Raw genomic sequence first — 54,865 nt, forward strand, 5'->3', positions numbered from 1 at the left:
TGGCGGCTGGCCGACTACGACCCGGCGACCCACCTCGGTGGCGTGCTCTACCTCTACCTCCGCGGCATGTGCGGTCCGGACACCCCGCGCATCGACGGGGCACCCTGCGGCGTCTTCGCCTGGCGCCCACCCTTGGCTCTGGTGGAGGCCATGTCCGCCCTGCTGGACGGTGCCGACGAGCGAACGGGGGCACGCGCATGAGCGATCTCTTCGAGCCGGTCGATGCCCACGACCGGGACCTGGCGCTGAACGCCCCACCGGTGTTGGCCGCGGTCAACGCGGCCGGCCTGATCACCGCGGCCGACGTGCACATCGCGACCACCCTGGGCCAGCTCGGCGGCGAGCACGACCAGGACGTCCTGCTCGCGATCGCACTGACGTCGCGGGCCGTCCGGCACGGCTCGGTGTGCCTGGGTCTCGCCGACGTCGCCACCCAGCTCGGCGACCTCGACCTGGCCTGGCCCGCCATCGACTCGTGGTCGGCGGCGATCGAGCGGAGCCCGCTGCTGGGCCTCGGTGTGCTGCACTGGGAGCACGGCCTGCTCTACCTCGACCGCTACCACGAGCAGGAGACCCAGGTCCTCGACGACCTGATGGCCCGGGCCGCATCGACCCCGCCGACGGATCCTGCCCTGCTGGCCGCGTCCTTGGCCCGGGTCTTCCCGGACGAGGGCTATGCCGAGCAGCGCGCCGCCTGCCTGCACGCAGGCAGTCACTGGACGACGGTCATCACCGGCGGCCCGGGCACCGGCAAGACGACCGCCGTGGCCGGGCTGCTGGTCGCCCTGCACGAGCAGGCCGAGGCGCGCGGCGAACACCTGCGGATCGCGATGGCGGCCCCGACCGGCAAGGCCGCCGCCCGCCTGGAGCAGGCCGTGCGCAACAACGCCGGCGACTTCAACGAGACCGACCGGGCCCGGCTGGCGGGGGTCACCGCGATGACCCTGCACCGCCTGCTGCGCCCCCACCCGGGCAACCGCACCCGCTTCCGCCACCACCGCGGCAACCGGCTCCCCCACGACCTCGTCGTCGTCGACGAGACCTCGATGGTCTCGCTGACCATGATGGCGCGGCTGCTCGAAGCCGTGCGCCCCGACGCCCGGCTGGTCTTCGTCGGCGACCCCGACCAGCTCTCCTCGGTCGACGCCGGCGCGGTGCTGACCGATCTCGTCCGCGGCTACGACGGTCGCCCGGACACCCCGGTCGCGGCGTTGCGCACCGCCCACCGCTACGGCGAGGAGATCGGTGCACTGGCCGAGGCGCTGCGCCTCGGTGACGCCGACGCCGCGATCGAGGCGCTCCGCGCTGGCCACGACCAGGTCGAGTGGGTCACCGATCCCGATCCAGCCTCGGCGATCCGCGCGACGGCGCTGCCGGCGGCCCTCGCCGTACGCGACGCAGCCGCCGCAGGCGACGGAGCCAAGGCGCTCTCTGCTCTCGACCGCCACCGGTTGCTCTGCGCGCACCGCGACGGCCCCTTCGGCGTGCGCCACTGGAACCGGCGGATCGAGCAGTGGCTGACCCAGGAGACCGGTGACCCGCTCTACGAGTCGGCCTACCTCGGGCGGCCGGTGCTGGTGACCGCCAACGACTACACCCTGGGCATCTACAACGGGGACACCGGCGTCGTCGTCGACACCCCCGCCGGTCGCCGGGTGGCGATCGAGACGAGCACCGGTGCGCTCGACCTCGCACCGTCGCGGCTCGGCGACGTGGAGACGCTGCACGCCATGACGATCCACAAGAGCCAGGGCAGCCAGGCCGACGTCGTGACCGTGCTGCTGCCCGACGAGGAGTCGCGACTGCTCACCCGCGAGCTGTTCTACACCGCCGTCACGCGGGCGCGCAGCAAGGTCCGCGTCATCGGCTCCGAGTCCGCGGTCCGCGCCGCCATCGGCCGCCAGGCCCAGCGAGCCAGCGGCCTGCGGGCCCGTCTCGCAGATGGAAACACCGGTGCAACACCCCGCGGCTAGCCTGTCGGGGTGCCCTTCCTCCTGAGACTCGCCCTGCCCGACGTGCCCGGCTCGCTGGGGCGCGTCGCGACCGCGATCGGCCAGGCAGGTGGCGACATCGACGCGATCGAGATTGTCGAGAAGGACGGCGACGGCACCGCGGTCGACGACGTGCTGCTCGAGATGGCGCCGGGCGCCATGCCCGACTCGGTCGTCTCCGCGTGCAACGCCCTCGAGGGCGTGGAGGTGCTCTGGATCAGCCGGTACGCCGCTGGCGGCAACCTGTTCCTGGACCTCGAGGTGGTCGAGGAGCTGACCGCCCACCCGACCGAGGCACTCGACCGCGTCATCGACCTGCTCCCGATCACCTTCCGCGTCGACTGGGCGGTGCGCGTCGGTCGCGACGGCGCTGTCGGGCGCAGCACCGAGGCTGCCCCCGCGGAGATCGCGTGGGTCGACATCCAGCGGCCCTCACGGCTCCCCGACGACGACGTGACGGTGCTGTGCGGCGCACCCCTCGGCCCCGACCTGATCGTGCTCGGACGCCGGGGCGGACCCGAGTTCCTGGACTCCGAGCTGGCGCGCCTGGGCCACCTGCTCGGGCTCGCGCGCTCGATCAACCGCGCCTGATCACCTGCGTCAGCCGCTCGCCGCTCGCCCTTGGCGGTGCAACAGCAACCGTTCCGAGCCCCGCGAACGGTTGCAAACCCACCGCCCGAACGTGAGCACGCTCCAGCAGGCGACGCCTCAGGCGCGCTCGAGCAGGAACAGCGGGATCTCGCGGTCCGTCTTCTCCTGGTAGGACGCATAGGTCGGCCAGGTCGCCACGGCGAGCTCCCACCAGTCCGCGCGCTCCGCGCCCTCGAGCAGTCGGGCCGTGTAGGTGTGCTTCTCGGCCTTGTCCTGCACCTCGACCTCGGGGTGCGCGACGAAGTTGGCGTACCACTCCGGGTTCTCGGGGGCACCGCCCTTCGAGGCGACCGCGAGGTAGGCGCCGTCGCGCTCCACGCGCATCACGGGGTTCTTGCGGAGGTCGCCGCTCTTGCGGCCGACCGAGGTCACGACGACGATCGGGTAGTCGGTCCCGGGGAGGGTGCCGCCCTTCTCGCCGTTGCTGACCTCGTACTCCTCGACGTTCTTGCGGACCCACTCGGTCGCGCTGGGAACATAGGTTCCGTTGAGTGCCATGACCACCACAACACCACCCCGGCCGGGGCCATTCCGGCCCGACTACGCTCCCGCCCATGAGTGCGATCGAAGGCGTGTCCGAGACGTTCGACCCCGCGGCCTGGGACGACGTCCCCGGTTTCGAGGACCTGACGGACCTCACCTACCACCGGGCCAAGGCACACGGCACCGTGCGGATCGCCTTCGACCGGCCCGACGTGCTCAACGCGTTCCGCCCGCACACCGTCGACGAGCTGCTGCGGGTGCTCGACCACGCTCGCCAGTCTGCCGACGTCGGCTGCGTCCTGCTCACGGGCAACGGGCCCAGCGACAAGAACGGCAAGTGGGCCTTCTGCACCGGCGGCGACCAGCGCATCCGCGGCAAGGCCGGCTACCAGTACGAAACCGACGGCCACACCGACGAGGCGGCGCCGCCCAACCCGATCGACCGGGCCAAGCTCGCGCGCCTGCACATCCTCGAGTGCCAGCGGCTGATCCGCTTCATGCCCAAGGTCGTCATCTGCGTGGTCCCCGGCTGGGCGGCCGGCGGCGGCCACAGCCTGCACGTCGTCAGCGACCTGACCCTCGCGAGCCGTGAGCACGCCCGCTTCAAGCAGACCGACGCGGACGTGGGTTCCTTCGACGGCGGCTACGGATCGGCGTACCTCGCTCGACAGGTCGGGCAGAAGTTCGCCCGCGAGATCTTCTTCCTCGCCGAGGAGTACGACGCGGAGACGATGTTCGCCATGGGCGCGGTCAACCGCGTAGTGGACCACGCCGACCTCGAGGCGACCGCGCTGGAGTGGGGGGCGAAGATCAACGGCAAGTCCCCGACCGCCCAGCGGATGCTGAAGTACTCCTTCAACCTCCTCGACGACGGCCTGGTCGGACAGCAGCTCTTCGCCGGCGAGGCGACGCGGCTTGCCTACATGACCGACGAGGCGCAGGAGGGCCGCGACCAGTTCCTGGAGAAGCGCGAGCCCGACTGGTCGCCGTACCCCTGGTACTACTGAGGTGCGGATCGTCGTCCTGACCGGGGCCGGCATCTCCGCCGAGAGCGGGCTGGCCACGTTCCGCGACGCCGACGGGCTGTGGGAGGGCCACGACCCGATGACGGTCGCGACCCCCGAGGCCTTCGCGCACGACCCGGAGCTCGTGCAGCGGTTCTACGACGAGCGGCGTGCGCTGCTCAGCCAGGTGCAGCCCAACGCCGCCCACGTCGCGCTGGCCCGGCTCGAGGCCGAGCTCGGCAACGACCTCTACCTCGTCACCCAGAACATCGACGACCTGCACGAGCGCGGGGGTTCACGGCGCGTGCACCACATGCACGGGCGGCTCGCCGCGGCGTGGTGCACGGCGTGCGACGAGCGCCACGAGTGGACGTCCACGCTCGTCGAGCGGCCACCCTGCCCGTCGTGTGCGTCCAGCACGCTGCGCCCCGACGTCGTCTGGTTCGGCGAGATGCCCTACGACATGGATGCCATCGACGAGGCGCTGTGGGCCTGCGACCTCTTCGTGTCGATCGGCACCTCCGGCCTCGTCTATCCCGCCGCCGCCTTCGTGCACTACGCGATCGGCAACGGCAAGCGCACGCTCGAGCTCAACCTCGCCGCCAGCGACACCAGCAGCGACTTCCACGAGTCCCGGCGCGGACCCGCGACCGAGCTGGTCCCGGCCTGGGTCGACGAGGTGCTCGCCGCGCGCTGACCTCAGCCCGTCGCGAGGGTCCGGTTGTCGATCTCCGGGTAGTGCTGGCGGATGCTCACCTTGCGCTCGAGCTCGCCGATGATCGCCGGCGCGAAGTTGACGCCGTAGAGCGCCTCCGCGCTGCCGAGCCCACCCGGGCTGAACACGTTGATCTCCATCAGCTTGTCGCCGACGATGTCGAGGCCGACCAGGAACATCCCGTCGCTGACGAGCTTGGGACGCACGACCTCCACGATCGCGAGCATCTCGTCGGTCATAGCCACCCTCGTCGCCTTCCCGCCGGCAGACATGTTGGAGCGGATGTCGGTCGACTTGTTCGTACGGCGGAAGGCGGCGTACTTCCCGTCGAGCATCAGCGGCTGGCCGTTCATCACGAAGACCCGGACGTCGCCGCGGACCGCCTCGGGGAGGTATTCCTGCGCGACGACATAACCGTCGCGCGAGATCGCCTCGATGATCTGGCTGAGGTTGGGGCCCTCCTTGCGGTCGATCAGGAAGACGCCGGTGCCGCCGGAGCCCTGCAGCGGCTTGAGCACCGCCTTGCCGCCGAGGTCCTTGATGAAGGCCTGGATCATGTCCCCGTCGCGCGAGATCAGCGTGCGCGGCCGGACGATCTCGGGGAAGTGCTGGAAGTAGGCCTTGGACAGGGCGTTGGCGAGGCTGGTCGGGTCGTTGACGACCAGGACCCCGCTGGAGGCGATCAGCTGGCCGAAGGCGACCCCCGCGTTGTTGCGCCACGGATCGCTCTCCGCGTCGTCCGCGGGGTCGTTGCGCAGCATCACGACATCGAACTCCTCGAGCCCGATCAGCTTCGCCGCCTCCGGCTTGCGGACGTCGTCGAGGTGTCGCTTCAGCGAGCGGTAGGTCTTCGCCTGGCCGGCCCGGGCGCGGGTGCTGAGGGACCCGTCGGGCTCGTAGGCGAAGTCGCCGATCCCCATGAACCACGCCTCGTGGCCCATCTCCTTGGCGGCGAGGGCCATCCGGTTGGTGGTGTACTCCGCCTTCTCCGTCTCGATGTCGTTGACGACGAACCCGATCAGCATGTCGATTCCTCCAGCAGGGCAGTGAGATCGTGGTGGGCGGCCGCCTTCTCCAGGTGGGCGACGGCAGCGGGGTCGTCCAGGTAGCGCGGCAGCAGGCGAGCCGGCTGCAGCACCTCGCGATCCTGGAGGTCGGCGATGAGCGGCAGGTCGTTGAGCGAGAACTTGCCGAGCCACAGGAGGTCGAGCACGCCGCCGTCTGCGAGATGGTCGAGCAGCTCGACGAGCCCGCGCAGGTAGATCGCGTCCTTCGTCATCCCGCCCGATCGGTAGATCCGCATGACGGTGGTGAAGGCGCTGCCCGGCGGGAACCCGTCGGCCACCATCGCCTCCTGGGCCTCCGCGAACGACGCCCCGGCGATCAGCCGGTGCACGGTGATGACCCGGCCGGCGAGCTGTCGCAGCCGGAAGGCGGTCAGGCCACCGGCGGCGATCTCGGCCAGCACCGCCAGCCCCTCCTGCGTCTCGTCGTAGCCGGCGAGCCCCGCACCGAGCACCTTGATCGGCTGGTGGGCGCCGTTGACCTGGGTCACGAGGTGCGTGCCCACCTCGTGGTGCAGCAGCGCGGTCGCCCGACGCCGCTGCACCTTCGACTCCGGGCCGATCAGCAGCGTGTCGCCCGACACCATCACGCCGTTGACGTCGGGACGGATCTCGGCGTGCATCTCGATGTCGGGGTCGACCTCGCGGTAGTGCGCGATCTCCGCCTCCGCGAGCGCCAGGAACTCCTCGGCGTCCAGCGCCTCGCCGGGGGCCTCGGTCGAGGTGACGGTGTCGAGGATCGCCTCGGCCTGCTTCCGGAGGGCGGGTGAGACACCGCCGTACAGCTCGATGCTGAGCTGGAGGAAGTCCTCGGTCCCGCGCGCCTCGAGCATGTCGAGCTGCAGCTCCACCTCGCGGTGCTTGGCGCGCAGCAGGTGGCCCAGCGTCGGGTCCTCGACCGCCGCGATGTCGATGTCGTCGAGCATGGTGCGCGCGACGTCGGGGTCGGTCTCGAGCTCGCGATAGGTGAACTCGGGGTCGGGGTCGTCACCCGCGAGGAAGTCTTCCTTGACGTCCTCGGCGTCCATCGGCGTGATGTCGAGCAGGAAGCGGAAGCTCTGCGACAGCTGCGCCAGCTCGTGGTCGATCGCCTGGTCGGCCGCTGCGATCTCGGCGCTCATGACAGCTCCTCCAGCGCACGCCCGAGCACCGGCACGGTCGCGGCCAGGGCCTGCACCGTCTCCGCCAACCGGCCCGCGTCGACCTCGGCAGTCCACTCGTCCATGAAGGTCTTCTTGAACTCCAGGGCCAGGCAGCAGCCGGTGCCGGGGTAGGTCTCGTGCACCCACGCGGCGAGCGCCCGACCCTCGAAGCGCACGTTCTCGCGTACGTCGACGGGCTCACCACCCACGTCGTGCGACGCGAGCTCCGTGATGAACGCATCCGCCAACGGTCCGAAGCGGTCGCGATCGAGGCTGCCGGTGCCGACATTGACCTGGGGACTCTCCTCGACCGGGTCTGGCTCGGCGTCGGGCCCGGCGCGGCGGTGGTTGTAGGAGTGCACGTCGAGCACGACGAACGGACCGCGGGCAGCCACGGTGTCGAGCCGCTCCCCGAGCCGGGCGTAGAACTCGTCGTACACCTCGAGACTGCGACGGGTCTCGCCCTCGGACATCGCGCCACCAGCCCACACGTCGAGCCCCCAGCAGTCCTCGGGGGTGCGGTAGACGGCGTCCTCGCGTGGGCGGTTGAGGTCGACCTCGAAACGCGACCTGCTGGTCAGGACCCGGGCCGGCGCGACCGAGGCGATCTCGTCGGTCTGCGGGTCCTCCTCACGCAGCCGCGCGGCCTCGTCCAGGGCCACTGCCTGCGCGAGCTCGGGACGCAGCTCGTGGCCGGCGTGGACCGAGCAGGCGATCACCTGCTGCCCCCAGTCGCCCACGAAGGCGACGCGGTCGGACGGACGTTGCTGGGACGTCATGCCTCCTGTCTATACGACGCCCAACAGGTCGAACACACCCCGACGAGGAGTTTGGCCAATCGCCCGACGCGGACACGACGGTGGGCCGGCGACTGCCCCGGGACGCCGCGGAGCCCGGTTCACCAGGTCGTGAGGAGCGCCGGTTGGTCGGCGCGCGGCAGCACGACCACGAAGGTCGCACCGGTCCCCCGCGCCGACTCGACCTCGACGGTCCCGCTGTGCCGGACCACCACCTGGTGCACGATGCTCAGACCCAGGCCGTGGCCGGAACGATCCAGCGCGGCCGGGTCGGAGGAGCGGAAGAACTCGCCGAACAGCAGCGCCTGGTCGCTGGACGAGATCCCGATGCCGTGGTCGCGAACGGTGAGCCGCACCACCTTCCCGTCGCCGAGCACATCCACCTCGACGCGTCCCCCGCGCCGGGAGTACTTCACGGCGTTGTCGAGGAGTCCGCCGATGCAGCGGGACAGCTCGAGCGGGTGTCCCTGCACCGTGCACTCTCCGACGACCGAGAGCGCGATCGTCACGTCGCGGTGCTCAGCCTGAGGAGTCACCTGGGAGATCGCCTCGGTGGTGAGCTCCGCCAGGTCGAGCGTGGCCAGGGTGACGGGGCTCGACACGTCCGCGAGGCGCGAGAGCAGCGCGAGGTCCTGGGCCAGGCTCGAGAGCCGGGCGGTGTTGCGGATCATCGGAACGACGGAGCGCCGGGCGTCCTCGGGCAGGTCCATGTCCTGCAGCAGCTCGAGGTGACCGGACACGAGGGCGAGGGGGTTCTGCAGCTGGCGGGCCACCGTGTCGATCAGGGTGCGCCGGTGGTGGTCGAGTCGGCGCAGCTCAGCCGTCGCGGCCAGCTCCCGCTCGTGGGCCCTCGCGTTGAGGATGGCCCGGCCCAGGTCGTGCGCCACGTCGAGGGCGGCCGAGCTCTCGTCGTCGGTCCACCGGGGTGCGTCCTCGCCGCGGTCCACGGCCAGCAGGCCCAGGATGTCGGGACCGGCGCCGATCGGCACGAGCACGATCTCGCGCAGGCCGCGCGCCGCGACGGGGGCGGTCAGCTCGGCGCGGTACCGCCGGTCGAGCTCGTCGTCGCCCCAGACGTGGTCGCGCTCCACGATCAGGACGGCCTGGCGTCCCCACGCCTCGACGAGCGACGCCTTCAGCGCGGCCCGCACCTGCGGTCCGATCTCGGGCGCCGGCGGTCGCAGCGCCACGACGTCCAAGGTGTCGAACTCGTCGATGGTGTTGATCCACAGCGCCTGCGCCCGGAACGGCTCGCGGCACTGCTTGCGCACGATCCGGAACAGCTCGCGCACGTCCCCCTGCGGCGCGGCCGAGCGGATGACCGCGCGGGCGCCGTTGGCCAACCGGATGCGCTGGGCGAACTCCTCGCGCTCGATCTGGACGAGGACGGTGTGCAGGACGGGCCTGATCACCCGCTCGAAGACCGTGAGCTCCTCGGAGGTCGGGCGCAGCCCGTCTCGCGGCAGGTCGAAGTAGACGAGCGAGCGCAGCCTGCTCCGGTCGTCGTGGACCTGGGCGACGAGCATGTCCTTCGCGTGCCACCGTGCCGGGTCGTCGCTCGGCGGCAGGTCCGGCACGACGCCGTACGGCGACATCCGGTCGAACGCCTCGGCCGTCATGTCCTCGGCCCGGATGAAGGTCAGCACACCGACCTCTCGACCCTGGTCGAGGGCGGGGTACATCGCCGACAGCGGCGAGCCGACCCCGTCGTGCTCGTCGTGGGTGGCGGGGTCGTCGGTCGCGATGGCGACGAACTCCAGCATCTCGTCGCTGCGCAGCACCTCGATGGCGCACACCTCGAAGCCACCGAGCTGGCGAAGGCTGTCGGCGATCTCCGACATCGCCCGGCGCGCGACCGTGTCGCCCCACCCGTGTCGGCGAGGTCGCACGACCTGCGTGTCCGCAGCCGACTCGTGGCTGGCCATCCGGTCCCCCTTCGGGGTCACGATGCCACGGCACCGGCTCTCGTACTCGGTTTTCGCCGAAGGGGTCAGCGGCCGTTCTGGCTGAAGTGCTGGTAGTCCTTCGACTGGTTCCAGTCCCCGCCCCACTCCCAGCCGATCCGCGCGAAGGCCTCGATCACCGGGCCGGCCTCGACGACCATCCCCGGCCGGACCGCCTCGCGGCGCAGATAGGCGCTGGCGAGCTCCGGCAGCACGACCTCTCCCTTGAGGTAGGGGTTCTGGAACGTGTTGACGTCGATCGCCAGGCCGTAGGCGTGCTGGGAGAAGTAGGACGCGCCCGTGCTGGGACGACACACGAACGCCCCGGTCCCGTTGCCGTCGCCCGTGGGGGGCGCCTCGGGGTTGTAGGAGCGGACGACCACGACCTGCTCCTGCGGGAAGCGCTGGCGGTAGAGGGTCCGGAACACGCTGACGAGGTCGTCGGCCACCGTGCGGTGGACGAGCAGCTCGCCGGTATGGCGCTGGGCGTCGAAGCCCCAGAACGTGACCCGGAGCCAGGCCAGGTCGGCCGCGGCGACCGGGCAGCCCTCCTGCCAGGACGAGCGCGCGATCACGCGGCCCGGTGCCGGCGAGACGACCTTCGCGGCGAAGCCCCTGCCCGGGAGCATGGCCACGGTGTCGGGCAGGGTCCAGCGGCGGTTGCGCAGCGCGGGCGGAGTCGGTCGCACCTCGCCGTACCCCGTCGAGGCGCGCGGGAGCTCCCGCGTGCCGAGCCAGACCGGTGGGCGAGAGCCCAGGCCGGTCGCGGGGTCGAGAAGGGTGCCGTCACAGCCGCTGGTTGAGCAGGCCGAGGGACGAGGCCGTGTCGAAACCAAGGACTCGGCGGCCCATGCCAAGGTTTCGACACGCTCGCTTCGCTCGCTGCTCAACCGCCGCCCGGAGTCCGCGCCACAGCCGGCCAGGAGGACGGCCACCGCCAGTGCCACGGCGCATCTCGACGTACGACTGATCACACCGGCACGCTATCCCGGTGCCCCGGCACGAACCCGCGAGTAACATTGCCGGCATGAGCCGAGAGATCTACGACGAGGACCACGAGGCCTTCCGCGCCTCCGTCAAGGAGTTCCTGGACCGCGAGGTCATCCCCCACCTGGACGACTACGCCGAGGGCCACGGGCTCTCGCGCGAGTTCTGGCTGGCCGCCGGCAAGCAGGGCTTCCTGGGCCTGGAGATCCCCGAGCAGTTCGGGGGCTCCGAGGCGGGCGACTACCGCTTCAACGCGGTGCTCACCGAGGAGCTGGCGAAGGTCAACATGACCCTGCCGTCGTGCGTCGGCATCCACGCCGACATCGTCGCGCCCTACCTCGTCCACCTGACCAACGACGAGCAGAAGGCGCGCTGGCTGCCGAAGTTCTGCTCCGGCGAGCTGCTCACCGCGATCGGCATGACCGAGCCCGGCGGCGGCTCCGACCTCGCCAACCTGAAGACCACGGCCGTCCGCGACGGCGACGACTGGATCATCAACGGCTCCAAGACCTTCATCACCAACGGTGGCAGCGCCGACCTCGTCGTCGTCGCCGCGCGCACCAGCCCGGAGAAGAAGGCCAAGGGCATCTCGCTCTTCGGCGTCGACACCTCCCTCGCCGGCTTCTCCGTCGGCCGCGTGCTCGACAAGGTCGGCCAGGACGAGTCCGACACCGCCGAGCTGTCCTTCGAGGACGTCCGCGTCAGCAACGCCGACCTGATCGGCCCGCTCGACACCGGCTTCATCTCGATGATGCAGTTCCTGCCGCAGGAGCGCCTCGGCTCGGCGATCACCAACCTCGCCCACGCCAAGCAGATCCTGGAGGAGACGATCCAGTACGCCAAGGAGCGTCAGGCCTTCGGCCAGCCGATCGGCAACTTCCAGCACAACGCGTTCCTGATGGCCGAGCTCGTCACCCAGATCGAGGTGACCGAGGCGTACGTCGACCAGTGCGTGCTCAAGCACACGCGCGGCGAGCTCTCCGCGGTCGACGCGGCGAAGGCCAAGTGGTGGACCTCGCAGGTCCAGAACGAGGTCCTCGACCACTGCGTCCAGCTGCACGGCGGCTACGGCTACATGAACGAGTACCGCGTCGCCCGCGCCTGGCGCGACGCCCGGGTCTCGAAGATCTGGGCCGGCTCCAACGAGATCATGAAGATGCTGATCGGACGTGACCTCGGCTTCAAGTGAGCCGGCTGTTCGTGGCGGTCGTCCCGCCGGAGGAAGTCGTCGAGCACCTCGACGACTTCCTCTCCGTACGCCGCGGCGCCGGTGAGTTCAGGTGGACGCTGGCCGACCAGTGGCACGTGACGCTCGCGTTCGCCGCCCACGTCCCCGACCGTGCCTTCGACGAGCTGTGCGAACGGCTCGAGGCCGGGGCCGGGCGGCAGGCGACGTACACGACGAAGATCATCGGTGGCGGCGCCTTCCCGCACCCGGACGGCGCCAAGGTGCTCTATGCGGGCCTCGACGGGTCCTTCGACGCCCTCGCCCGGGTGGCGCGCAACGCGGTCTCGACGGCGGGTGCGGCCGTCGACGGGCACACGTTCCACCCGCACGTGACGCTCGCGCGGCTGGGCCGGCCGGCCAACGTGACCAACTGGGTGCGCCTGCTCGACGCCTACTCCGGCCCCGCGTGGGACGTCGAGGAGATCGCCCTGGTGGAGTCGCACCTCGGTGAGGGACCGCGGCGGCGGCCACGCCACGAGGTGCTGGCCACCTTCCCCCTCGGGGCGTAGCCCAGCCTCACCTTCGTTGCGGGCGGGCGGCCCGCGCGGAAGGCTGGGACGCATGTTGGAGATCGGCAGCGACGAAGACCCGCAGCACTGGCACGAGCAGACGGACGCCGCCAACGGCAACCGCCTCAACGCCCTGCGCGCGGCGGTGCTCGGTGCCAACGACGGCATCGTGTCGACCGCCGGCATCGTGATGGGTGTGGCCGGCGCGACCAGCGAGCGGACGACCATCCTGATCGCGGGCGTGGCCGGCCTCGTCGCCGGCGCGATGAGCATGGGCACCGGTGAGTACGTCTCCGTCAGCACCCAGCGCGACTCGGAGAAGTCGATCCTGCGGCTCGAGGCCGAGGAGCTCGAGGCGATGCCCGAGACCGAGCAGCGCGAGCTGGCGCGGATGTACGAGGAGAAGGGCCTCGACCCCGTCCTCGCCTCCGCGGTCGCGGCCCAGCTGACCGCGCACGACGCGCTCGCCGCGCACGCCGACATCGAGTTCGGCATCGACCCCGACGACCTCACCAACCCGTGGCACGCCGCCTGGGCCTCGATGATCGCCTTCACTCTCGGCGCCCTGCTGCCGCTGCTGTGCGTCGTGCTCGCCCCGGCCGACAGCCGGATCGCGGTCACCGTGATCGCCGTCGTGGCCGCGCTGGCGATCACCGGCCTCGTCAGTGCCCGGCTCAGCATCAGCCCGCGCCTGCGCGCCGTCCTGCGCAACGTGGGCGGCGGACTGCTCGCGATGGGCGTGACCTACCTGATCGGCTCCCTCGTCGGGATCGGGATCGACTAGGCGCTGGGCGCGGGACCGCTCGACGAGCGCAGCACCAGCTCGGGCTTGAAGAGGTACTCCTTGAACGGGATCGGCTGCCCGTCGATCGCATCGGCCAGCGCTTGTACGGCGGCCGCGCCCATCCCCTGCACCGGCTGTCGCACCGTGGTGAGCGGCGGGTCGAGGAAGCCCATCAGGTTGGAGTCGTCGAAGCCGATCACCGAGACGTCGCGCGGCACGTGCAGGCCTCGCTCCCGAGCAGCGCGGATCGCGCCGAGGGCCATCAGGTCGGAGGCGCACACCACCGCCGTCGCGCCGCGGTCGTAGAGCGAGTCGGCCGCGGTCGCGCCGCCCTCGACGGTGAACAACCCGTCCTCGATCCAGGCAGCGGCCTCCTTCTCCGAGAGCTTCAGCGTGGAGCGCAGCGCGGCGACGAATCCGGTCCGCTTGCGGGCCGATGGCATGTAGCGGCCGGGACCGGTCGCGAGCCCGATCCTGGTGTGGCCGAGCTGGACGAGGTAGCCGACCGCCAGCGTCATGGCCTCCGCGTCGTCGGTCGACAAGAAGGGCGCTGCCAGACCCTCGGCGTAGCCGTTGACGAACACGACCGGCATCCCGCGGTCGATCAGCAGCTGGTAGCGCTCGTGGTCGCTGGAGGTGTCGGCATGGCGGCCGGACACGAAGATGATGCCGGCGACGCCGTGGTCGAGCAACGACTCGACGTACTCGTCCTCGGAGATGCCACCGGGTGACTGCGTGCAGAGCACGGGGGTGAAACGGCGCCTGGCCAGTGCGTCCTCGATGACCTGCGCGAACGCGGGGAAGATCGGGTTCTCCAGCTCGGGGACCACGAGCCCGACCAGCCCTGCCGAGCGGCGCCGCAGCTTGTGCGGGCGCTCGTAGCCCAGCACGTCGAGCGCGGTGAGGACGGCGGAGCGGGCAGCGTCGCTGACGCCAGGCTTGTCGTTGAGGACGCGGCTGACCGTGGCCTCGCTGACGCCGGCCGACGCGGCGATCTGAGCAAGGGTGGCCATGGCCGTATGTAAGCGCATCGACAGCGATCCTGCAAGGCATTCCATTTCTTGCAACGTCTTGCTAGCCTCCGGTGATCCCCGTCACAGCGGCCCCAGGCCGTGACCCAAGCTCAAGGAGCACAGATGCGCCGCTCAGTGCCCGGCCTCGCCGGCATCGCCGCGCTCGCCCTCGTCCTCGCCGCGTGCGGCAACGACTCGGGCGACAGCAGCAACAACGACAGCGGTTCCAACAGCGACCCGGCCTCGATCGAGGCCGAGCTGACCTGGTGGGACACCTCCGACCCCGACAACGAGGCCCCGGCCTACGACACGTTGATCGAGAAGTTCAACGAGGAGTACCCCGGCGTCACGATCAAGCACGAGACCGTGCCGTTCGACCAGACGCAGAACAAGTTCAAGACCGCCGCCGAGTCCGGCTCCGGCGCTCCCGACATCCTCCGCGCGGAGGTCGCCTGGACTCCCGAGTTCGCGTCGCTGGGCTACCTCTACGCCCTCGACGGCACCGCCGCGCTCGACAACAACTTCGCCGAGACCCCACTGTCCAGCAACGTCTACGACGGCAGCACCTACGGCGTCCCCCAGGTCACCGACACCCTCGGCCTGATGTACAACAAGGCGCTCTTCGAGAAGGCCGGCATCGAGGCCCCGCCGACGACGTGGGACGAGGTCCAGACCGCGGCCGAGGCACTGAAGTCCAAGGCCAAGGTCGACGGCATCTACATCAACTCCGGCGGCTACTTCCTCCTGCCCTTCCTGTACGGCGAGGGCGCGGACATCGTCGACGCGGACGCCGAGAGCATCACCGTGAACAGCCCCGAGGCCGCGGCGGGCATCCAGACCGCCCAGGACCTCGTGAAGTCGGGTGCCGCGGTCAAGCCGGTCGCCAACGACCCCTACGGCACGATGATGACGCTCTTCAAGGAGGGCAAGGTCGGCATGATCATCAACGGCCCGTGGGAGGTCGCCGCCATCGCCGATGACCCGAAGTTCGGTGGTCTCGAGAACCTCGGTGTCGCGCCGGTCCCGGCCGGCTCGGCCGGTCAGGGCGCCCCCGTCGGCGGTCACAACTACGTCGTCTGGTCCGGCATGGACGAGGAGAAGGCCGACGCCGCGACCGCGTTCATCAGCTTCATGAGCTCGGCCGAGTCGGAGGCGTTCATCGCCGACGAGCTGGGCCTGCTGCCCGGCAACGCCGATGCCTACGACCTGGTCAGCAACGAGCGCGTCGCCCTGTGGGCCGACGCCATGGCGGTCGCGCAGCCGCGTCCGTGGATCCCCGAGGGCGGCCAGTTCTTCGCCGCTCTCGACACCATGGGCACCCAGGTGATGATCCAGGACAAGCCGGTCCAGGGAGCGCTCGACGAGGTCGCCGACACCTACAAGAGCGAAGTCGTCCCCGACTACTCGCTCGACTGATCGACGCGGGCGGGGGACGGCTCAGGCGAGCCCTCCCCCGCCCGTGCACCACGCCCCCGACTCACGTGAAGGCAGCGGAGAGCATGCGCAAGAGCTTCGACAAGCACTGGTACGCCTGGGCCATGGTGCTGCCCACCGTGGTGGTCCTCAGCGTCCTCGTCTTCGCACCGCTCGTGCAGGGCGTCTACCAGTCCTTCACCGACGTCAACGAGTCCAACCAGCGCAGCGAGATCTGCAAGAAGACCCTCGGCGGCGACGAGGTGTGCACGCCCAACCCGAAGGCCTCGAAGTTCGTGGGCCTCGACAACTACGTCGACGTCCTCACCGGCGAGCAGGGCCACTTCTGGCTGCAGTTCACCAACACCATCGTGTGGACGGTCGCCTGCGTGACGTTCCACTACGGCCTCGGCCTCGGCCTGGCCGTCATGCTGAACCGAAGATTCAGGGGCCGCAGCTTCTACCGGGTGGCGCTGATCGTGCCGTGGGCGGTGCCGGCCTTCGTGGCCGCCTTCGCCTGGCGCTGGATCTTCGACCAGCAGTTCGGCATCTTCAACGGCGTCCTCAAGGCCGTCGGGATGGACCCGGTCGCCTGGTTCGACCACCGCTGGTCCGCCCTCTTCACCGCCATCTGCGCCAACATCTGGCTCGGCGTGCCGTTCATGATGGTCGCCATCCTCGGCGGTCTGCAGTCGATCAGCGCCGACCTCTACGAGGCGGCGGAGATGGACGGCGCCTCGCCGTGGCAGCGCTTCCGCAACATCACGCTGCCGGGCCTGCGACCGGTCTCCTCGACGGTGATCCTGCTCGGCACCATCTGGACCTTCAACATGTTCCCGATCATCTACTTCGTGACGCGCGGCCAGCCCGCCGGCCAGACCGAGATCCTGGTGACCGGTGCCTACCGCGCCGGGTTCGAGGGCATCCGTGACTACAGCCTCGCGGCGACGTACGGCGTCTTGATCCTGTCGATCCTCATCGTCTATGCGTCGGTCTACAAGCGCATGCTGTCCAAGCAGGGAGAGGTGTTCTGATGAGCTCGATGCCGCCTGCCACCGCGACCGAGACACCGGCCGCGGTCACGCCACCGCGCGTGCGCGGTCGCGAGGACCGCTCGCTGCTCGCCAGCGTCGCCCTGCACGGCACCCTGATCGTCGCGACCTTCATCGCGCTCTTTCCGGTGCTCTGGGTCATGCTCAGCTCGATCAAGCCGGCCAGCGAGATCCGGCGCACGGAGATCTCGCTGTTCGCCAGCCCGACGCTGGAGAACTACCGCAAGGTCCTCTTCGACACGAACTTCCCGCAGTGGTTCCTCAACTCGGTGATCGTCGCGGCCTTCACCATGGTCATCGGGATCGCGATGTCCGCGAGCGCGGGCTATGCCCTGAGCCGCTTCAACTTCCCCGGCAAGCGCGGGCTGATGTGGGTCTTCCTGCTGACGCAGATGTTCCCGGTCGCCATCCTGATCGTGCCGATCTACACGATCATGGCCAACCTCGGCCTGATCGACACCAAGGCGTCGCTCGTCATCGCCTACTGCACGGTGGCCGTCCCCTTCTGCGCCTGGATGCTCCGCGGCTACTTCGACACCATCCCGCGCGAGCTCGACGAGGCGGCGGCCCTCGACGGGCTCGGCCCCTTCGGCACGTTCTACCGCGTGATCCTGCCGCTCGCCCGGCCCGGCCTCGCGGTGACCGCCTTCTACACCTTCCTGACGGCGTGGGGCGAGGTCGCGTACGCCATCGCGTTCATGCAGACCGACGACCACTACACCCTCGGCGCCGGCCTCCAGCAGTTCGTGCCGCAGTTCAGCCCGCGCTGGGACCTGCTCACGGCCGGCGCAGTGCTGATCACGATTCCCGCCGCCATCGTCTTCTTCTTCGCCCAGAAGCACCTCGTCGCCGGCCTGACCGCCGGTGGCACCAAGGGATAAGGAACCCGCATGCCCACCAGCGTCACCTTCGACCAGGCCACCCGCATCTATCCCGGGATGACGACCCCGGCCGTCAGCGCCCTCGACCTCGAGGTCCGACCCGGGGAGTTCCTCGTGCTGGTCGGGCCCTCGGGCTCCGGCAAGTCCACGGCGCTGCGGATGCTCGCAGGGCTCGAGGACGTCAACCAGGGTCGGATCCTGATCGGCGACAAGGACGTGACCCACCTGCGTCCCAAGGACCGCGACATCGCGATGGTGTTCCAGAACTACGCGCTCTACCCGCACATGAGCGTCGCCGAGAACATGGGCTTCGCGCTCAAGATCGCGGGCTCGCCGAAGGCCGACATCGAGGCCCGCGTGCTCGAGGCGGCCAAGATCCTCGACCTCGTCGACTACCTCGACCGCAAGCCCAAGGCACTCTCCGGAGGCCAGCGCCAGCGCGTCGCCATGGGCCGCGCGATCGTGCGCCAGCCCCAGGTCTTCCTGATGGACGAGCCGCTGTCCAACCTCGACGCCAAGCTCCGGGTCTCGACGCGCACGCAGATCGCCTCGCTGCAACGCCGACTCGACACGACCACCGTCTACGTCACCCACGACCAGGTCGAGGCGATGACGATGGGCGACCGCGTCGCCGTGCTCAAGGACGGACTGCTCCAGCAGGTCGACACCCCGCTCGGGCTCTACGACAACCCGACCAACGCGTTCGTCGCCGGCTTCATCGGCTCACCGGCCATGAACCTCGGGACGTTCACCGTGGCCGACGGCCACGCGCTGATCGGCGGAGCGAAGGTCCCGCTCCCGCGCTCGACGGTCGGCGCGATCACGGGCGACCAGGTGCAGGTCGGTTTCCGGCCCGAGGCGCTCGAGCTGTCGTCGGAGACCGATCCGGGCTCGTTCCCGGTCGAGGCGCTGGTCATCGAGGAGCTCGGCTCGGATGCGTTCCTCTACGGCAACCTGATCGGCGACGACCTGCGCGCCGACCACATCGTCGCCCGGATCGCTCCGCGCTCGGTGCCGGCCAAGGGCGCCAAGGTGTGGTTCACGATCGCGCCCGGCCGGATCCACGCCTTCGACGTCGAGACCGGCGACGCGCTGCCGACGGACTGAGCGCGTCGTACGCCGCTGGGTCGGGTTGCGCCGTACGAACCGCTCCAACGCGAGCCGCGAGGCGGCGACGCGAACAGGTGGGGGAAGTCTTGCGCTTCCTGGCCGTTGCAACGGCCAACCTGTGCAGGAGTCCCCGCTTGAGCGGGGACTCCGACAGGGAGGACGCCGTCAGCCCAGCGCGCGCACGATGTCGTCGACGCGCTCCTTGGCGTCGCCGAAGAGCATGCGCGAGTTGTCCTTGAAGAACAGCGGGTTCTGGACGCCGGCGTAGCCGGTCGCCATGGACCGCTTGAAGACGATGACGTCCTTGGCGTGCCAGACCTCGAGCACGGGCATGCCCGCGATCGGGGAGCCCGGCTCCTCCAGGGCAGCCGGGTTGACCGTGTCGTTGGCGCCGATCACGAGCACGACGTCGGTGCCGGCGAAGTCCCCGTTGATCTCGTCCATCTCGAGCACGATGTCGTAGGGCACCTTCGCCTCGGCGAGCAGCACGTTCATGTGCCCGGGCAGGCGGCCGGCGACGGGGTGGATGCCGAAGCGGACGTCGACGCCCTTGTCGCGCAGCTTCTTGGTGAGCTCGGCGACGGGGTACTGCGCCTGCGCGACCGCCATGCCGTAGCCCGGCGTGATGACGACCGACTTCGCGTCGGCGAGCAGCTCCGCGACCTCGTCGGCCTGCACCTCGCGGTGGTCGCCGTAGTCGCGGGCCTCGCCGCTGACGGCGCCGTCGGAGCCGAAGCCACCGGCGATGACGCTGACGAACGAGCGGTTCATCGCCTTGCACATGATGTAGCTCAGGATCGCACCGGAGGAGCCGACGAGGGAGCCGACGATGATCAGCAGGTCGTTGCTCAGCATGAAGCCGGCAGCGGCCGCGGCCCAGCCGGAGTAGGAGTTGAGCATCGACACCACGACGGGCATGTCGCCGCCGCCGATGGCCGCCACGAGGTGGAAGCCGAGCACGAGCGCGAGGACGGTCATGGCGATCAGCGGCACCAGGCCGAGGTTGCCGTCGACGGGCACGAACCACGCGAGCAGCAGCGCGGAGGCGATCAGGATCGCCAGGTTGAGCAGGTGGCGGCCCGGAAGCGCCAGCGGCGTCGACTTCATCTTCGCGCTGAGCTTGAGGTAGGCCACGATCGAGCCGGTGAAGGTCACCGCACCGATGAAGACCCCGAGGAAGACCTCGACGTCGTGGATGGTGGCCAGCGAGCCCTCGAGGTGGTCCTCGGCGAGGTAGGAGTTGAAGCCCACCAGCACGGCGGCGAGACCGACGAAGCTGTGCAGCATCGCCACCAGCTCCGGCATGCCGGTCATCTCGACCGTGCGGGCACGCCGGGCACCGATGGCCGCGCCGACGGCCATGGCCGCCGCGATGAGCCCCAGCGTCACGAGCAGCGGGCGCTGGTCGCCGTACTGGCTGTTGCGGGCCGCCAGCACGAGGGTGGCGCCGAGCGCCAGCGCCATGCCGGTCATGCCGAACGTGTTGCCGCGGCGCGCGGTCTCGTGCTTGGAGAGTCCCGCCAGGGCGAGGATGAACAGGATCGCCGCGCCGATGTAGGCGGCCTGGATCAGGCCGGGCAGCAGCGGGGAGGTCAGGAAGTCCATGCGTTCAGTCCTTCCGGAACATCTGGAGCATGCGTGCGGTCACCAGGAAGCCACCGAAGATGTTGATGCTCGCGACGAGTACGGCGACGAGCGCCAGCACAGTCACCGCGAGGTTGTCACTGCCGACCTGCAGGATGCCGCCGACCAGGATGATCCCGGAGATGGCATTGGTCTCGGCCATCAGTGGCGTGTGCAGGGCGTGCGCCACGTTGGAGATGACGTAGTAGCCCACGAAGATCGCCAGCGCGAAGACGGTGAAGTGCCCCAGGAAGCTCGGCGGGGCATAGGCCGCGGCGAGCGCGAACAGGACGGCTCCGAGCGCCGCCGCGAAGAACTTGCGGCGCGGGTCGATCGGCTTCTTGGGCTCGGGCTCGGGCCGGGTGACCGGCGCGACGGGCGCTGCCGGGGCAGCGCTCACCTGCACGGGCGGCGGCGGCCACAGCGACTCGCCGTCCTGGGTGACGGTGATGCCGCGCTGCACGACGTCCTCGTGGTCGAGTACCAGCTCGCCGTCCTTGCCGGGGGTGAGCAGCTTGAACAGGTTGACGATGTTGGTGCCGTAGAGCTGGCTGGTCTGGGCGGCGAGGCGGCTGGCCAGGTCGGTGTAGCCGAGGATCGTGACGAGGTTGTCGGTGACGACGCGCTCGTCGGCCTGGGTCAGCGCGACGTTGCCGCCGTTGGCCGCGGCCATGTCGACCAGGACCGAGCCCGCGCGCATGCCGGCGACGGTCTCGGCGGTGATCAGCTGGGGCGCGGGGCGGCCGGGGATCAGCGCGGTGGTGATGACGATGTCGGCGTTGCGCGCCTCCTCGTCGTACATCGCGGCGGTCGCCGCCTCCTGCTCGGCGGTCATCTCCTTGGCGTAGCCGTCGGAGGAGACCTCCTGCTCCATGTCGACGCGGACGAACTCGCCGCCCATCGACTCGACCTGCTCGGCAACCTCGGGGCGTACGTCGAAGGCGCGGACGATCGCACCCATCGCGCCCGCTGCGCCGATGGCGGCGAGACCGGCGACCCCGGCACCGACGACGAAGACCCGCGCGGGCGGGACCTTGCCGGCAGCGGTGACCTGGCCGGTGAACTGGCGGCCGAACTCGTGGGCCGCCTCGATCACCGCGCGGTAGCCCGCGACGTTGGCCATGCTGGACAGCACGTCCATCGCCTGGGCGCGCGAGATGCGTGGGACCGCATCCATCGCCAGACCGGTGACGCGCTGCGCCTGCAGCTGCTCGATCAGCTTGGGGCTGCGGCCCGGTGCCATCAGCGACACGATCGTCGCGCCCTGGCGCAGGCGCCAGATCTCGTCGGCCGTCGGGGCGTTGACCTTGATCACGATGTCGCTGGCCCACACCTCGTCCGCGTCGGTGACCCGGATGCCTGCCTCGGTGAACGCGGCGTCGGTCTGGTCGGCGGCGACGCCCGCACCTGACTCGACCACGACGTCATAACCGAGCGACTCGAGCTGAGCGGCGGTGATGGTGGTGGCAGCCACGAGGGTCTCTCCCTGACGGGACTCGCGGGGGATGCCGATACGCACAGTTGCCTCCTTGGGGGCGGCTGGACTGTCCGGAAACCTACACGGGCTGTGCGTTCGTGAGCCCCAGTCTCAGGTGGCGTGCATCACGCTGCCGGGGAGCACCGCAGGGTCAGTGGGCCACGCCATAGAGGCGGTCGCCGGCATCACCGAGGCCGGGCACGATGTAGCCCTTCTCGTTGAGCCGCTCGTCGAGGGCCGCGGTCACCACGGTCACCGGGACGTCGAGGCCCTCGAGCCCGGCCTCGAGGTTGGCCAGGCCCTCCGGGGCGACGAGCAGGCAGATGGCGGTGATGTCGTCGGCGCCGCGGTCGGTGAGGAAGCGGATCGCCGCGGCCAGCGTGCCGCCGGTGGCCAGCATCGGGTCGAGGACGTAGCACTGGCGCCCGGACAGGTCCTCGGGCAGGCGTTCGGCGTACGTCGACGCCTCGAGTGTCTCCTCGTTGCGCACCATGCCCAGGAAGCCCACCTCGGCGGTCGGCAACAGCCGCATCATCCCGTCGAGCATGCCCAGCCCGGCGCGCAGGATCGGCACGACCAGCGGCTTGGGGCTGGCCAGCTTGACGCCGGTCGCGGGGGCGACGGGGGTGTTGATGGTGTGCTCGACGACGCGCACCTCGCGGGTGGCTTCGTAGGCGAGCAGGGTCACGAGCTCGTCGGTCAGCCGACGGAAGGTCGGCGAGTCCGTCTCGACGTCACGGAGCGTGGTCAGCTTGTGGGAGACCAGCGGGTGGTCGACGACGTGCGTGCGCATGGACCGCACCCTAGTAGCCCGCGGGGACACAGGGTTTCCTCCTCGCGGTGGATCTGCGACGCTGGGGGTGACGGAGGTGCTCTCGTGGAGGGATTCACCATGGACGACCAGCTCGACAGTGTCGACTTCGCGCTGGCCGCCTACCGGGACGACGGCGGGTGGCAGGTGCAGGACATCGCCTCGCCGGCCTACGAGTCGGTCGAGTCGCTCAGCGCCGCGCTGCGGCGCCTGCCCGGCGACGAGGGCGCGGTGGGACTGATCGCCGTCGACGAGGACTTCTTCGTGATCGTGCGCGTGGACGGTCCCTCGACCCGCGTCCTCCTCAGCGACATCACGGCCGCCGAGGAGTGGGACCTGGCCCAGTCGGCGCTCGAGTTCCTCGGCCTGCCGCCGTTCGTCGACCTCGAGGACGACGACGTGGCCCCCGCGGGCGACCTCGACCTGCTCGCCGACCTCGGCATGCACGCCATGGACATGGGGGTGCTGATCGACGACGACGACCTCTATCCCGACGAGATGCTCTCCGAGGTCGCGCGTGCCCTCGGGTTCGGCGAGCTCTTCGACGACCTCGTCGGGCTCACCTCTGCATGACCGCGCCCGACCAGTGGCTCGAGCCGATGCGGCTCGCGCTCGCCGAAGCCCGCGCCGCCCTGGCCACCGACGACGTGCCCGTGGGTGCCGTGGTCATCTCCCCCACCGGTGAGCTGATCGGGGTCGGGCACAACATCCGCGAGCTCGACCACGACCCCACCGGCCACGCCGAGGTCGTCGCCCTCCGCGGAGCGGCCGTCGCGCTCGGCTCCTGGCGGCTGACCGGCTGCACCCTCGTCGTGACCCTCGAGCCGTGCACGATGTGCGCCGGTGCGGCCGTACTCGCCCGCGTGGAGCGCATCGTGTTCGGCGCCTTCGACGAGAAGGCAGGCGCCGTCGGGTCGCTGTGGGACGTCGTGCGCGACCGCCGGCTCAACCACCGGCCCGAAGTCGTCGCCGGGGTGCTCGCGGACGAGTCGGCGGCCCTGCTCGACGGGTTCTTCGCGCAGCATCGCTGATCCCCGGGGCATCCGATTTCATCGCCCCCGCCCGTCTCCGGTAACCTTCCCCGCGGTGGCGTGTCCGAGCGGCCGAAGGTGCAACACTCGAAATGTTGTGTGGGGTCAAACCCACCGTGGGTTCAAATCCCACCGCCACCGCCAGTACCAAACAGCCTCTGACCTGCGAAGATGCGGTGTCAGAGGCTGTTTGGGTTATATGTCGTGCCAGATACGTGCCAGATGGGTCGAGCTCAAAGAGCTTGCTCGGCGCAATCCCGACCATCGGTCAAGTGCCTGCTGGCCGAAGGCCTCGTTCGTTCCGATAGCGGATCCCTCACCGGCAACCGGTCGTCACCCGGCTGACATGAGCTGGGCGCGGCGGCCTCCCGCGTCTTCGTACCTGCGGTCGTCGCAGGGCTCGGCCGCTTCGGCACGCGGCAGCGGCAGCCCGGCCTGGCCGTCGTACCGCGAAGGCTTCGACCAGTCGGCCCTCCCTCGCAGGCCGGATCAGTCGTGGAGGCGTCGGTCGAGGTGCGCGACCAGCGTCTCGTAGAGCGAAGGGTCGTCGTGGTTCCCGACCAGGAGGCCGGCGAGGACCTGCAGACGGCGCAGGTCACGGCAGTCGGAGAGTCGGGTCCGGTCGATGGGCCGGGGTAGGCGGCCAATGCGTCGTCTGTGATCGTCATCGAGGCCATGTCCCACTCCACGGGCCCGACACACACGTCCTCGAAGTCGGTCCAGAGTGGTCCGTCCGGCGTCATGAGCACGTTTCCTGTGTGGGCGTCTCCATGCAGGGGACGGGCCGGCCAGGACCGGGTCAAGGGGACCAACTCGGCGGCAGCGCGATGGAGGGTCGGATCTGATGAGATCGCCAGCGCCGGGGAGATGTCGGTGAGAGGGCCGATCAGGGTGGGCAGGTCACCGGGGTAGCGGGCCAGTGCGTCGTGCAACGGTCCCAGCATCGCGCCGAAGCCGGCGGCTGATACTTCGCGGGAGTCGTGTTCGGTCCAGTGCCACAGGCACACTTCCAGTCCCTCTGCGATGTGGGGCCCCGGGTCCTCCCACGGGGCGACGATAGGTACGCCCGAGGCGGCGAGGAACTGGGCGACGAGCACTTCACGTTCGAGCCAGGGCAGGGGGTGTGGGCGCAGTGCGCGCCCGACGGTCACGACGCGGGTGACTACTGGTGCGGGCCTGAGTCGTACGCGAACGCTGTAGCCCTCGGCGATGACCTCGGGATCGTCGGCTGGCAGCCCCAATGCCCGAGCACAGGCGACGGATGCCGACACCGCATCGGCAGTGGTGGGGAGGACAGCCACGCCGTCGACGGTTTGTCGCTCATCGAGGTCGTCGTCCATGGCGGCCACTTTGACAGGGCGGGCAACCGCGTCGATGGCGGCTATAAAGACGCACGTCGCCAGATGCACGGATCGCGGCCATGTGAGTGTGCTTCTTCGCGAACGCTTGGTGACGCGACTCGGCCGGGGCAGGTGGCGCAACCAGGATCTCGAGCAGGTGCGCAGCCCGAGGCGAGCGTAGGGCTGGGACGATGATCCGGTGGAAGAGCTGATTTCTCTGTTGGGCCACCGTGTTCGCCTCGTCGACCTGACACACCGTCTCGGACCGTCGCCGAGCGAGCCGGTACCCCCGTGGCTGGAGGCACAGACGCATGAGGAAGGCGCCGAGGTGTGGGAGGGCATGTTCGGCATCCCACGTGGGGCTCTGCCAGGCGGACGGGGTTTCGCCGGTGAGATGCTGCACCGGCTGTCCACGCACGCGGGTACCCATGTGGACGCGCCGTGGCACTACGCGCCGACAGCAGGCGGTGCACCTGCCGCCACCATCGACCGTGTGCCGCTCTCGTGGTGCGTCGGTGACCTGGTGGTGGTGGACGTGTCGGACCTGCCCACCGGGCACCTGATCGGCCGAGACGAAGTGGTCGAGCGCCTTGCGGGCATCGCACCCGATCTGCAGGCGGGCGCTGTGGTGGCGTTCTACACGGGCGCGGAGCGGCTCTGGGGTGATGAGAAGTTCTGGGAGACCGGGTGTGGTCTGGGACGTGAAGCGGTGCTGGCGCTGCTCGAGCGTGGCGTGCGGACCATCGGTACCGACGCCTGGAGCTTGGACCGGCCATATCCGCTGATCGGCGCGGAGTGGCAGCAGCGGCGCGATCCGGCGGCGCTGTGGCCCGCGCACTTCGCTGGCATCGAGCAGCCTTATCTGCAGATCGAGAAGCTGGCCAACCTCACGGCGGTGCCTGCGATCGGGGCCACCATCCTCGCGTTCCCGATCAAGGTTGAGTGCGGCAGCGGAGCGTGGACGCGAGCCGTAGCTCTAGTCGCAGAGCCAGGCGAGCGCTGAACCACCACGGAGCCGCAGTGCGGTTGCGCACTGTGCGTGGGTCGTCTTCGGGCGCGGACGCGCTTTGTGCGTCGGGGACGACCCAGCACCGGGGCCGTCGACGGATCTCCTGAGCCGCTGCCCCCTGCCCGGTCGGGCAGATTCGTATGGCGGCGTCGGCGATGCTCGTGCCGTGAACCAGCTGCCCGACGCCGTCGTGGCCTCGCGGCCGACCGCCACCGTCGGCTGCTACACCGTCCCGGATAGCGATCGTCACCTGGGAGCGTAGCCAGTACGGGATCCCCGGGTTCGTGCGGTGGTCGCAACACCTGATCGATCCTGTGAGGGTGTTCATGACCGTGCGTTTCTCCAATCAGTTGGTTGCCGAGCTGTATCAGCCGTTCTGGGCGGCGTGGCAAGCCGGTGAGTTCTTGACCGATGCGGCCGCGGTGGCCGGCACCCATCGCCATCGAGGGCTCGCTTGGCTGCGCCAGGCCGGCGGGGTGCGTCCACGTCGTGGCCGCAACCTGCAGGGGCGCTACTTGTCCTTCGCCGAGCGGGAGGAGATCGCGTTGGCCCGGGCGGCGGGTGAGTCGATCCGTCAGGTAGCGGCGCGGCTCGGTCGCAGTCCCTCGACGATCTCGCGGGAGTTGGCCCGCAACGCCGACCGAACCGGGCGGTACCGGGCGGGCTCGGCGCATGTGCTGGCCCATCAGCGGGCCTCCCGCCCGAAGTCGGCGAAGCTGGTGACCAACCAGGTGCTGCGGGAGCGGGTTCAGACCGAGCTGACCAAGCGGTACTCCCCGGAGCAGATCGCCGGCCGGTTGCGCGAGGATTACCCCGACCAGCCGGAGATGTGGGTGTCGACCGAGACGATCTACCAGTCGCTGTACGTGCAGTCGCGCGGTGCGTTGCGCCGCGACCTGACGCGCTGTCTGCGCACGGGGCGGGAGATGCGGGTCCCGAACCGGCAAGGTGCGAGGCGCAAGAACCGGGTGCTGCCCGACATGGTCAACATCAGTGAGCGGCCGGCCGAAGCGGACGACCGGGCCGTACCCGGGCACTGGGAGGGTGACCTCATCATCGGCAAGGCCAACGCCTCGGCGATCGGCACTCTGGTCGAGCGCTCCACCGGCTACACGCTGCTGGTGCCGCTCGCCGAGGGGTCCAAGGCCGAACAGGTCGCACCCGCCCTGGCCGCGAAGATCAGCACCCTGCCCGATCAGCTGCGCCGGACGCTGACCTGGGACCAGGGGGTAGAGATGCGGGACTGGAAACAGGTCCAGATCGCTGCCGACATCGCCATCTACTTCTGCGACCCAAAGTCGCCCTGGCAGCGGGCGACCAACGAGAACACCAACGGGCTGCTCCGGCAGTACTTTCCGAAAGGGACCGACCTGTCGGTACACACCGAAGCCCACCTCGACGTCGTCGCCGCTGAGCTCAACGACCGACCCCGCAAACGTCTACAGTTCAAGAAGCCGATCGAGATGATCGGACCACTGCTGTTGCGATGACCGCGAGAATCCGCCGATCCCTCTGTGGCACGCCCTGGACTCGATGGAGGATGCCCGCGGCCTCCTGCGCGGTCACGACATGTCGAGCAGGGTAGGACGGTCGCCGGCCCGGCCGCTGGAATCATCCACAGGGATGGGCCGTGCCACTCTGGGGACGTGGATTGGTCAACGCTCATTGCCAGCCGGGGTGAGCGCCGTTGTCGGCGCCGTGGTGTCACTTGTGGCCGTATCCCAGGTCACGGTGCGTCGAGCACGCGCTGAACGACGCGAAGCCGCTCGCCTCGCCGTCGCCGCTGCGGGCAAGCCGCTGCAACTCGAGTTGGCCCGATACACCTATGCCGCCGGTCAGAGAACCTCATCCAAGCGCGACAACGAGGCGGCGCACATGGACGACCATCAACACGTGGTGGTTGGAGTCAGGGTCTCGTGTCGAAGTCGACGTCGATCCGGAACACGTCGGCACGGAGCCAGGAAAGCGTGAGCTCGACCGGCCGATGGTCACGGGCGGCCGCGTCGGTGCGGCTGCGGATCGCGATCACCAGCGGTCGGCCGCTAAGCCCGAGATGCTGGGCCACCTCGGACGGCGCGGGGTCGATCGCGACGCCGAACCAGCCGCGCACCGGCTGGATGCCGTAGTGGCCTGCCAGGGTGTCGTGCAGAGACGCTCCGGGCTCGAGGACCTGTGTGAGGTTGGGGACGAGATCCGGGTCGAGCCAGGTTTCGGCGAAGCCAACTAGGTCGTTGTCGACGTACCTGTCGCGGGAGATTGCGAGGAGTTGTCGTCGAGCACCCACCCGCATCCGGCTCCGCACCTCCGCCGGTGGCTGGTCGAGGCGCCAGCCCGTGGTGCGAATGTGCGGGGTCAGACCGGCTTGGCGCACGCTCGCGCTCCAGCTCGGTGGGCTGTGCCGGCTGATGGTGTAGTCGATGCGCCGCGAGACGTACGTTCCGCTGCCCTGCCTGCGCCGGACGAGGTAGCGGGATTCGAGCGCGGACAGGGCGGCCCGTGCGGTGAGGCGGCTGACGCCCAGGTCCCGGGCGAGTTCGTCTTCCGATGGGAGCCGCGTGCCGACGGGTTGCTCTGCGATCCGCTCGGCCAAGGCGTCGGCTGTGGCTAGGTAGACCGGTATCCGGGCGGAGGGCCTTCGGCGCGGGACGTCGTTGATGGGTAGGATCATAGCGGCGGGCGGGACGTCGTCAGCGACTCTCGGTTCGGGTTGTTGACGGCTCCCTCGGGCTCCTCTCCGGCCAGCACCTTCAGAATGGCGTTTGCCGCGTGCTCCTCGATCGCGAGCCGGGCAGTTGCGACCGCCGAGCCCAGGTGTGGAGTGAAGAGCGTCTGCTCGTTCAGTTCGAGCAGGTCGGGGTGCGGGCCGTCCGGTCGGTCGTGGCGTGACAGGTCCTCGAACTCGAAGACGTCGGCGGCGTACCCGCCGAGGTGGCCACCGCGCAGCAGCTCGGTGACGGCGTCCTCGCTCACCACCGAGCCTCGTCCGACGTTGACCAGCAGTGTGCCCGCCCGCATCGATGCGAGTGCTTCGCGGTTCAACAGGTGCAGGCTGTCGGGCACCAGGGGTGCACAAACCACCACGGCATCGCTCTGTGTGAGCAACTCGGTGAGCTCCACGCGCTCCAACCCGAGTGCGCTGGCCTTCGATGGCGTCACTGGCTGGGGGTCCCAGTAGAGCAGGCGGGCGTCGAAGCCCCCGAGCAGCCGCGCCACCGCCTGTCCGAGCACGCCGGCCCCGACGATCCCGATCGTGGAGCCGATGAGCGTGCGGCCGTAGAGCACCGGCCGCCACCCCGGGAAGCCATCGCGCACTCGGCGGTCACCGCTCGTCACATGACGCGCGAGCCCGATAAGCAGCCCGAGGGCGAGCTCGGCGGTGGGTTCGGTGAGCAGGTCATCGACCCGGGTGAGCCAGATCCCGCGCTCGGTGCAGGCGTCGACGTCGATGTTGTCGTAGCCCTTGAGGGCTCCTGCAACGACCTGCAGCCGCGGGCAGCCATCGAGGAAGGCCGCGTCGATCTGGTCGGGCATGAACGCCATCAATGCGTCGGCGTCTGCGGCCCGTCGCCGCAGTTCGGAGGGTGGGAGGCTGTCGTTGTCCTGGTTCGGCACGACCTCGCAGACGCGGCCGAGGAGATCGAGGATCTCGGGGTGCACCCGGTGGGTCAGGACGACCACCGGTCGCGCGAAGGTGTCGGTCATGCGAACCTCTTCCTGAGTAGGCCACCGAGGGCGTCGACCACGGTGACGGTGGCGAGAATGACGAGCAGGATGGCGGAGACTTCTTCGTATTTGAGTGTGCGCAGCGCGGCGATCAGCTCGAACCCGATCCCGCCGGCGCCGACCACACCGACCACCACCGAGGCCCGGAAGTTGAACTCCCAGCGGTAGATGGTGACGTCAGCCATCTGCGGCAGAACCTGGGGCAGGACGCCGTGCATGATCACCTGCGCCGGAGTCGACCCGACGGCGCGGGCGGCCTCCACTGGGGCCTGGTCGGCGTGCTCGATCGCCTCGGCGAAGAACTTGCCGACCATGCCGGCCGAGTGGATGCCGAGGGCGAGCGCGCCGGGCAGGGCGCCGAAGCCCACTGCGGCGACGAAGACGATTGCCATGATCAGCTCCGGCACTGAGCGCAGGACGTTGAGCATCATCCGCGCCGACCAGTAGACGGCGGGGTGGGGTGAGGTGTTACGTGCGCCGAGGAGCGCCAGGGGCACCGAGAGCAGCACCGCGAGCGCGGTCGCGGCCAGACTCATCGCCAAGGAATCCCAGAGCGGACCCCACCAGGCGTTCAGGTTGGTGAAGTCGGGCGGCCACATCTCGCTGAGCAGGTCTACGATGTCGACCAGCCCGGCGCCCATCCGGGCACTGTCGAGCAGGCCGACGAAGTAGGCGCAGAAGAGCACCAACGCCGTCACCACGGCGAGCTCTGCTGCCCGACGGCGCCAGTCAGCGCGCACCTGCTGGGCGACCGCCCGGAAACTTGCCTCCTGGGCATCTTCCTGATCGGGAGAGAGCAGCCCGGTGCTCACTGGAAGTCCGCCAGGTCGATGTCGAGCAGCGGCGCGAGCTCGCGTACGACGTCGTAGTCCTCATCGGTGATGGGCTCGAACCCGGTAGCGCCGAACGGCTCCAGCACCTCAGGGGCGTCAAGTTCGAGGAAGGCGTTGCGCACCTGCTCCTTGAAGTCTTCGGGCAAGCTCGCCTGCATGGTCCAGGGGTAGTTGGGATAGGGCTCCGACTCCGCGATCACCGCCACCTTAGCCGGGTCGATGATGCCCTCCTCGACGAGCCGCTCGTAGATCGGCTTGCTGAGGCCGCCTGCCTCGGCGTTGCCGTTCTGCACCGCGAGCGCGACGGCGTCGTGGGCGCCGACGTGTTGCTCCTGGTAGTCCCCGTCGTCGACGTTCAGATCCGCCTGCTCGACGAGCATCGCCTTCGGGATCAGGTGGCTGGAGGTGCTGGCCGGATCGCCCCAGGCGACGGTCTTGCCGGCGATGTCCTCAAGGCTCTTGATGACGGCGGGGTTGCCAACGATTACTGATCGGTACGTCGGCGCCTCGCCCTCTACGTCTTGCATCGCTGCGAATGCCTCGATGTCGGACTTTTCCTGAGCAAGGACGTAGGAGAGGGGGCCGAAGTAGCCGAGCTCGAGGCGCCCGCGGGCCATGGCCTCGATCATCGAGGAGTAGTCGGTGGTGACGATGAGCTCCACCTCGACGCCGAGCTCATCCTCGAGGTACTGCCGCAGCGGTTCGTTGTTCTTGATCACGTCTGAGGCGTTCTCGTCGGGCAGCAAGGCCACCCGCAGGGTTTCGGGAACCGCGCCGGCCTCGGCCTTGGCCCCGCTCCCTGAGCCGGACCCGCAACCGGCGAGCACGAGCATCAAGGAGATCAGGGTCGCGACGACGAGGGTGGGATGACGGTGAACGGGCATGGATGTTCCTCTGGGATGTGGTTGGGAAAAAGGGGGTGAGTCGTACTACCTGGCGGCGGCAACGGCTGCCTGTTTGACCGTGGGGTCGGTCGGGGCTGGCTCGACGGCGTTGTCGGTGACGCCCTCGTAGATCAGCTGCAGGTCGGCGTCGGTGACCTTCTCGGCCGGGCCGTCGTACACGACCTCACCGTGCGCGAGGCCGATGATGCGGTCCGCGTGCCCGAGGGCTAGGTCGACCTGGTGAAGGCTGGCGACCAGAGTGATGCCGTTGTGCTCGCAGACTCGATGCAGCAGCGACATGACGCGCTGGGAGGTTGCCGGGTCCAGGCTGGCAACCGGTTCGTCGGCGAGGATGAGGCGCGGCCTTTGCGCGAGGGCTCGAGCAATGCCGACCCGCTGTTGCATGCCGCCGCTCAGGCTGTCGGCACGCTCCAGGGCCTTGTCGAGCAGCCCGACCTGATCGAGCGCATCGAGCGCGATGCGCTCGTCCTCGCGGGTGGAGGGCAACAACCCGCGCCACAGGGACTGGTACCCGACCCGCCCCAACAACACGTTGCGCAGGGCGGTGTAGCGCGGAATCAGCTGGTGGTGCTGGAAGACCATGCCGGTTCGGCGGCGGTGGTCTCGTAGCGCGCGGCGGGACTCAAGGGGCGGCAGGTCCTCGGCTCGGACGGTGCCGGTCGAGGGAGTGACAAGCAGGTTCATGCAGCGCAGAAGCGTCGACTTGCCCGCCCCTGAGGGCCCCAGTAGCACCGTCACCTGCCCGGGTTCGATCTTGAGATCAGTGCGTTCCAGAGCTCGCACGCCACCCTTGTAGGTCTTGCTCACCTCGGAAAGTTCGAGCACGAACACTCCTCTATAGGTCTGTGGGTGAATGACCAAACCATATAGAGGTATTGTGAAGCGGGACGGGGCCGCGCCTTAACGCCGGGTGAACGCGTGCCGGCCATCCGCTGCGATCTACCCGGGCGGCCGGGCGCGGGTATGAGGTGGGCTTAGGCTGATCGATCGTGGCCCCTTGGACATCGCGCGACTACGTGTTTGGTCACGTAGTCGCGGTGCTCGGCGACCGGATGATCGATAACGCCCGCGTCGTGGTGCGCGAGGGTCACGTCGTAGAGGTGGGAGCGCATCCACCGGGTGCCAGCTGCGACTTGGACGGGCGGGGCGCCCACCTCCTGCCAGGTCTCGTTGATGTTCACAGCGACATGCTCACCAAGGAGCTGTGCCCGCGGCCGGACGTAACGCTCGACCCCTCGTTCGCCCTCGGGTCGGCCGGCGCCCGCCTTCGCGCTGCGGGTATCACGACCGCCTTCCACGGCCTAGCTTTTCAGCAGCGATCCATCCTGGGCATGCCGATCGGCTCCCCCGACGCAGTCGACCTGTCACACGTGCTGCGTAATCCCCCTGACACCCAGGCGGACCACCGAATCCTGCACCGGCTCGACGTCCGCTGCGCCTACGGCCGAACGACGCTGGACGACCACCTAGCTCGGCTCCCCCCTGAGGGGGGCCTCCCGGTCGTGTCCTATGAGGACCACACCCCGGGGATTGGTCAGTTCCACGACGAGGCGACGATGCGACGCTGGCTCGTGCTGGGGGAGGGAATGACCGAGCAGCAGGCCGCGGACCACGTCGCTGGTTTGCGCCGCGACCGGAACCTCCGCCTCGATATCCGAGACAGCGCGCTTGCGTGGCTGGGCCACCTGACACACGCTGGCCGGATCCGGCTCTGGGGCCACGATCTCGCCACCTCCGCGGAGGTCAACGCGCTCGTAGCGCACGGCGGGACCGTAGCGGAGTTCCCCACCACGCTCACGGCCGCACGCGCCGCCCGTGAGCGCAACATGCTTATCGTCGCGGGCGCCCCCAACGTAATCCGCGGCCGTTCCCATACCGGAAACGTCTCGGCCACCGAACTCGCAAGAGCCGGACTGGTCGACGCCCTGGCCAGCGACTACCTGCCCACCGCGATGCTGCCCGCCGCGCTGAAGCTAGCGCGGGACGGGGTGATGACCCTGCCGCGCGCGATCGCGCTCGTGACGGCAGGACCCGCCGCGTGCGTGGGCCTCCACGACCGCGGTTCTCTGCGGGAAGGCGCTCGCGCCGATCTGGTGCTGGCCGACCTCAGCTCCACCTGGCCCGTCGTGCACCCGCTTTGCCCACCCGCCGCGTCCGCGAGGGTAGCCGACGCTACGGAGTCGTGAGCCTCGGCCTCGATCCGCAAGTTGTTCAGCGGCCCGGGAGGGTCGGGTGTGGCTGAGCCTTGATCGCCCTTGAGGTCGCTCCGGTGAAATGGCCGCCCGGCTCCTCCGGGCGCCTTGGTTGCTGATTGAGAATGTGCGTTCTGGTCGCTGTTTACGGATCCCCATGCGGTGAGGCTGTCTCGCGCCGAATGAGCCAGACGTCTGGGTTTGGCGATCTCCGGGAGTCGTTCCCTTTGTGGCACGCTCCGCGTGCCGTTCGGCTTACGACGTGTTGGCGCCTGTGCCTCAGGATGCGTCGGCCGGCCGAGGTGGGGCAGGAGCTTGAAGACCAGGATGCCGAGGTACTTGCTCATCGACTCAGCGGCTCACGCTGTCGACCTGCTCGACCAGGCGGACTTGCCGGAGACGTTCCAGGTCGTCGTCGACGATCCGCCGATGGAGCAGGAGTACGGCAACGACTGATGGCCCCGGGCTAATTCATCGGCGCCCTCACCAACTACTAGCATTGGCCAACTTCACTCGTCCTGCCCGAGGGCCCCTACACGCCGGAACTCGCTGGGGGACTGCCCGGTCCAGCGTTTGAAGGCGTGTGAGAAGTTCGTGAGGTCTGCGTAGCCGAGGTCTGCGGCGATCTGGCTGACCGACATCGGGCGGTCGAGCAGTCGCAGGATCGCTCGCTCGCGAAGCAACGACTGACGGACGTCACGAAACGTCGTCCCTTCTGAATGCAGTCGTCTTTTCATGGTGCTGGGGGACACGGCGAGCAGGTCTGCGACCTCGCACCCGCGGTGGCGCCCGGGATCTTGCTCGAGCAAGCGCCTCACACGTTCGGTGAAGCTGCCAGGCATGCTGCGTCGGTCCAGGGTGCGCTGCAGCTCGTTGATGGCCAGGCGGTAGGCCATTGGGTCGGGAAACCGGCAAGGCGTGTTCAGGATGTCGGCGGGGACGTCCACGAAGGATGCGGGCGAGTCGAAAACTATCCTCGCGCCGAATGTGCTTTTGGGTCGCGGCTGTGCTCGGGGTGCCGCCCAGCCCAGGTTGAGTGTCACTGCGGGGAGGGTGCCCGCCAGCAGGTCGACCAGCCGCAGCAGGGCTGAGCCGGCGTACGCGATGACCAGGCAATCGAGGGCGGGATCGCCGGTGTGACCGCTCAGTCCCACTGTCAGTCCACGCTCGCTGTGGTGGAAGTGAGGGCGCAGAGCCGTTGAGATGACGGGCAGGTAGCCAAGCAATTCGAAGATCTCGGACACCGAACTGGCGCTGACCAGCGGGAGGCTGAGAGGTCCGAAGGAGGTCAGTTGTGCCTGTTCGGCGAAGGCGAGGCCGAGCAAGGTGCCGCTGTCGCTGTCCAGGTCAGGGTAGACCTTCCGAAACCACCGGACGGGGACCTGCACGTTGCGTTCGACCAGCTCCATCTCGGAGGTGAACTGACCGGCGACGATGCGGCGAAAGTGGGCCACCGAGCCGGCATCCAGCGCACCGCTGTTGAGCAGCTGCACGAATGCCAACGGGGGAACCCCGGCCTCGTCGTTCCTCACGCATCAACCCCTGACCCGAAATCACAACCTTATGACTCTGGTGACCATAGCCACATGCAGTGTCGGGGCCAATAGTGGAAGGACAATTCCAGCGAGGAGATGGTCACCATGGCAGCTGTCACTTTCGTGTCGCACGACGGCGAGAAGCACGAGGCGCCGCTCGAAGAGGGCCTGACCCTCATGCAGGTCGCGGTAGACAACGGGGTCCCCGGTATCGACGGCGACTGCGGTGGCGAGGCCGCCTGCGGCACCTGTCACGTGGTCGTTGACGCGCAGTGGGCCGACACGGTGGGTGGGTCCGGTCCGGTCGAGGAAGAGATGTTGTCGATGAATCCCGAGCGTCAGCCGACCTCGCGGCTCTCGTGCCAGATGAACGTGTCCGACGGCTGGGACGGGCTCACCGTCCACCTGCCCGAGTTCCAGATGTGACTGAAGAGAAGGTGGACTGTTGATGTTCAACGTTGCAGAAGAAATTGGCGAGAAGGTCAAGTCGGTCGTCCCGATGGAGTTGCAGATCCGCGGGGCTCATCTCTACGACAAGACCCGTCGCTTCGTGACTCGGACCGATGGGCAGAAGATCTTCGTCGAGCGGCCGATCCCGCCGGTGGACGAGGTCGAGCTCGCCGACATCGACCTGAGCAATCCCTTTCTGTATCGGCAGGGCCGGTGGCAGTCCTACTTCGAGCGGGTGCGCAACGAGGCGCCCGTGCACTACCAGGCCAACAGCCCCTTCGGACCGTTCTGGTCGATCACCCGCCACGCCGACATCATCGCCGTCGACAAGAACCACGAGGCCTTCTCCGCCGAGCCCTTCATCATCATCGGCGAGCCGCCGCGGTTCATGGACATCGCCATGTTCATCGCCATGGACCCGCCGCGACACGACCGACAGCGGGCGGCAGTTCAGGGAGTTGTCGCGCCCAAGAACTTGCGCGAGATGGAAGGCCTGATCCGGTCCCGCGTCAAGGAGGTGCTGGACGAGCTTCCCGTCGACCAACCCTTCAACTGGGTCGACCGGGTCTCCATCGAACTCACGGCGCGCATGCTGGCCACACTGCTCGACTTCCCCTACGAGCAGCGACACAAGCTCGTCGAGTGGTCGGACCTGGCGACCTCGATGGAGCAGGCGAACGGAGGACCTTCGGACAACGACGAGGTCTTCCGCGGCATGGTTGACATGGCGCGCGGTCTCAGCGCGCTGTGGCACGACAAGAAGACTCGCCTCGCCGCAGGGGAGGAGCCGGGCTTCGACCTCATCACCATGCTGCAGAGCAACGAGGACACCAAGGACCTCATCGACCGTCCGATGGAGTTCTTGGGCAACCTGACCTTGCTCATCGTCGGGGGCAACGACACCACGCGAAACTCGATGAGTGGCGGCGTGCTGGCTCTGAACCAGTTCCCCGACCAGTTCGAGAAACTGAAGGCGAACCCCGACCTCATCCCGAACATGGTCTCGGAGATCATCCGGTGGCAGACCCCCCTGGCCTACATGCGCCGGATCGCCAAGAAGGACACCGTCCTCAACGGACAGTTCATCCGCAAGGGCGACAAGCTCGTCATGTGGTACGCCTCGGGCAACCGCGACGAGCGGGTCTTCGAGCGACCCGACGAACTCGTCATCGACCGCAAGAACGCCCGCAACCACATTGCGTTCGGCTTCGGTGTGCATCGATGCATGGGCAACCGCCTGGCCGAGATGCAGCTGCGGATCCTGTGGGAGGAACTGCTGACCCGCTTCGAGAAGATTGAGGTCGTCGACGAGCCGGAGTACGTCCAGTCCAACTTCGTCAGAGGAATCAGCAAGCTCACGGTGCGCCTGACCCCGAAGACCCAGGCATGACGCGGGGGACTGCGCTTGTCGTCGGAGCCAGTCACGCCGGCGCGCAGGTGGTGGCGGGCTTGCGTCAGCAGGGGTGGTCCGGGCGAGTCGTCCTCATCGGCGACGAGGCAGTCCTTCCGTACCACCGGCCGCCGCTGTCGAAGGCTTACCTGTCGGGAAAGAGCGCCATCGGCGAGCTGGCGATCCGGAAGCCGGACTTCTATGCGAAGCAGGAGATCGAGCTGCGAGATGCTCGCGTGGAGTCGATCGAGCGAGCAGAGCGCCGGCTTGTGATGGCTGACGGTCGCAGCTTGTCCTACGACAAGCTCGCGCTGTGCACCGGCGGGCAGGCACGGCGGCTCCCGGTCCCGGGAGCCGATCTCCCGGGCGTCCATTACCTGCGCACGTTTGCCGATGTAGAGCAGATCCGGGAGTCGGCGCAGCCAGGTAAGCGCGCGGTGATCGTGGGCGGCGGCTACATAGGCTTGGAGACCGCAGCGTCCCTCCTTGCGTTGGGCCTGGACGTCACCGTCCTCGAAGCCGCCGAGCGGGTGCTGATGCGGGTCACGGCGCCGGAGGTGTCGGCCTTCTACGAGCGGATCCACCGCGAGGCGGGTGTCACGATCCGCACCGGCGCCCTGGTCGAGGCCATGACCGGCGAAGATCGCGTCCGTGAGGTCCAGCTCGCCGGCGGGGAGCGGCTTCGCGCCGACCTCGTGGTCATCGGCGTGGGGATCGAGCCGAACACCGAGCTGGCCGCGGCCGCAGGCCTTGTCGTTGATGACGGCGTCGTCATCGACGACAACGCCCGCACCAGCGACACCGACATCGTCGCGGCAGGCGACTGCACCAGCCACTGGATGACGCACTACGGGCGCAGGATCCGGTTGGAGTCGGTGCCCAGCGCCGGCGAGCAGGCAAAAGCCGCGGCGGCGACGATGTGCGGCAAGGAGAAGACCATCGCCGCGCTGCCGTGGTTCTGGTCCGACCAGTACGACCTCAAGCTCCAGATCGCCGGCCTGAGCGCCGGGTACGACGAGATCCTGCTCAGCGGCGACCCGACTCGAGACCGCGACTTCACCTGCTTCTACCTGCGTGAGCAGAAGTTGATCGCAGCCGACTGCGTCAACCGACCGCGCGACTTCATGCGAAGCAAGCAGAAGATCACCGAAGGGCTCGAGGTCGATCGCGCCGAGCTGGTGCAGATCGCAGCGGACTGATCTCGTCGGCTCCGCTCAGGCGCGCTGCCACCGCTGATTGATCAACGCTTCCGCATTCGCTCGCTCCACCTGACGGGGAAGGACCTCCGATGCAGAACACGATCGTGAACGTCGCGCTGATCACGGCCGCGGTCGTGCGGCATGAAACAGCCATCCATGGATCGGAGCTGACCGCGTGAGCAGGGTGTTGCTGGACTATCCCCACCGCAGCGCGGGCCATTGCGGGTCGGGCGCGTTGCGCGACCTGGTCGAGTGGGCAGGCCTCGGGTGGGACGGCCCGCCCCAGGAGGGCCTGGTCTTCGCCCTCGGAGGTGGGCTGGGCTTCAGCTACCTTCGTGTCCCTGGAATGGTGCCGCCCGTCTACCTCGTTGGCCGTGGGGGAGATATGGAGCTCGATGTGCTCGGCAGGCTGGGCGCTGCCGTCGAGTTCAAGCAGTCCGATGACCCCATCCTCGGGTGGCAGTGGGTGGTCGACGAGCTCGACGCCGGCAGGCCCGTCATGGTGTGGGCAGACATCGCCAAGCTGCCTTACCTGCGCGTCCGACTCCAGATGAGCCGACATGACATCGTTGTGATCGGCTACGACGACGCCACGAACACCGCCTTCGTCGCTGACAACGACCGCGAGGACATCCAGGAAGTGCCCTACGAAGCGCTTGCCGAGGCTCGCAGCTCGACCGCATTCCCGGTTCCGACGAGACATGCCACCTTCGCGGTCCGCTGGCCAGAGAGCCTGCCGGACCTGGCGGTTACCGCTGCTGAAGCGTTCGCGGCGTCCGCCCATTCCATGCTCACCGGAGGCGACGACTTGGTGGACCTGTCCATCCTGCCGCCCGGAGCATGCGCAGGTTCGGGGCTGGGCGGTGTTCAGGCCTTCGCCGACGACGTCGCAGCGTGGCCGCACGAGCTGAATGCCGCAGACCTGGAGGCAGCACTACGGGTGCTGCCGGTCTTCGTCGACAAGGCAGGAACCGGCGGGGGACTCTTCCGGCTGTTGCAGTCCCAGGGCTGCGCGCAGGTTGCCAAGCTCCTCAGCTCAACCGAAGCTGCAGAAGCAGCCGCGGTGGCAGCAGAGTGCGCGGGCGCGTGGCAGACCCTGGCACGCGCGGCCATCGCTGACGAGTCACTGGCTGCCAGGGCAGCCCGAGTCGCACGCGCGGCCGCAAGCCTTCCTGACCTCGAAAGGAACTTGGTCGCAGCCCTGCAGCAGGCATCTGCGTCGCTGAACGCAACCGGCGAACCTGGGGCGCGGTCGTGACGAGCGTCGAAGAAATCCTGGCGACCTGGCTGGACAAGTTCAAGCCGCACGAAGACGGCGCTCTCCTTCCGCCGCACCACGACCACTGTCTGGCGTGTGGCCCCGACAATCCTCATGGGCATCACCTGGTGGTGCACCGTCGCGGCGAGGAGGTCCATGCGGTCCATGTGTTCGATCAGCGCCACGTAGGTGCTCCCGGGATCGCGCACGGTGGTGCCGTGGCTACGGTTCTCGACGATCTGTTCGGCTTTCTCCTCTACCTCACCGGCGCCCCCGCGGTCACCCGGCAGCTCGAAGTGCGTTACGACTCGCCTGTGCTCCTGGGAGTGGCCTACGAGTTAGTTGCCAAAATCGTTCGTGTAGAGGGACGCAAGCGCTTCGTCGAGGCCGAGATGCGCGACACCTCGGGAGGTTCGGTGGCCTTCGCATCGGCGCTGTTCCTGCGCGTGGACGAAGCCCACTTCAGACAGGGTGCCAGCAACTCTCCGCCCTTGGTCGCACCCGGTGTGAGCGGACAGGCCGCCCCGTGACCGGTAGTTGTCGTTCGCCCTCCAGTTCAACGAGACGCCCACACCCGTGGGCGCAGATTGGGACGTCATGACCTCCAGCTCACTTCGCGGCCAAGTCGTCGTCATCACCGGCGGCGCACGAGGCATCGGCTACGCGACCGCGCGCACGCTCATCGAGCGTGGCGCTCGGGTGGCCATCGGCGACATCGACGAGACGCGCCTGCTCGCAGCGGCAGACGAGCTCGGGCTCGAGGTCACGGGCCGCCTCGACGTGACGGATGCGGAGTCGTTCCGTGCGTTCTACTCGATGGTCTCCGAGCGGCTGGGCACACCCGACGTGCTGATCAACAATGCCGGCATCATGCCCGTCGGGCCGACCCTCGAGGAGCCCGAGGAGGCGGCCCGCCGCATGGTCGACATCAACCTCCACGGCGTCATTACCGGCACCAAGATCGCCCTCGCCTCGATGCTCCCTCGCCGCAATGGACACATCATCAACATCGCGTCGATGGCGGGCGAGGCGTTCGTCCCCGGTGCGGCGACCTACTGCGCCACCAAGGCCGCAGTGATCGCATTCACCGAAGCGGTCCGCCTCGAGCACCGCACCAGCGGGGTCAGTGTCTCCTTGGTGCTGCCCACGTTCACCAACACCGAACTGGTTGCCGGCACCACCGGGCCACGGGGATTCCGCAATGCGGAGCCCGAGGAGATCGCGGACGCGATTGCCGGGCTTCTCGAGAGGCCACGCCCGCGTGCCTACGTCACCAGGGTCATGGGCCAAGTGCTGGCCGCGCAACGCTTCATGCCCCGTTCCGTGGCCGAGGGCCTGGCCCGGCGTCTGGGCGGAGAACAGATGTTCCTGGCGGGCGTGGACACATCAGCGCGCCAAGCCTACGAACAACGCGCCAGGAAATCTTGAGACCAGACCCAAGGCAGCGAAACCTTGGGGAACGAGTCCCAGCGGCGCGTTTGACGGGACGGTGGCCGGGAACGGCACGCGGAGCGTGCCACAGAGGGAACCTGTTGCGACAACGACGCTGGTCGCGGCGTAGAGCCGGAGCTATGTGTCCCGTAAGGGCTGTCCGGGTAACCGTCCCGGGACGCGGGCGTCGTACGGCAGGGACCGACACGGTGCTGGCGTCGATCAGCGGCTCGAGTTGCACCACATCAGGGACTCTCTCCTCACTAGTTCGGCTTCATAGCCATATGGCGCAGATGCGTGTCACGGGATGCCCTCAAGCTGCTCGCGGACTACCGATCGGCCGCCGCGACGGGACCCAAATTGTCCGGTGCTCGAGGTCGGGAACTCGGTCAAAGCCTGAGAGCCGGCGAAGAATCCCTCACGCCCCCAGTGCTGGTTGACACCTACTGTCCACGAGTGACCACGAGTGACTTGAGGACTTGAAATCGCTCTATTGACAGGCATCTGACCGCGGCGCACCTTGGGAGGTAGTTCGCGGCCCAGATGGGTGCTTGTGACCCCACCGCCCCGAACTCGCCGGGTGGACCAGCCACCGGTGAAGGCTCGGGGAGATCGCGATGGGACTGGCAACGAATCTTGGCGTTGACGACGACAGATCGCCGCTGATGGTGGCCGCTCATCGAATCTGGACGCGCTGGTGCGCGGCCGACCCGGAGCTGGCCGTGGTCGAAGACCTGGGCGATCTACCCGCGTGGACGCGGCGTGCCACGGCATCAACGAAGGGCGCGGTCCTCTCGAAGCTCGCGGCCCTGACGGCGTACGACGAAGAAGCCGTGACCGTGCTGGTGTGGCTCCTCATCCCTGGTGCCACCAGGATCGCCGACAACCTGCGCGATCTCCATCCCGACATCGACCGCATGGTGGCTGGACAGTTGTGGCTCGAGGCAGCGCAAGCACACGAGCTGGACGGGGGGAAGGTGGCGGGGAAGATCCTCGGACGTACCCGCCGTGAGGTGGGTGCCGATCTCGGGGTGGGCGATCTCGCCAGGCGACGTGACCGGGTGTGGGCGGAGGCGACCCGAGTCGAGTACGACGCCACAATTGGGTTCGCGCCTGAGGACGACGGATCACAGGGCGACGCGTTCTGGGATCTGACGGGCTTTATGATCGAGGCGATGGACGTGAACGCGATCCACGTCTTCGACGCGGTCCTGTTGGGCGATCTGGCGCGGGTCGCCGCTGAGTTGGACGTCGGTGCGCGTCGTGGGCGGATGGGTTTGACGACGCCGGCGGTGGTCGACGTGGTCGCGGAATGCGTGCACTTGTCCAGCCGAGCGATCCGTCGCCGCGCGTCGGCGGCGCTCGATCGATTGGCCGAGTACGTCAACGTCCGTGACGACGAGGCGAGGTTCTTGGTGTGGCGCGCTCAGCACCCCACCTGCCAGGTGACGGCGGCTGAGGAGATGCACCTCGTGATCAACGAGGACCACGACGCCCACTTCTTCAGAGTCCGAGACCTGCCGCCGGGCGCGTGGGCGCCCGACGTTGCTGCGAATCGTCGACCCGGCGCTGCTGGGTAGCCATCTGCTGCACGCGGTAGGCGAGCGCCTCGACAGTGTGCTCATCGGGGAGGGGCTTCCGCATCGACGTCGCTCGGCGAAGCAGGAGACCGGCGTTCATTCCCGCCCGGTCGAAACCATCGAGCTCCCGTGCCAGGTCGAGAACGTGTGTCCCGCGCAGCTCTGGTCGGCCGATCGACTTCGCGATGCGCTCCTCCCAACCCTGGACGGAGGGCGGGTAGAGATCGTTGATCCGTCGTTGCAGGCGTCGGGCGTAGAAGTGCGCGGCTGGGTCGCTGACGCGGGGACCGAGAAGGCTCCGGTCGTCGTCGAATACACCGTTGGCCGCCCGCCACACCACAACCTCGGCACGGAGGTCTGGTGTGAGCACGTCGTCGAACCTGGCCAGTGGCTCCGGCAGATCCGCGCATCGGCGCACCTGGTCGCCGAGTGAGGCGACGCGATCGGCGCGCGACTCGAGGTACGCCGACCAGTCGCCGTACGCCTGCAGTTCGTCTGGGACACCGGGAAGCCAGGGCAGCGGACCGGCTGTCGACGCCAGCTCATCGGCGGCGTCGCGCCCGAGGAGCCGCTTCGTGGCCATGGTGACGGCATCGGCGTACCGACGTGCGGCGTCGCGGAGCTGGGTCGCGGCACTGGTGGCGTTGGCGAGCTCGGTTGTCGCGGAGACCGCGGAACCGTCGCGGTCGACGACCCGGTCGAGGGTCGCGGCCGCGGTCAGCTGCTCGTCGATCCCGGGCAGAAACTGTTCATCGTCCCGTTCGCTCGCTGCTTGGTCGGTGATGAGGTGCAGGTGGTTCTCGGCCCGAGCGCGGGTCAGCATCGTGTAGAGCAACTGTCGATCTTCGGAGCCGGTGACGATGCCGTGCATGACGTCGGCCGTGCTGCCTTGCGCTGCATGGACGGTGGTCGCGTAGCCGAGCTCGACGTGCGCGGCGACGTACTCCACGGGGAGCACGACCTGCAGGCGCGTACGCAGGTGGCAGGCCCGGATCGAGCCGTCGCCCGCGACTCCGGTGACGGTCCAGCGGTCGCCGTTCTTGACCCAGTCCGTGGCGCTGATGCCGAGGCGACGGTCGTTGTGTCGAGTGAGGATGGTGTCGCCGACGGAGGCTTGGTTCCCGTCCGTCAGCTCGACCTCTCCGGGTGGACGCAAGCCTGCCAGCCGGGACTTCCGCGCAGCGTGGTTGAGCCGTGCGACCAGGTCGCGGGTCGGTGCGAGCATCAGGCACTCACGTCCGGCTGCTTGTTCGGTTGACCAGGCGGCGAGGACGTCGGAGAGGCTGGCGTCGGTGTCGCCGACGTGCACGCGGTCGTGGTCGAGGTAGAAGCCGAGAGCGGCGCGGTCGCCCGCGCGCAGGTCGAGCGACGCGGCGGCTTCGGTGGGGTCGTCGAACCGGACGACCTCCTCAAGTCGCACGGCGCCGTGGGTCGTGGCGAGGTCGCGCAGCACGCCGCCGGCACCCACCGCTGCGAGCTGTCGGTTATCACCGATCAGGCGCACGCGGGCACCGCGATGGGCGCAGGCAGCGATGACTCGATCGAGGGTGAGCGTGTCGGCCATCCCAGCCTCGTCGATGACCACGACCGTGCGCGGACCGATGCGGACCTCTTGGTCCCAGCGGAACGCATGGTCGAGCTTGGCGAGGGTCTCAGTCGCCATTCCGGTCGCCTTGGCAAGTACGGAAGCGGCTGCAGCCGAGGGCGCCAGGCCGACGGCCTCGTAGCCGAGGTCAGCACTGATGATCGCGAATGTATTCATCGCCGTGGTCTTGCCAGATCCAGCCGGCGCGAGCGCCAGAACCACGTGGTGAGGGTCGGAAAGAAGTGCGCGGACGAGTTCGCGCTGGCCGGCGTTGAGCGCGGTTCCGTCGAGCTCGGCCTTCATCAGGGCAAGCTCGACGTCGAGGGAGTCGATGACCTCGACGGATTGGATGGCCGCAGCGTCGACGATGCGCCGCTCGGCAGCGAGCATCCGCTCGCTGGTGAAGTGGTCGGCGCCGGTGTGCCGATAGACGCTGGTGCCATCGGAGCGTTGCAACCCGGCGGGTTCAGCGATCGGGTCGCGGTCCGGAGTCAGGTTCACCAACGATGTCGTCGCGATCTCGACCAGGCGCTCCACGATCTCGGGGACCTGATCTGCCGGAACGTTGATGCCACGCACCTGGCGTTCCGCTTCGGCGTACAGGTGCCAGGACTGCCACGTCGCGCGATGAGCCTCGAGCTCTGCGATCACGCGGGCGGTCGCCTCGCGGAGCCATTGTTCGTCCGCTCGCTGTGGTGCGGAGGTCGTCGGGTTGAGTGCGGCGCAGATCATCATGTCGAGGCCCCGTTGCCCGAGTTCCTGGACGGCCTCGCTTCGCCACGTCGTACGTTGGTCGGCCTCGGATCGTGGCTCGTGCTTGGCGGCGCGGGTCTCGAGGTTGGCGCGTTGTGCAAAGGCGATCTCCTCCTTCGGTGTCGGCAGGCGACCGTGTTTCGCGGCGAACTCGTCGGTGAGTTCTCCGGTGCGGTCCTCGATGTCGTGGCGACGATGCGACCAGCGCCGGCACAGAGTGGGATCGACGCCGTCGATCTCCCGGACGGGTCGCTTGGCGAGCCCCGCCGCTCGGTCGACGAAACGAACGCCGAGCTGCTCTGTGAGGTGGTGCTCGAGTGCGGTGTTGTAGGCCTCGGAGGCGGCGACGGCGTACTGGTGCAGGACGGTGCCGTAGACCGAGAGCCACTTGCCCTGGCGGGTCTGCACCTTGTTGGCGACGGCGACGTGGGTGTGCAGGTCGGGATCGCCGGCGCGCGAGTCACGGTGGACGAACGCGGCCGCGACCAGGCCGCAGGCCTCGACCTGGCGCACGCCGTCGGTCCCCTCGCGCGTGAAGATCGCGTGTTCCTCCAAGAAGGCGAGCGCGTCCGCGACCGCTGCATCGTGTGCCCTCGTGATGGCCTCGGCCACCTCGGGAGGCGCGACCGCCCACAGCGTCGAGACCGACTTCACCGGCGAGAAGGTGAGGTCGAAACCCGCGACAGCATCCGGTCGGTAGGCGCGGCCGAGAGCCGTGCCAGTGACGGGATGGCAGCCCTCCCCGAACAGGTTCTTCATGTGGTCGGCGGTGACCGTGTCGCCGCACGCGAGGTCATCGAGACCGACCAACCCCGAGCCCACCCAGTGGCCGGGTGCCTCACCCTTGGCCGAGTAGTAGTCGCCCAACGGCGTCGAGCCGAGCTCGGTCGAGTCGGCGGCCGCGACCTGGCGGGTCAGGTACTCATACCCCGACCCGGCGGCCAGCTTCTTGAGTGTCATCGTCACATTCCCCAAGGCCGCGGAGGGCGGTCGAGTGGCCACCCCGATTTGGAATGAAAGAGGTGTGTTTCTGGAAACGGTCTGGGGGAGCGTGCGGGATGAGGAACAGGACGGCGCTGGGCGAGTGGAGCTCGGGGCGGGAGACGTTGCGGATCTTGGTGCGGATGAGCGGCAGAGATGGGGTGTCCATGTGGGGACAGGTTTCGGCCTTGAGGGGTGTGGGCGGCCAGTTCGGTCGCTCTGGACCCAGGAGGACCCATGACTTCCACCACCACCGTTCCCCGCCGGCTCGTCTCGTTGGCCGAGGCAGCCGAGATCCTCGCCGTTTCGGTGAAGACCGTTCGTCGCTACATCGCCGCCGGCGAGCTCGATGCCGTTCGGCTCGGGCGCCGGACGATCCGGATCAAGGCCGAGTCGATCGACGCTCTGATCGACGCGCACCCGGTGAATTCGTGGCGGGTGCGGACTTCATGAGGTGCCGGTGGAACGTGGTGTGATCCATCCACCATGGGCCTCTGCGCATACCCGTGAGAGTGTTCGGTGTTCGGTATTGACCGAACACCGAACACCTGCGAACATGGCTCCATGGATGTCAGGGCCGCGGCGCAGGACGCCTTCGCTCAGATTGGAGTGGAGGCGCGTGTTCCCGTTGGCGCACACGCAGCATCCGCTGACCTCACGATCGACCTGGACGGAACCGCGACAGACATCGAGCTGAAGCGTCGATCACTCGTGGACGCGAAAACAGCGGAACGGCTGATCGCTGAGTTCGACGCCTCCCACGGCCTGTTGCTCGTCGTCGGTGACCGCGTCACCGAGGATGCGCGCCGCCACCTCCTCGCAGCCCGCGCCGGCTACTTGGACATGCGAGGCCACCTTGGAATTCGAGCCAACGGCATGCTGATCAACGCCGACGTACCGGGTGCCAAGCAGGAACGCGATCGGGCTGACGCGCTCGCGGGCAAGGTTGGGCTCGAGGTCGCCGCGCACCTCTTGATGTCCCCGAGCCAGCGGGTCGCCGTACGTGCTCTCGCTCGGGACCTCGGTCGATCACCGAGCACCGTTTCGGCGGTTTTGGGCGCGCTACGTCGAGACGGGATCATCGACACCTCCAACACCGTCATCGACACCGCGCTTTTCTGGCGACTGGCGGAGAAGTGGCCGCGGCGGCGCAGCTTCGCAGCGGTTGTCCCTGACGACGCAGACCCGGTGATGACGCAGGCGCTGCGGCTTGGACTCGGAGACTTGAAGGCGCCGGGCTGGGCGCTCTCAGACACCGCCGCTGCCGCGTCCTACGGCGCACCGGTCGCGTTCCGTGCCGGCCAGAAGCTCGACTTCCTCGTGCCCGACGAGTCGGTCCTACGGCGTGCCGTCCGATTGCTCGGCACCGCGGACTCCGCAGAGAGAGCCGCAGTCAGCCTCCGAGTTGCTCCAGTGCCTGTGGCCACACATCGGCGCATCGACCTCGGCGGGCCAGCGGAGTGGCCGCTCGCACACCCGTTGTTCGTTGCACTCGACCTTGCGCAGGACAGCGGCCGCGGGCGAGAGATCCTCGACGCCTGGAATCCCGATGAGAGGTGGACTCGTGTCTGGTAGTCGCGTGACCTTCGTCGGTGACGCAATGGCAGCCGTCATCCAAGGCGTGGCCGAAGTGCGCGACCTGATCGGCGAGACGCCGGTCATCGTCGGCGGCCTCGCGGTGCTGGCGCGCCTCTCGAATCCCTACCGAGCCACCGTCGACCTTGACGTCGTCGATCGCATGCTTGGCGCCACACCACAACTCGAAGTACTCCGGTCGGCACCGGGTGCCGAGTCGGTGGAGCCTGCCGCCGTGCTGCTCCCGACCGCGTTCGGGCCGGTGAGGGTCGATGTCCTCGCGGTGCGGCAGGCCGAGCTCGACCAGCCGAGCGACGACCCGGGCGATCGTCTCCACGCCTCCTCGCATGCGTGGGCCAGTGACACCGCCACCGAGATGCTCATCGAGGTCGTCCGCCGCGATGGCCAACGAGTCGAGGTCATGACCCGCGTCGCCGAGCCGGGGCCGCTCATCGCGATGAAGCTCCAGGCCGTCATGAACCGGTCTGTTGAGAAGCAGGGCACTGACTTGCTGGACATCGTTCGGCTGACACTCGACGACGGAACGCGTTCCACTGCGCTCAGGCAGATCGGAGGCGTGACACCTGCGATCGCCAGCGACGTCGCGCTGCACGTCAACCTGTGGTTCGTCCGGCGACGGCAGCAGGTCCTTCAGTGGATTCGCAACGTCGGCGGAGATGACGTGAGCCTCGATGACATTGACCTCGTCGCGGAGCTGCTTGGCGGGGCAGCAGTCCGCGGAATCGGATAGGTCCCTCGCCGCACTACCTCGGCCGTCGCCTCTATGCCTTTCGAGGCGTCGGGGTTCGAGTTGCCCTTTCAGCGCGAGCGGAGAGTTTCCGGCCCAGCTCGCGATCGCGGTCCTGGGTGCTGTGCTGATAGCGCATCGCCATGGCGGGCGTGCTGTGCCCGAGACGGTGCATCAACTCGGCGATACTCGCGCCCTCCTCGCCCGCCATGCTCGCCCCGGTGTGCCGAAGGTCGTGGAGGTCGAGGTCTTCGCGGCCGGCGACTCGCCGAGCTTCACGCCACCCGAACCCCGGCGTCTGGATATTGCCTTCGGGGTCCAAGACCGCAGCCCGGCCGTTGAGTGTGGATTCAGCAAGGTGTTTCGAGTGATCGCGCTCGGATGAGAACAGCAAGCTGTCCGGGCCAGCCGCTACGTGTTTGTCGAGGTGGGATCGGACAACGGGGATGAGCGCGCCGGGAATGGAGACTACCCGCACACCGGCAGGGGTCTTCGGGTCGCCAACGATGGGTGCCGTGCGTCGCCCCGGTTCCGATTCTCCGGTCTGAGGCCGCACCACCCCACGCCCGACACTGACGGAGCCGAATGCGTCGTCGTCAAACCCCAGCACAACGTCTGATCGCCTGAGTTCGCGTAGTTCTCCGGAGCGGAGGGCACACCACGTAGCCAGCAGGAGCAGGAGCCGTCGCCGTTCCGGCATGGCTTCCACCATGACTGCCAACTCGTCCAGGGTCGCCGGGCGCAACTGCTTGTAGACGCTCTTGACGCCGGCTCCGCGGATGTAGGCCGGGTTGCGAGCGAGCAACTCGTCGTCGATCACGGCCGTGTTGAGGATCGCGCGCAAGGTCGAGTACGAGTCGGCCCGTGCCGCAGGGCCCGTTTCGAGGTTGTCGTACCAAGCGCGCACTGTCGTACGGGTGATCTCGTCCAAGGGCGTATCGCCGAACTCGGGGAAGACGTGGACGCGCAGGTTGGACATGTACTTGTCGCGGGTGGTCGGCCGAAGCGGTTCCCCTTTGCTGCTGCGCCGGTTCTTGATCCACTTCTCGGCGTATTCGCGAAAGGTGGGCAGGCGGGCGGCTTCCTCGGCTCGCTGAGCTTCCTGGAGGCGAGTCTTGGGTGCAGCCCAGGTCTCGGGCTTCTCGAAGTGCCTCTCCCGCTCGGCAATCAGCCAGGCCTCGGCGTCCATCCGCGCGGTGAACGTCACGGGCGCCGGGACCACCTCTCCGGTGGGGCCGGTGTATCTCGCTTGGTAGCGCCCACTGGGAAGGTTTCGGATACTTCCGAAGGTCCGCCTATTCGCTCGCCGTGCCACCATTTCGCCCTCTCAAAGTGCCCCTGCCGTGCCAGATACGTGCCAGATCGTGCCAGATACGTGCCAGATGGGAGTCAGCCCGTGTCGCGATCTGTCCCCTGAGCATACGCCCTCAAAACGCTGTAACCGCAGGTCAGAGGGCTGCCTGAGCACTTGAGTCCGCTTGTGGGCCCTGGTGGCAAATGGGCATAGCGGCTAGTTCAAATCCCACCGCCACCGCCATGTGATGTCTCAGGACATCGACGAGATCCGAACCCACGGACGTGGGTTCGGATCTTGTGGTTTCCGCAGCCCCACGAGGGTCACAGCCCGAGCAACAGGGGGGCGCGTCTCATTGCCTCGAACCCGTCCGGGTCGAGCAGGTCACGCATGAGGCGCGGGAAGGCACGCGGCCCGAAGAGGACCGCCTGTCGCTGGGCTGCCTCGACGTCGTCGAGTGACCACCAGCGCATGTCGAGCACGCCGTCCTCGCAAGGATGGTCAGCGGCGTCCACCAGCGCACCCGCTTCCCTGGTGAAGGCGCTCAACGGCACGACGTAGAAGTGCCCGGTCACACCGGAGTAGCCGTGCGGTTCCATCTCGGGGAACCTGTTCTCCTGCGCCCACACGAGTGCGGGTGCGGTCTGGTCCGTCAGCACGAGGCCGGTCTCCTCGAAGAGCTCACGAGCGAGGGCCTCCACCAGCGATTCCCCGTCCTCGACGCCGCCGCCCGGTCCGACCCACACGGTCGTCTCCTCGTCGATCCGGTGCTGGGCCAGCAGGACCCGTGAGTCGTCGTCGAACACGAGACCACGACAAGAGGCACGCAGAGGCAGGTCGGATTCACTCACGGCGCCACCGTTTCACACCGCGTGGACATGAGGACGGGTCTCTCGGTGCACCGGAAACCTGCCGCTGGCTGTCCGGCTCAGAGCAGGTCGAGCGCGATCAGCGGGTCGCCCTCCTGGACGACGTCGCCGACGGCGACCTTGATCGCCGTGACCCGGCCGGGCCGCTCGGCGAGGACCGGGATCTCCATCTTCATCGACTCGAGCAGGACGACGGTGTCGCCGGCACCGATGGTGTCGCCGACCTCGCAGTCGACGCTGAGGACGTTGGCGACCATCTCGGCGAGGATCTCGGTCGACTTCGTACGGGCCATGGTTCGACGCTAGTGGTTACCGCGGCGTACGAAGTGCTCGGCGAGGCGGGCCGCTCAGAGCTCGGCGAAGCGCGAGGGCTCCGGCCGGTGGGCCTCGGCCTCCTCCGCACGGCGACCACGGCGACCGCGGGGCGCGGTGAGGGCGAGGTCGAGCCGGACGAGGAGATAGCCCAGGAGCAGGCCGAGCACGAGGGAGTAGACCCCACGCAGACCGGCCTCGAGGAACGAGCCGTCGGGATCGAGCAGCCCCTGCGCCAGCGGCACGGTCGCGGTCACGCCGAACGCGCAGACCCACCACCCCTGCCGGCGTCGGGCGCGCTGGAAGCAGCCCCACAGCAGGGCGGGGATGCCGAGGAACACCACCAGCGGCCGCGGGAAGGCGCCGATCCGATCAGCCGTCCAGGCGGCGAAGTCGAGGACGGAGCCGACGACCGACCCGGCGCCGTACCGCCGCAGGAGCTCGCCGTAGGCCAGGGTCAGGACGAGCACGACGACGCCGGCGAACACCGCGATCAGGCCGCGGCGACCGAGCCCGTGGAAGCCCGCCCCGAGGCGGTGCACGAGCGCGAAGACGAGGGCCAGCGCGAGGATGAGGGAGGCGTAGTCGAAGCGCTGGGCGACGACGGTGGGCTCGAAGCCGACGGCGGCGATCGCGGCGAACCCGGACACCAGGGTCGCGATCAAGACCTCGCGGGCGGCCGGCCAGAAGCTGACGGCCGGCACCGTCGCCATCACGGCATAGACCCCGCCGACGACGACGGTGAGCACGGCCGCGCCGGTCTGCAGGGTGGGCCCGCCGACGAGGACGGCGGCCAGGCCGATGACCAGGGCGAGCACGAGCGCGATGCCGGGCCGACCACCGGTGCGGTGGGCCAGCGCCACCGCGAGGACCGTCGAGACGGCGATCGCACCGGCCCCGTCGAGCCACTCGGGACCGACGCCGGCGACCGCGCACGTGAGGGCCGTGAGCCCCGCCAGCAGCACGGCGGCGGCCGCGGCGACGGCGCCGATCATCGGCAGCCGACGAGGCGCCGCTGGCTGGTCGGGTTCGGCGGCGGCCCGCTCGCGCGGCTTCGGAAGCTTCGGGGTGCGTCGTTCCTTCGCCGCCTTCTCCGCGATGCGGCGACCCTTCACGGGACCATTCGACGGCGTGGACACGGCGACGAGGCTACAGCCGGCGGTTGGCGAGGGAGGGGTTGGTCCGCCGCGCCTCGTCGAGCACCGCGCGATCGAGCACGGCATCGACGACGGCCTCGTCCGGCCCGGCTTCGACGAGTACGTCGCCGAGCGGATCGACCACCATGGAGTGCCCGCAGTAGCGCGGAGCGGGCTGGCCGACCGCCACGACGTGGACGGTGTTCTCGATCGCGCGCGCCCGCACGAGGGTGCGCCAGTGGTCGACCTTCCGGTCGCCGGCGACCCAGGCGGCGGGGACGACCAGGGCTTCTGCGCCGGCGTCGACCAGCATCCGGGCCAGCTCGGGGAAGCGCAGGTCGTAGCAGGTCATCAGGCCCAGCCTCGTGCCCGCGACCTCCACCACCCGGGGCGAGATGTCGCCCGCCGTGAGGCGCTCGGACTCGCGGTAGCCGAAGGAGTCGTAGAGGTGGATCTTGCGGTAGGTCGCCTCGGCGGCCCCCCGCACCAGCAGCGTGTTGAACGGCCGGTCCGGGTCCTCGCTCGTCTCGAACATGCCCGCCACGACGGTGGTGTCGAGGCGCTGCGCCAGCGCCTCGACGGACTGCGCGAAGTCGCCGGCCAGCGACTCGGCGTACGACCCGAGGTGTTGGGACGGGTCGCCGAAGTCGCGGGCAAAGGCCTCGGGGAGCACCACCAGGTCGGCGGCCTCCGCGGGCAGCTCGGCCAGGCGGGCGCGGTTGACCGACGGGTCGAGGGCGCTGGCCCACTGCACGAGTCGGACGCGGAGAAGCTGGGAGGTCACTCCCCCAGACTGCCAGCCGGGGGGAGACACTGGGAGGATCCGGGCATGGACTTCGATCTGGACGCAGCCGGCTTCAGCGGCGTGCTGCTCGCCGGCGGCACCGCCGCGCGCATGGACGGGATCGACAAGGCGAGCATCGAGCTGCACGGCCGTTCGCTGCTGGAGATCGGCCTGGACAGCTTCCTCGACGCCGACGAGGTGGTCGTCGTGGGACCGCGGACGGTGCCCACGACCCGCCCGGTGACCTTCACCTGCGAGGACCCGCCGCTGGGCGGTCCGGTCGCCGGGCTGCTGACCGGTTTCGACATGCTGCTGCGCCCGGCGACGCTGGTCGGGGTGCTCGCCGTGGACATGCCCCGCGTCTCGCCCCACACCTTCCGCCGGCTGCGCGAGGCGACCACGGGCCACGACGGGGCGTTCCTCGTCGACCCGAGCGGGCGTCGTCAGCTCTGCGGCGTGGTGACGGCCGAAGCCCTGCGCCGGGTGCGTCCCGACCTCGAGGGACAGCACGGCATGGCGCTGCACCGGCTGCTCGCCGACCTCGACCTGGCCGAGGTCGCCGCCGTCAGCGACGAGGGCCGCGACATCGACACGTGGGCCGACCTCCGCGACCTCGACGACTGACGACACGCTCGCCACTTGCGGCGCGCCCGGTGTTGGCGAGAGATTGGTCGGGTGAACCTCCACGACTGGATCGATGAGCTCTGCGACGTGCTCGATGTCGAGACCGAGGTCGACGAAGGCCTTCTCCTCGACCTGGCGCGCGCAGCGGCGACGAACGTGCAGAAGACGGCGGCTCCCATCACGACCTACCTGCTGGGATACGCGGCCGGCTCGACCGACGCCGACCCCGAGGCCGTGGAGAAGCTCGCCGCCAAGGCGCAGTACCTCTCCGACAACTGGGACCGGCCGGCCGACGCGCCCGACCCGGACGACATCGACGACCCGGTGCCCGACGACTCGGCAGTGGACCACTCCGGAGAACACTTCGAAGAAGACGACGAGACGGACGAGGACGAATAACCCCACATGCGAGCAGTCATCGCCTCCGGTGCCGGAGGCCCTGAAGTCCTGTCCGTGGGTGAGGCACCCGAGCCCACCCTCCGCCCCGGCGAGGTGCTCGTCGACGTCGCCGCCACGGCCGTCAACCGCGCCGACACCCTGCAGCGGATGGGCTTCTACCCCGTCCCCGAGGGGAACTCCGAGATCATCGGCCTCGAGTGCAGCGGCACGATCGCGGCGCTCGGTGACGGAGTCGAGGGCTGGGCCGTCGGCGACGAGGTCTGCGCGCTCCTGACCGGTGGTGGGTACGCCGCTCGCGTGGCCGTCCCCGTCGGGCAGCTGATGCCGGTGCCGGCGGGAGTCTCGCTGGTCGACGCCGCCGCGCTGCCCGAGGTCGCCTGCACCGTGTGGTCCAACGTCTTCATGGTGGCCGGGCTGCAGCTGAGCGAGAAGTTCCTCGTCCACGGTGGAGCCGGCGGGATCGGCACGATGGCGATCCAGCTCGCGACGGCACTGTCGGCGAAGGTCTTCGCCACGGCCGGGTCGGCGGAGAAGGTGGCCGCGTGCGCCGAGCTCGGCGCGGACGTGCCGATCAATTACCGCGAGGAGGACTTCGTCGCCGTGCTCAACGCCGTCGGCGGAGCCGACGTCATCCTCGACAACATGGGTGCGAAGTACCTCGCCCGCAACGTCGACGCCCTCGCCACGTCAGGTCGGCTCGTGATCATCGGCATGCAGGGCGGGACGAAGGCCGAGCTCGACATCAACGCCCTGCTGCGCAAGCGCGGCGCCGTCATCGCCACGACACTGCGGGCGCGACCGGCCGAGGAGAAGGCCGCCATCTGCGCGGAGGTCGTCGAGCACGTGTGGCCCCTCGTGGCGGAAGGCGTCGTGGTGCCCGTCATCCACGAGCGGCTGCCGCTCGAGGAGGTCCAGGCCGCACACCGCCTGATGGAGGACAGCGGGCACATCGGCAAGATCGTGCTCACGCTCTGAGTCGTTGTGCCGGGTCAGGGCGTGTCTCTCGATCCTCGGCCGTCGCGAGCGTCGTCCGGGGCATGCGTTGGCAAGGCGGAGGAGGGAGACATGGCGGAGCCATGGCGACTGACGACAACGCAGCCAGCGTGCGTGCCGGGCGGCGCGCAGCAGGCCATGGGATTGAGAGACACGCCCTAGGTGTTCTGTCCACGGAGGTTAGGCAGCGGCTCTAGACACAGGTGAAGGCCTCCGGGTGAGGTGTGGAGCAGCGACGCATCTCACCGAACCGGAGGC

General features: G+C 68.9%; 53 protein-coding genes, 1 tRNA gene and 1 pseudogene (1 of these 55 running past the window's edge). 32 read left to right on the forward strand and 23 right to left on the reverse strand.

All coding sequences use genetic code 11. The annotated features are described in order from the left end of the window. The 3 genes in view from C9J87_RS17160 to C9J87_RS17170 are tightly spaced (at most 9 nt apart) and all read left to right on the forward strand, a layout consistent with a single transcriptional unit that may run on beyond the window. A protein-coding gene (locus tag C9J87_RS17160) for a UvrD-helicase domain-containing protein (protein WP_107706133.1) crosses the window boundary here: on the forward strand, positions 1-201 show its 3' end. 3,138 nt of this gene lie to the left of the window's left edge; only the last 201 of its 3,339 coding nucleotides appear in the window; its start codon lies off the left edge, out of view; its stop codon occupies positions 199-201. Continuing rightward, a complete protein-coding gene (gene recD, locus C9J87_RS17165) occupies positions 198-1,973 on the forward strand; it encodes an exodeoxyribonuclease V subunit alpha (RefSeq protein ID WP_010831224.1) in 1,776 nt (591 codons plus the stop codon). The genes C9J87_RS17160 and recD overlap by 4 nt, the downstream gene beginning before the upstream one ends. Before the next feature lie 9 nt (positions 1,974-1,982). Further along, positions 1,983-2,582, forward strand: a complete 600-nt coding sequence (locus tag C9J87_RS17170; protein WP_107706134.1) for an ACT domain-containing protein — start codon at positions 1,983-1,985, stop codon at positions 2,580-2,582. Positions 2,583-2,699: 117 nt separating this feature from the next. Here the strand turns inward: C9J87_RS17170 and C9J87_RS17175 are convergent, their stop codons facing one another. After that, positions 2,700-3,140, reverse strand: a complete 441-nt coding sequence (locus C9J87_RS17175; protein ID WP_107706135.1) for a nitroreductase family deazaflavin-dependent oxidoreductase — start codon at positions 3,138-3,140, stop codon at positions 2,700-2,702. Positions 3,141-3,196: 56 nt separating this feature from the next. Here C9J87_RS17175 and C9J87_RS17180 point away from each other — a divergent pair, with 56 nt between their 5' ends. Further along, complete coding sequence (locus C9J87_RS17180) at positions 3,197-4,132, forward strand: 1,4-dihydroxy-2-naphthoyl-CoA synthase (protein WP_010831227.1); 936 nt, start codon at positions 3,197-3,199, stop codon at positions 4,130-4,132. A gap of 1 nt (position 4,133) precedes the next feature. Then, positions 4,134-4,826 (forward strand): NAD-dependent deacylase, encoded by a 693-nt coding sequence (locus tag C9J87_RS17185; protein WP_010831243.1) that lies wholly within the window; start codon positions 4,134-4,136, stop codon positions 4,824-4,826. A gap of 2 nt (positions 4,827-4,828) precedes the next feature. Here the strand turns inward: C9J87_RS17185 and C9J87_RS17190 are convergent, their stop codons facing one another. The 5 genes from C9J87_RS17190 to C9J87_RS17210 form a co-directional block, all read right to left on the reverse strand. Continuing rightward, on the reverse strand, positions 4,829-5,869 hold the full coding sequence (locus C9J87_RS17190) for a glutathione synthetase (RefSeq protein WP_107706136.1): 1,041 nt from the start codon (positions 5,867-5,869) through the stop codon (positions 4,829-4,831). Then, positions 5,863-7,029 carry a flavohemoglobin expression-modulating QEGLA motif protein gene (locus tag C9J87_RS17195; protein WP_010831245.1) on the reverse strand — a complete coding sequence of 389 codons (1,167 nt, stop codon included), beginning with the start codon at positions 7,027-7,029 and terminating at the stop codon, positions 5,863-5,865. The genes C9J87_RS17190 and C9J87_RS17195 overlap by 7 nt, the downstream gene beginning before the upstream one ends. Next, positions 7,026-7,829 (reverse strand): N-formylglutamate amidohydrolase, encoded by an 804-nt coding sequence (locus C9J87_RS17200; protein ID WP_010831246.1) that lies wholly within the window; start codon positions 7,827-7,829, stop codon positions 7,026-7,028. The genes C9J87_RS17195 and C9J87_RS17200 overlap by 4 nt, the downstream gene beginning before the upstream one ends. Positions 7,830-7,948: 119 nt before the next feature. Continuing rightward, the gene (locus C9J87_RS17205) at positions 7,949-9,793 is read right to left on the reverse strand and encodes a sensor histidine kinase (RefSeq protein ID WP_107706137.1); all 1,845 of its coding nucleotides are present in this window, start codon (positions 9,791-9,793) and stop codon (positions 7,949-7,951) included. Between the two features lie 44 nt (positions 9,794-9,837). Then, positions 9,838-10,479: a M15 family metallopeptidase gene (locus C9J87_RS17210; protein ID WP_232820094.1), complete on the reverse strand. Its 642-nt coding sequence runs from the start codon at positions 10,477-10,479 to the stop codon at positions 9,838-9,840. A gap of 338 nt (positions 10,480-10,817) precedes the next feature. On the opposite strand from C9J87_RS17210, the gene C9J87_RS17215 reads away from it, so the two are divergent. The 3 genes from C9J87_RS17215 to C9J87_RS17225 are packed head-to-tail and all read left to right on the forward strand — an operon-like array spanning position 10,818 to position 13,298. Beyond that, positions 10,818-11,966 carry an acyl-CoA dehydrogenase family protein gene (locus C9J87_RS17215; RefSeq protein WP_107706139.1) on the forward strand — a complete coding sequence of 383 codons (1,149 nt, stop codon included), beginning with the start codon at positions 10,818-10,820 and terminating at the stop codon, positions 11,964-11,966. Continuing rightward, the gene (thpR, locus tag C9J87_RS17220) at positions 11,963-12,514 is read left to right on the forward strand and encodes an RNA 2',3'-cyclic phosphodiesterase (protein ID WP_107706140.1); all 552 of its coding nucleotides are present in this window, start codon (positions 11,963-11,965) and stop codon (positions 12,512-12,514) included. Before C9J87_RS17215 ends, thpR begins: the two co-directional genes overlap by 4 nt. Positions 12,515-12,566: 52 nt before the next feature. Next, positions 12,567-13,298: a VIT1/CCC1 transporter family protein gene (locus C9J87_RS17225; protein WP_107706141.1), complete on the forward strand. Its 732-nt coding sequence runs from the start codon at positions 12,567-12,569 to the stop codon at positions 13,296-13,298. Here the strand turns inward: C9J87_RS17225 and C9J87_RS17230 are convergent. After that, complete coding sequence (locus tag C9J87_RS17230) at positions 13,295-14,311, reverse strand: LacI family DNA-binding transcriptional regulator (RefSeq protein ID WP_198652389.1); 1,017 nt, start codon at positions 14,309-14,311, stop codon at positions 13,295-13,297. The two genes, C9J87_RS17225 and C9J87_RS17230, sit on opposite strands and share 4 nt — an antisense overlap. 123 nt (positions 14,312-14,434) lie before the next feature. On the opposite strand from C9J87_RS17230, the gene C9J87_RS17235 reads away from it, so the two are divergent. The 4 genes from C9J87_RS17235 to C9J87_RS17250 all read left to right on the forward strand — a co-directional run bounded on the left by C9J87_RS17235 (position 14,435) and on the right by C9J87_RS17250 (position 18,764). Continuing rightward, positions 14,435-15,727, forward strand: a complete 1,293-nt coding sequence (locus C9J87_RS17235; RefSeq protein ID WP_107706143.1) for an extracellular solute-binding protein — start codon at positions 14,435-14,437, stop codon at positions 15,725-15,727. Between the two features lie 83 nt (positions 15,728-15,810). After that, a complete protein-coding gene (locus C9J87_RS17240) occupies positions 15,811-16,758 on the forward strand; it encodes a carbohydrate ABC transporter permease (RefSeq protein WP_198016920.1) in 948 nt (315 codons plus the stop codon). Further along, positions 16,758-17,657 (forward strand): sugar ABC transporter permease, encoded by a 900-nt coding sequence (locus C9J87_RS17245; protein ID WP_107706144.1) that lies wholly within the window; start codon positions 16,758-16,760, stop codon positions 17,655-17,657. Before C9J87_RS17240 ends, C9J87_RS17245 begins: the two co-directional genes overlap by 1 nt. A 9-nt stretch (positions 17,658-17,666) precedes the next feature. After that, positions 17,667-18,764, forward strand: coding sequence for an ABC transporter ATP-binding protein (locus C9J87_RS17250; protein WP_107706145.1), 1,098 nt, complete (start codon positions 17,667-17,669; stop codon positions 18,762-18,764). Positions 18,765-18,932: 168 nt separating this feature from the next. Here the strand turns inward: C9J87_RS17250 and pntB are convergent, their stop codons facing one another. From pntB to upp, 3 genes are all read right to left on the reverse strand, one after another. Then, a complete protein-coding gene (pntB, locus tag C9J87_RS17255; protein WP_010831257.1) occupies positions 18,933-20,372 on the reverse strand; it encodes a Re/Si-specific NAD(P)(+) transhydrogenase subunit beta in 1,440 nt (479 codons plus the stop codon). A gap of 4 nt (positions 20,373-20,376) precedes the next feature. Then, a complete protein-coding gene (locus C9J87_RS17260) occupies positions 20,377-21,909 on the reverse strand; it encodes a Re/Si-specific NAD(P)(+) transhydrogenase subunit alpha (RefSeq protein ID WP_036489935.1) in 1,533 nt (510 codons plus the stop codon). A gap of 109 nt (positions 21,910-22,018) precedes the next feature. Next, entirely contained in the window at positions 22,019-22,660 is a 642-nt protein-coding gene (gene upp, locus C9J87_RS17265; RefSeq protein WP_036489937.1) for a uracil phosphoribosyltransferase, read from the reverse strand. Positions 22,661-22,759: 99 nt separating this feature from the next. Between upp and C9J87_RS17270 the strand changes: the two genes are divergently transcribed. The 3 genes from C9J87_RS17270 to C9J87_RS17280 all read left to right on the forward strand — a co-directional run bounded on the left by C9J87_RS17270 (position 22,760) and on the right by C9J87_RS17280 (position 23,853). Continuing rightward, positions 22,760-23,251: a tRNA adenosine deaminase-associated protein gene (locus C9J87_RS17270; RefSeq protein ID WP_036491817.1), complete on the forward strand. Its 492-nt coding sequence runs from the start codon at positions 22,760-22,762 to the stop codon at positions 23,249-23,251. Next, entirely contained in the window at positions 23,248-23,709 is a 462-nt protein-coding gene (tadA, locus tag C9J87_RS17275; RefSeq protein ID WP_107706146.1) for a tRNA adenosine(34) deaminase TadA, read from the forward strand. The genes C9J87_RS17270 and tadA overlap by 4 nt, the downstream gene beginning before the upstream one ends. 54 nt (positions 23,710-23,763) lie before the next feature. After that, positions 23,764-23,853 (forward strand) — tRNA-Ser (locus C9J87_RS17280). Between the two features lie 89 nt (positions 23,854-23,942). Here the strand turns inward: C9J87_RS17280 and C9J87_RS20590 are convergent. Further along, positions 23,943-25,049 carry a phosphotransferase enzyme family protein gene (locus C9J87_RS20590; protein ID WP_157953246.1) on the reverse strand — a complete coding sequence of 369 codons (1,107 nt, stop codon included), beginning with the start codon at positions 25,047-25,049 and terminating at the stop codon, positions 23,943-23,945. 199 nt (positions 25,050-25,248) lie between these two features. Here C9J87_RS20590 and C9J87_RS17290 point away from each other — a divergent pair, with 199 nt between their 5' ends. Together C9J87_RS17290 and C9J87_RS17295 are read left to right on the forward strand one after the other, a co-directional pair. After that, positions 25,249-26,052: a cyclase family protein gene (locus C9J87_RS17290; RefSeq protein WP_084622976.1), complete on the forward strand. Its 804-nt coding sequence runs from the start codon at positions 25,249-25,251 to the stop codon at positions 26,050-26,052. Positions 26,053-26,384: 332 nt separating this feature from the next. Beyond that, positions 26,385-27,548: an IS30 family transposase gene (locus tag C9J87_RS17295; RefSeq protein WP_084623181.1), complete on the forward strand. Its 1,164-nt coding sequence runs from the start codon at positions 26,385-26,387 to the stop codon at positions 27,546-27,548. A 416-nt stretch (positions 27,549-27,964) separates the two neighbouring features. Here C9J87_RS17295 and C9J87_RS17300 read toward each other — a convergent pair whose 3' ends face one another. The 5 genes from C9J87_RS17300 to phnC are packed head-to-tail and all read right to left on the reverse strand — an operon-like array spanning position 27,965 to position 32,344. Then, positions 27,965-28,726 (reverse strand): GntR family transcriptional regulator, encoded by a 762-nt coding sequence (locus C9J87_RS17300; RefSeq protein ID WP_051204286.1) that lies wholly within the window; start codon positions 28,724-28,726, stop codon positions 27,965-27,967. Continuing rightward, entirely contained in the window at positions 28,723-29,760 is a 1,038-nt protein-coding gene (locus C9J87_RS17305; protein ID WP_010834887.1) for a phosphonate dehydrogenase, read from the reverse strand. The genes C9J87_RS17300 and C9J87_RS17305 overlap by 4 nt, the downstream gene beginning before the upstream one ends. After that, complete coding sequence (phnE, locus tag C9J87_RS17310; RefSeq protein ID WP_010834888.1) at positions 29,757-30,593, reverse strand: phosphonate ABC transporter, permease protein PhnE; 837 nt, start codon at positions 30,591-30,593, stop codon at positions 29,757-29,759. Before phnE ends, C9J87_RS17305 begins: the two co-directional genes overlap by 4 nt. Further along, entirely contained in the window at positions 30,590-31,498 is a 909-nt protein-coding gene (gene phnD / locus C9J87_RS17315; RefSeq protein WP_010834889.1) for a phosphate/phosphite/phosphonate ABC transporter substrate-binding protein, read from the reverse strand. The genes phnE and phnD overlap by 4 nt, the downstream gene beginning before the upstream one ends. A 45-nt stretch (positions 31,499-31,543) precedes the next feature. After that, the gene (gene phnC, locus C9J87_RS17320; RefSeq protein ID WP_036493832.1) at positions 31,544-32,344 is read right to left on the reverse strand and encodes a phosphonate ABC transporter ATP-binding protein; all 801 of its coding nucleotides are present in this window, start codon (positions 32,342-32,344) and stop codon (positions 31,544-31,546) included. Positions 32,345-32,508: 164 nt separating this feature from the next. Between phnC and C9J87_RS17325 the strand changes: the two genes are divergently transcribed. After that, the gene (locus C9J87_RS17325) at positions 32,509-33,705 is read left to right on the forward strand and encodes an alpha-D-ribose 1-methylphosphonate 5-triphosphate diphosphatase (RefSeq protein ID WP_232820095.1); all 1,197 of its coding nucleotides are present in this window, start codon (positions 32,509-32,511) and stop codon (positions 33,703-33,705) included. 333 nt (positions 33,706-34,038) lie between these two features. Further along, the gene (locus C9J87_RS20485) at positions 34,039-34,167 is read left to right on the forward strand and encodes a hypothetical protein (RefSeq protein ID WP_269801758.1); all 129 of its coding nucleotides are present in this window, start codon (positions 34,039-34,041) and stop codon (positions 34,165-34,167) included. Between the two features lie 53 nt (positions 34,168-34,220). Here C9J87_RS20485 and C9J87_RS17330 read toward each other — a convergent pair whose 3' ends face one another. Further along, on the reverse strand, positions 34,221-35,243 hold the full coding sequence (locus C9J87_RS17330) for a helix-turn-helix domain-containing protein (protein ID WP_107706147.1): 1,023 nt from the start codon (positions 35,241-35,243) through the stop codon (positions 34,221-34,223). 108 nt (positions 35,244-35,351) lie between these two features. On the opposite strand from C9J87_RS17330, the gene C9J87_RS17335 reads away from it, so the two are divergent. The 7 genes and pseudogenes from C9J87_RS17335 (at position 35,352) to C9J87_RS17365 (ending at position 42,554) form a co-directional block, all read left to right on the forward strand. Further along, the gene (locus tag C9J87_RS17335) at positions 35,352-35,672 is read left to right on the forward strand and encodes a 2Fe-2S iron-sulfur cluster-binding protein (RefSeq protein WP_107706166.1); all 321 of its coding nucleotides are present in this window, start codon (positions 35,352-35,354) and stop codon (positions 35,670-35,672) included. Positions 35,673-35,694: 22 nt separating this feature from the next. After that, a pseudogene (locus C9J87_RS17340) lies at positions 35,695-37,080 on the forward strand (cytochrome P450); the annotation flags it as partial. 2 nt (positions 37,081-37,082) lie between these two features. Beyond that, on the forward strand, positions 37,083-38,285 hold the full coding sequence (locus C9J87_RS17345) for an NAD(P)/FAD-dependent oxidoreductase (protein WP_107706149.1): 1,203 nt from the start codon (positions 37,083-37,085) through the stop codon (positions 38,283-38,285). Between the two features lie 184 nt (positions 38,286-38,469). Continuing rightward, complete coding sequence (locus tag C9J87_RS17350) at positions 38,470-39,543, forward strand: BtrH N-terminal domain-containing protein (protein WP_232820097.1); 1,074 nt, start codon at positions 38,470-38,472, stop codon at positions 39,541-39,543. Further along, entirely contained in the window at positions 39,540-40,073 is a 534-nt protein-coding gene (locus tag C9J87_RS17355; RefSeq protein ID WP_107706151.1) for a PaaI family thioesterase, read from the forward strand. The genes C9J87_RS17350 and C9J87_RS17355 overlap by 4 nt, the downstream gene beginning before the upstream one ends. Positions 40,074-40,140: 67 nt before the next feature. After that, entirely contained in the window at positions 40,141-40,971 is an 831-nt protein-coding gene (locus C9J87_RS17360) for an SDR family oxidoreductase (protein ID WP_107706152.1), read from the forward strand. A 620-nt stretch (positions 40,972-41,591) separates the two neighbouring features. Continuing rightward, complete coding sequence (locus C9J87_RS17365; protein ID WP_157953247.1) at positions 41,592-42,554, forward strand: hypothetical protein; 963 nt, start codon at positions 41,592-41,594, stop codon at positions 42,552-42,554. On the opposite strand, the gene mobF is transcribed toward C9J87_RS17365, so the two are convergent. Next, the gene (gene mobF / locus C9J87_RS17370; protein WP_107706154.1) at positions 42,478-45,852 is read right to left on the reverse strand and encodes a MobF family relaxase; all 3,375 of its coding nucleotides are present in this window, start codon (positions 45,850-45,852) and stop codon (positions 42,478-42,480) included. The genes C9J87_RS17365 and mobF overlap by 77 nt on opposite strands. 258 nt (positions 45,853-46,110) lie before the next feature. On the opposite strand from mobF, the gene C9J87_RS17375 reads away from it, so the two are divergent. The 3 genes from C9J87_RS17375 (at position 46,111) to C9J87_RS17385 (ending at position 48,199) form a co-directional block, all read left to right on the forward strand. Further along, positions 46,111-46,326, forward strand: a complete 216-nt coding sequence (locus C9J87_RS17375; RefSeq protein ID WP_107706155.1) for a helix-turn-helix domain-containing protein — start codon at positions 46,111-46,113, stop codon at positions 46,324-46,326. A 111-nt stretch (positions 46,327-46,437) separates the two neighbouring features. Beyond that, complete coding sequence (locus C9J87_RS17380; protein ID WP_107706156.1) at positions 46,438-47,448, forward strand: helix-turn-helix domain-containing protein; 1,011 nt, start codon at positions 46,438-46,440, stop codon at positions 47,446-47,448. A gap of 4 nt (positions 47,449-47,452) precedes the next feature. Next, positions 47,453-48,199: a prevent-host-death protein gene (locus tag C9J87_RS17385; RefSeq protein ID WP_198652391.1), complete on the forward strand. Its 747-nt coding sequence runs from the start codon at positions 47,453-47,455 to the stop codon at positions 48,197-48,199. A 31-nt stretch (positions 48,200-48,230) separates the two neighbouring features. On the opposite strand, the gene C9J87_RS17390 is transcribed toward C9J87_RS17385, so the two are convergent. The 5 genes from C9J87_RS17390 to C9J87_RS17410 form a co-directional block, all read right to left on the reverse strand. Then, positions 48,231-49,403 carry a tyrosine-type recombinase/integrase gene (locus C9J87_RS17390; protein WP_198652392.1) on the reverse strand — a complete coding sequence of 391 codons (1,173 nt, stop codon included), beginning with the start codon at positions 49,401-49,403 and terminating at the stop codon, positions 48,231-48,233. A gap of 410 nt (positions 49,404-49,813) precedes the next feature. Next, positions 49,814-50,341, reverse strand: a complete 528-nt coding sequence (locus tag C9J87_RS17395; protein ID WP_084622741.1) for an NUDIX domain-containing protein — start codon at positions 50,339-50,341, stop codon at positions 49,814-49,816. Positions 50,342-50,418: 77 nt separating this feature from the next. Then, complete coding sequence (locus tag C9J87_RS17400) at positions 50,419-50,652, reverse strand: biotin/lipoyl-binding carrier protein (RefSeq protein ID WP_010831262.1); 234 nt, start codon at positions 50,650-50,652, stop codon at positions 50,419-50,421. Positions 50,653-50,706: 54 nt separating this feature from the next. Further along, positions 50,707-51,810 (reverse strand): hypothetical protein, encoded by a 1,104-nt coding sequence (locus C9J87_RS17405; protein WP_157953248.1) that lies wholly within the window; start codon positions 51,808-51,810, stop codon positions 50,707-50,709. 10 nt (positions 51,811-51,820) lie between these two features. After that, positions 51,821-52,591 carry a carbon-nitrogen hydrolase family protein gene (locus C9J87_RS17410; protein WP_010831264.1) on the reverse strand — a complete coding sequence of 257 codons (771 nt, stop codon included), beginning with the start codon at positions 52,589-52,591 and terminating at the stop codon, positions 51,821-51,823. Between the two features lie 45 nt (positions 52,592-52,636). Between C9J87_RS17410 and mobA the strand changes: the two genes are divergently transcribed. Genes mobA through C9J87_RS17425 form a run of 3 tightly spaced genes read left to right on the forward strand, consistent with a single transcriptional unit; the run spans position 52,637 to position 54,589 of the window. Then, positions 52,637-53,215, forward strand: coding sequence for a molybdenum cofactor guanylyltransferase (gene mobA, locus C9J87_RS17415; RefSeq protein WP_010831265.1), 579 nt, complete (start codon positions 52,637-52,639; stop codon positions 53,213-53,215). A 51-nt stretch (positions 53,216-53,266) separates the two neighbouring features. After that, positions 53,267-53,614, forward strand: coding sequence for a DUF6457 domain-containing protein (locus C9J87_RS17420; protein WP_010831266.1), 348 nt, complete (start codon positions 53,267-53,269; stop codon positions 53,612-53,614). A gap of 6 nt (positions 53,615-53,620) precedes the next feature. Beyond that, positions 53,621-54,589: an NAD(P)H-quinone oxidoreductase gene (locus C9J87_RS17425; protein WP_036489939.1), complete on the forward strand. Its 969-nt coding sequence runs from the start codon at positions 53,621-53,623 to the stop codon at positions 54,587-54,589. The last annotated feature ends 276 nt before the right edge of the window (positions 54,590-54,865 follow it).

Source organism: Nocardioides allogilvus (genome assembly GCF_003047285.1).
Lineage (GTDB): Bacteria > Actinomycetota > Actinomycetes > Propionibacteriales > Nocardioidaceae > Nocardioides > Nocardioides allogilvus.

Bases quoted from the DNA above. Each gene is read 5' to 3' on its own strand.
- recD (WP_010831224.1), top strand. From the start codon at position 198: ATGAGCGATCTCTTCGAGCCGGTCGATGCCCACGACCGGGACCTGGCG.
- C9J87_RS17175 (WP_107706135.1), bottom strand. From the start codon at position 3,140: ATGGCACTCAACGGAACCTATGTTCCCAGCGCGACCGAGTGGGTCCGC.
- C9J87_RS17180 (WP_010831227.1), top strand. From the start codon at position 3,197: ATGAGTGCGATCGAAGGCGTGTCCGAGACGTTCGACCCCGCGGCCTGG.
- C9J87_RS17190 (WP_107706136.1), bottom strand. From the start codon at position 5,869: ATGCTGATCGGGTTCGTCGTCAACGACATCGAGACGGAGAAGGCGGAG.
- C9J87_RS17195 (WP_010831245.1), bottom strand. From the start codon at position 7,029: ATGAGCGCCGAGATCGCAGCGGCCGACCAGGCGATCGACCACGAGCTG.
- C9J87_RS17200 (WP_010831246.1), bottom strand. From the start codon at position 7,829: ATGACGTCCCAGCAACGTCCGTCCGACCGCGTCGCCTTCGTGGGCGAC.
- C9J87_RS17215 (WP_107706139.1), top strand. From the start codon at position 10,818: ATGAGCCGAGAGATCTACGACGAGGACCACGAGGCCTTCCGCGCCTCC.
- C9J87_RS17225 (WP_107706141.1), top strand. From the start codon at position 12,567: ATGTTGGAGATCGGCAGCGACGAAGACCCGCAGCACTGGCACGAGCAG.
- C9J87_RS17230 (WP_198652389.1), bottom strand. From the start codon at position 14,311: ATGGCCACCCTTGCTCAGATCGCCGCGTCGGCCGGCGTCAGCGAGGCC.
- C9J87_RS17235 (WP_107706143.1), top strand. From the start codon at position 14,435: ATGCGCCGCTCAGTGCCCGGCCTCGCCGGCATCGCCGCGCTCGCCCTC.
- C9J87_RS17240 (WP_198016920.1), top strand. From the start codon at position 15,811: ATGCGCAAGAGCTTCGACAAGCACTGGTACGCCTGGGCCATGGTGCTG.
- C9J87_RS17245 (WP_107706144.1), top strand. From the start codon at position 16,758: ATGAGCTCGATGCCGCCTGCCACCGCGACCGAGACACCGGCCGCGGTC.
- C9J87_RS17250 (WP_107706145.1), top strand. From the start codon at position 17,667: ATGCCCACCAGCGTCACCTTCGACCAGGCCACCCGCATCTATCCCGGG.
- pntB (WP_010831257.1), bottom strand. From the start codon at position 20,372: ATGGACTTCCTGACCTCCCCGCTGCTGCCCGGCCTGATCCAGGCCGCC.
- upp (WP_036489937.1), bottom strand. From the start codon at position 22,660: ATGCGCACGCACGTCGTCGACCACCCGCTGGTCTCCCACAAGCTGACC.
- C9J87_RS17270 (WP_036491817.1), top strand. From the start codon at position 22,760: ATGGACGACCAGCTCGACAGTGTCGACTTCGCGCTGGCCGCCTACCGG.
- tadA (WP_107706146.1), top strand. From the start codon at position 23,248: ATGACCGCGCCCGACCAGTGGCTCGAGCCGATGCGGCTCGCGCTCGCC.
- C9J87_RS20590 (WP_157953246.1), bottom strand. From the start codon at position 25,049: ATGGACGACGACCTCGATGAGCGACAAACCGTCGACGGCGTGGCTGTC.
- C9J87_RS17295 (WP_084623181.1), top strand. From the start codon at position 26,385: ATGACCGTGCGTTTCTCCAATCAGTTGGTTGCCGAGCTGTATCAGCCG.
- C9J87_RS17300 (WP_051204286.1), bottom strand. From the start codon at position 28,726: ATGATCCTACCCATCAACGACGTCCCGCGCCGAAGGCCCTCCGCCCGG.
- C9J87_RS17305 (WP_010834887.1), bottom strand. From the start codon at position 29,760: ATGACCGACACCTTCGCGCGACCGGTGGTCGTCCTGACCCACCGGGTG.
- phnD (WP_010834889.1), bottom strand. From the start codon at position 31,498: ATGCCCGTTCACCGTCATCCCACCCTCGTCGTCGCGACCCTGATCTCC.
- C9J87_RS20485 (WP_269801758.1), top strand. From the start codon at position 34,039: ATGCCGAGGTACTTGCTCATCGACTCAGCGGCTCACGCTGTCGACCTG.
- C9J87_RS17335 (WP_107706166.1), top strand. From the start codon at position 35,352: ATGGCAGCTGTCACTTTCGTGTCGCACGACGGCGAGAAGCACGAGGCG.
- C9J87_RS17345 (WP_107706149.1), top strand. From the start codon at position 37,083: ATGACGCGGGGGACTGCGCTTGTCGTCGGAGCCAGTCACGCCGGCGCG.
- C9J87_RS17360 (WP_107706152.1), top strand. From the start codon at position 40,141: ATGACCTCCAGCTCACTTCGCGGCCAAGTCGTCGTCATCACCGGCGGC.
- C9J87_RS17365 (WP_157953247.1), top strand. From the start codon at position 41,592: ATGGGACTGGCAACGAATCTTGGCGTTGACGACGACAGATCGCCGCTG.
- mobF (WP_107706154.1), bottom strand. From the start codon at position 45,852: ATGACACTCAAGAAGCTGGCCGCCGGGTCGGGGTATGAGTACCTGACC.
- C9J87_RS17375 (WP_107706155.1), top strand. From the start codon at position 46,111: ATGACTTCCACCACCACCGTTCCCCGCCGGCTCGTCTCGTTGGCCGAG.
- C9J87_RS17380 (WP_107706156.1), top strand. From the start codon at position 46,438: ATGGATGTCAGGGCCGCGGCGCAGGACGCCTTCGCTCAGATTGGAGTG.
- C9J87_RS17400 (WP_010831262.1), bottom strand. From the start codon at position 50,652: ATGGCCCGTACGAAGTCGACCGAGATCCTCGCCGAGATGGTCGCCAAC.
- mobA (WP_010831265.1), top strand. From the start codon at position 52,637: ATGGACTTCGATCTGGACGCAGCCGGCTTCAGCGGCGTGCTGCTCGCC.
- C9J87_RS17425 (WP_036489939.1), top strand. From the start codon at position 53,621: ATGCGAGCAGTCATCGCCTCCGGTGCCGGAGGCCCTGAAGTCCTGTCC.